The following is a 56431-nucleotide window of genomic DNA, read 5'->3' on the forward strand; positions in this document are numbered from 1 at the left end:
TGCAGGCAACCCGTCAGCCCAGCCGCCCTGAGCAGCAGACAAGACGGGACGAGCGACCTGCACGCCCGTAGGCAGCGGCCGACGTTCTCCTCGATCACCAGACACGCAGCGTCAGACTCGCGCTCCCACGGACGACTGATCGGCGCCCTCCGCACCGGTATCCCCCGGGTGCCCGAACCAGCGACTGAGGGCTGACCGCAGCTCCGCCCGCCGCCGGTCGTCCGGGCTGGGTGACGCCGAGGCCCAGGCGACGTAGCAGTCCGGCCGCAGGAGCAGCCCGGTGACGCCGGGGTCGTCGCACCGCGCGGTCACGACCTCGACCCGGTCGCGCCACGGTGCCGCGACATCGGCGAGCTTCCCGCCGTCGGTGAGGTCCAGGAGCAGCGGCCGGGCGTCGCGGGTGAGCTCAGCGAGTCGCACCGTACCCGTCTCGGTGTGCAGCAGCAGGTCGGGCGCCCAGCGGCCGGTCAGGGCGGCCGCGGCCGCATCGTCGAGACTCGCGGTCGCACCCGCGCCACCGCGAGCAGCGCCCGCGTCACCGAGACCCGCGCCCATGTCGTAGCGGATGTCTGCGCCGGCTATCAGGTCCGCGAGGCGCTGCAGGGTGTTCTGGTCCGCCAGCAGCTCGCCGAACAGCTCACGGAGCGCGGTGATCTCGCTGCCGGGGCCGACCAGTACGCCCTGCGCCTGGGTGTGCATGGTCACCCGTTGACCAGCCGGGCGGCGCTCGGCCTCGTAGCTGTCCAGCAGGCCCTCCGGCGCCCATCCGCGCAACTCCGCGGCGAGCTTCCAGCCGAGGTTGATCGCGTCCTGCAGGCCGAGGTTGAGCCCTGGCCCGCCCATCGCGGAGTGCACGTGGGCGGCGTCTCCGACGAGCAGGATCCGGTCGGCGCGGAATCGGTCGGCCAGCCGGGTGTTGCCACCGGTCAGCCGCCGCAGCATGTGCGGTCCGGCCCCTTCCGGGGGACTGATCGGCACATCTACGCCGAGCACCCGCTGGATGCTGTCCCGCAGTTCGGAGATCGTGAGGGGCTCGTCGAACCGGGCGTCATGGCCGGGCGGCAGCATCTCGGTCGTGCTCACCAACGGGGGGCCGCTGGGGAACGGCGCGAACGTGATCAGTCCGCGCTCGGTCCGGTGGTGCAGGAAGGGCGGGACGGCGCCGTAGCCGGGAATGAGCAGCCCACCGGAGACCGGGTCGATCAGCTCGGCCGGCATGCTGACGTGACCGCTGCGGGAGATCCTGCGGTCGGTGGTCACGCCGGGGAAGCCGATTCCGGCGAGCTTGCGGACCACGCTGTGCCCGCCGTCGGCTCCCACCAGGAACCGCGCCTCGATCCGGTACGGCCCCGCGGGACCGGCCACCTCGACTGTGACCGCGCCGGAGTCCTGGGTCAGCCCGGTCAGCTCGTGACCCCGCCGGATCTCGACGCCGAGTTCGGCGGCGCGCTCGGCCAGCATCTCCTCGATGCGGCGTTGAGGCACCATCAGCAGGTAGACCGGGTTGTCGGACAGGGCGGCCAGGTCCAGCGGGAACGCACCGAACATGAAGGCCGGCGCTGGGCTCGGCGGCGCGGTGGTGCCGCTGAGCCGTTCATGGAGACCGCGCCGGTCGAGCATCCGCACGACCTGGCCGACGAGCCCGTTGGCCCGCTGTTCGCCGGACGGACCGGACAGTCGCTCGAGGACGAGTGGCCGGACACCGGCCAGGGCGAGTTCGCAGGCCAGCATGAGGCCGTTCGGACCGGCACCGGCGATGACGACGTCGATGGGCATGACAAGATCCTTTGAGTACGGGTGCGCACGCGCGCACGGTGGATCGACCCGGCGGCGCCGGGTTGACGTACTGGAGGAGGAGCCCGCGCTACGGCGTGGGCAGGCCCGCGGCGAACTGCGCCAGAGCCTCGGTCAACAACCGCTGCATCTCCACGGGCGGATCGGTGCGCAGCCAGAGCTGCATGGCCACGTTGCCGGCGGCCGTGACGGCGGCGGCAACCAGGTTCGGATAGAGGTCACGGTTGACGTCGGTGCCGGTGCGCTCGGCCACCGCGGCGGCGATCTCGGCCTCGGCGAGCGCTCCGGCCCGTAGGAACTCGCCCTGCAGCGCCGGCTCGGCGACCATCACCCGCACTCCGGCGATCCACTGCTGAGGCTCGGTCGCCGGGCGCGCGATCGTCTCCGGCGGCGGCTCGAACTGCGCGCGCGCCGCGTAGGCGATGGACTCCCAGAGCGGCTCGGAGGCTGGGCGGCCCCGCAGTATCTCCGCCCCCCGCAGGGATCGGTCGAGGTGGCGGGCGACGATCGCCTCGGCCTTGCTGGAGAAGTAGTTGTTGAACGTGCGTGGTGACACCCCCGCCGCCTCGGCGATGTCCTCCACCCGTACGCGGTCGAACCCGCGCTCGACCGTGAGCCTGACGGCCGCCCAGCTGAGCATCGCCCTGGTTTCACGCTTCTTGCGCTCCCGCAGGCCGATCCGCACGCCGTCCTCAGTGCTCATGGCGCCCACACTAGCCTAAGTTGCGCGTTGAGCAAAGATGCGTGGTGCGCAATTTCTTACCCCATCGAGGCCTCGGGACCAGGCGGCACGCAATCTCCCCGACTGGAGATGACCAGGCAGGCGAGAGGTTCATACTTCTTAAAGATTCCAGTTTGACCCTATATATCCGCTTATGCGTGGCTTACGGTGGCCCAATGGACAGAGGTAGTCCCCTTGGAGATTTCCTCCGCGCCCGACGCCAGGCCAGGGACATCGAAGACCTGGGGCTGCGCGACTCCGGGCGTCGCCGTACGCCTGGATTGCGCCGTGACGAGCTGGCCGCGCTGGCCGGCGTCAGCGCCGACTACTACGCACGGCTGGAGCAGGGACGCGAACGCCACCCGTCGGATCAGGTGCTCGGCGCGCTCGCGCGGGTCCTCCAACTCGACCACGAGGCCACTGACCACCTGTTCGACCTGGTCCGTCCTCGGGTGGCGAGGCCGGCAGCGTCCGGATCGACCGACCGGGTCAGCCCGAGCGTTCTCCGGCTCATGGAGCGCTGGAGCGACGCCGTGGCGTTCGTGACGAACCGCTGGTTCGACGTCCTGGCCAGGAACGAGGTGGCCGCCGCCCACCTGGGGGCGCTGGAGTACACGGACAACCTGCTGCGGCTGACCTTCCTCAACCCCATGGCCCGCGAGTTCTACCTGGACTGGGAGGAGCAGGCGTGGTCCAAGGTGGCGCACGTGCGCGCCGCCGCAGGAGCGGACCCGGACGACCCGGCGCTCCTCGAACTGGTCGAGGAGCTCTCACAGCGAAGTGCGGACTTCCGCCGGATGTGGGCTCGCCACGACGTGCGGGCCAAGACCAGCGAAGTCCTCCGCCTGAACCACCCGATCGTCGGCGAGGTGACGCTCTTCCAGGAGTCGTTCACCGTCAACAGCGCCCCCGGGCAGATCCTCTTCGTCGCCCAGGCCGAGCCGGGCAGCCGTTCCGAACGGGCAATGGCCGCACTGGCCGCGCTGGGCGCTCATGGGTCCGGCGCCGGCCACCCGCAGGCCCGATCCGCTGGACGGCCGGGCGGATCCTCAGAAATGACGGGCTCCGCCGAACCAACGCGCCGCTCGGACTCGGCCGTCGTCGCCTCGCGAATGAGCGGGCGCGGATAGCGCGCTCCCCGCCCTGTCCGCACGACTCCCCACACGCCCCTATCCACCGACTGTCTGCACGCCCTCCGCGCGCCCGCCCAACGCGCCTGCCCGCCGGCTGTCCGCTCCCCTAGCCGCCGGCTGTCCGCACGCCTGTCCGCGCTCCTGCCCACTGACCGTACGCACGCCCTCCCGCACGCCTGTCCGCCGGCTGTACGTACGCCCTCCCAACACGCCTGTCCGCACTACCCCGGCTGGCCACATCTCATTTCGCAATCGATTGCGCGGCGCTCGCAATCTGAAGCCCGAGGTGAGGTTCTTGCTGCCCAAATAATGCGTATACACCTTCTTGACGCTGGTTAGCCCGTTGGGTACCGTCGGCGCAACCGATTGCAGCGGTCAACGCCAGAGGCAGGAAAACAGGCTGATCTGAGCAGGGAGCTGGGATGGGGCAAGTAGAGGCCCACAGTGCGCCCGGCGCACAGCACGCCGCGGATGACAGGGCGTCGGAGCCGGCGCTGATCGAGGCAGTACATGTGACCGCGGGCTACGACAACAGGCGGGAACACACACGACTGATCGCACTAAGAGACGTCTCACTCCAGGTACGGCGGGGCGAGTTCCTCGCCATCGTCGGGCCGTCCGGTTGCGGGAAGACGACCTTCATCAATCTGATCGCCGGCTTCGTCAAGCCGATCGAAGGTTCGGTGCGCGTGCGCGGCGAGGAGGTCACCGGCCCGGGCGCCGACCGGGCGATGGTCTTCCAGGACTACGCCCTGCTTCCCTGGCGGACGGTCGAGCGGAACATCCGGTTCGCCATGGAGAACCGCCGCGGGCACGTGCCGAAGGCCGAGCAGGCCGAGCGGGCGGCGCGCGCGCTCCGGCTCGTCGGGCTGACGGGTTTCGAGAAGTCGTATCCCCATGAGCTCTCCGGAGGCATGCGCCAGCGCGTCGGGATCGCACGCGCACTCGTCACCGAGCCCGAGATCCTGCTCATGGACGAGCCGTTCGGCGCGGTGGACGCGATGACGCGGGAGGCCATGCAGGCGGAGCTGGAGAAGATCATCGCCGAGACGCGGCAGACGGTCGTCTTCATCACCCACTCGATCGACGAGGCCATCCTCCTCGCCGACCGCATCGTGGTCATCAGCAAGCGGCCCGGCACCATCCGGGAGGTCATCGACGTCGACCTCCCACGCCCGCGGTTCGACGAGCAGGCCGACGTCCAGCGCTCGCCCAGGTTCGGAGAGATCCGCAGTCATCTGTGGTCGCTTCTGGCGGACGAGGCCCTGGGCGCGAAGCAGGAGGTCGCGACACGATGACCGAGACGATCCAGGGCGCCACGCGCACCAACGACCAGCAGAACGGTCAGCAGATCGAGAGCATCGAGGTCAGCAGGTTCGCGCGGTTCAAGAACGTCGGGATCACGGTGGTCAACCTGGCCGTCTTCTTCGTGATCTGGGAGCTCGTCGCCCGCGCGGAAGTGATCAACTCGCTGTTCTTCCCCCGGGCGAGCGACATGTTCGCCGCTCTGTTCAACGGCTTCGCGGACGGCACGATCTGGCCGCAGCTCAGCCACAGCCTCACGAACTTCCTCATCGGCCTGGCGATCTCGGCGGCGATCGGCATCCCCGTCGGCCTGCTCATGGGCGCCAGCAAGATCGCCGACCTGATCCTCAGTCCCTACGTATGGGCGATGACCTCCCTGCCCCGCGTCGCCCTCATCCCCCTGCTGATCCTGATCATGGGATTCGGCAACTCCATGCAGCTGACGATCATCGTCCTGTCCGCCGTCTTCCCGATCATGGTCAACTGCATGGCGGGCGTGAAGACGGTCGAGCCGTCACTGGTCCGCGCGGGAGTGGTGTTCGGGGCCAGCAGGCTGCAGATCTACCTCAAGGTCATCCTGCCCTACACGCTCCCGTTCGTGATCTCCGGCGTCAACCAGGGCATCGCCCGCGGACTCGTCGGCATGCTCATCGGTGAGCTGCTCGGAGGCGGAGGCAACGGCCTCGGCTTCCTGCTCGACAGGGCGGGCGAGCAGTTCGACGCCCCGATGTTGTACGCGACCCTGATCCTTCTCGCCGTCATGTCCGTCGGACTGGTGCAGGCGATGCGCTGGCTCGAACAGCGCGCGGCGCCATGGCGCGACATCTCACGCGCATAGATTCCTCCACCCCCCGCCCGGGTCGGTGCGGTTCGCCATCCCCCACTCGACACAGCCGCTTCCACGGGACGACGCCCAGGAGTCACCGATGCACAGATCCAAGCAGTTACTGTCCGTATTCAGCCTCACCGTCCTCCTCGCTGCCTGCGGAGGCGGCGGAGGAGGCGCGGCCGCCCCGAACGCCGCGAACAAGAGCGCTCCGGCGAGCGCCGACGACATCGACGCGACGATCGACACGAGCAAGGTCAAGCACAACCTCGTGGTCGGCGTCGACAACCCCTACTACCTGTTCCACGAAGACATCCTGGTGGCCCAGGACAAGGGCTACTTCAAGGAAGTCGGCATCGACAACGTCGAGATCAAGACCATCGAGGACCCGCTGCCCGCTCTCATCGGCGGCTCGCTCGACATGGCGCTGTACGACTCCGACACCACGATCGCCGCCGCCAAGAAGAGCAACACGGGAGTCCGGTTCCTGTCGGTCTACCTGGGCGGCGAGGCCAACATCCTCGGCGTCGGCAAGGGCATCAACACGGCCGCCGACCTGAAGGGCAAGACGATCACCGGCGGCCAGTTCAACAGCCGCAACGACGCGATCCTGCGTGAGCTGCTGGTCAAGAACGGCGTCACCCCGGACAAGGACGTCAAGATCGTCAGCACCGGCGGCCAGTCGAACGAGCGGCTCCAGTCCGTGATCGCCGGCGTGGTCGACGGCGCCAGCGTGCAGCTGCGCCACCGTGAGCTGCTGGAGAAGGCCGGCGGCAAGTTCCTGTTCGAGGAGACCCGCAGAGTGCCGCAGAACGGGTGGGCGGCCAACAAGCTGCTGACGGAGAGCCCGGAGACGGTCACGGCGTTCCTCACGGCCACGCTGAAGGCACGGCAGTTCATCACGAACCAGGCGAACAAGGACGAGGTCCTAGCGCTGATGGTGAAGAAGGGATTCGACGTCCCGCCGGAGTTCGCGAACGCGTACTCGGCGGAGAACGCCCCCGACTACCACGTGGCCGACGGCGGATTCGATCCCGCCGACATGGACAAGTTCATCCAGGACCAGATCGGGTTCAAGTCGGTCCCGGAGGGCACGGACTGGCGGGCGTTCACCTACCTCGAACCGCTCTGGCGCGCCCAGAAGATCCTGGGCCTGCCGTTCAGGCCCGCGCTCGGGAACGTGTGAGCATGAGCCTGGGAACGGCTGCCGCCAAGGGGCTCCGGCTCGTCGCCCATCATGACCTCGCCGGCAGCGGCGACGGCATGCAGGTGATGCGCGAAGGCGACGCCCTGTACGTCGGCCACAGCGGAACGTCCCGGATGGGAACCTCGATCCTGGACGTGTCGGACCCGCTACGCCCTCGGCTGGTGGACCAGTGGCGCGCCCCGGACAACACCCACACGCACAAGGTCCAGGTCGCCGGCGGACTGCTGCTCGTCAACCACGAGCGCTTTCCGTACCGGCCGACCAGACCGCTCGGCCCCCACTCGGCGGGCCTCGCGGTGTACGACCTGAAGGACCCGTTCGCCCCGGAACAGATCGCGTTCTGGGAGTCCGGGGGCAAGGGCGTGCACCGCATCGTGTGGGAAGGCGGCCGGTACGCCCACATGTCGGCGGTGCCGGGGGGCTTCAGGGACCGCATCTGGGTCGCCGTCGATCTCGCGGACCCCGCGCGTCCCGTCGAGGCCGGGCGATGGTGGTGGCCGGGACAGTGGGAGGCGGGCGGCGAGCAGCCGGACTGGCCGGAGGGCCGGCGCTATGCCGCCCACCACGCCCTCGTCTCCGGCGACGTCGCCTACCTCGGCTTCGACGACGCCAACCTGGTCGTGCTGGACGTCTCCGACATGGCGGCGCCGAAGATGATCGGCCGGTGCCGGTGGGGCGGCGGTGCGACGCACACGTGCCTCCCCCTGCCGGGCCGCGACCTCCTCGTGGTCACCGACGAGCAGCAGCACGACGGTCCGCGCGCGCCGGAGAGGCGGATCCACCTCGTGGACGTCGCCGATCCGGCCGAGCCGTCATATCGCGGCGTCCTCCCCCATCCGGACGGTCCGTACGACGACCTGCCGATGCGCTTCGGACCGCACAACCTGCACGAGAACCGGCAAGGCTCCTACCGGAGCGAACGCCTCATCTTCGCGACGTACTTCAACGCGGGCGTTCGCGTCTACGACCTTGCGGATCCGGACGATCCGCGCGAGGTCGCGCACTGGGTCTCGGAAACGCCGCCCGGCCAGCAGGCGCCGCAGGCCAACGACCTGTTCGTCGACGGCGACGGGCTCATCTGGGTCACCGACCGCACCCATGGCGGGCTGTTCGTCCTGGAACCGGAGCCGGAGCTGGCCGCGCTGATGGAGGAGGCCCGCTGAAACGGCCGACGCAATCGGTTGCACGCCAAGATGACGTGGCGTTTCCGAGCCGCAGCAGGTGAACCCCCGGCATCGTGCTGCCTGCGCTCGCACCACATCATGCAACCGATTGCGTCGGCACCTGGAGTACCTGGCGGTACCCGGCGGCACCTGGAGTACCTGGAGTTCCTGGCAGCACCTACATCTTCGCCGCCGCCCGCTTGATCGCCTCCCGGATCCGGACGTAGGTGCCGCAGCGGCAGACGTTCTGGATCGCGTCGATCTCGGCATCGGTGGGGTTCGCGGTCTTCCTGAGCAGTGCGACGGCCGCCATGATCTGGCCGGGCTGGCAGTAGCCGCACTGGGCGACGTCCTGTTCGAGCCACGCCTCCTGCACGGGGTGGAGCACGTCGCCGTCGGCGAGCCCCTCGATCGTGGTGACCTCCCTGCCCGCGGCCTCGGACACGGCGACGACGCAGGGGTTGATCGCCTCCCCGTCGAGGTGACTCGTGCAGGCCTTGCAGACGTCGATGCCGCAGCCGTACTTCGGGCCCGTCACCCCGAGCCGGTCGCGCAGCACCCACAGCAGGGGCATGTCGGCGGGCGCGTCGACGGTGACGGTCCTCCCGTTCACGGCGAAGGTGTAGGTGGGCACGATCGGACTCCTCAGCGGGGAAACGGGGTGAAGTCGACGTCGAAGTTGATGGGGAAGCTGCGAGGCCGGATGCCGGTCGCCCGCGCGTAGGCGTTGGCGATCGCGCCGACCGCGGCGGGAACGCCCAGTTCGCCCGCGCCGCCCGGCTCGCCACCGGCGGGCATGATGAAGATCCGTACGTCGAGAGGCGAGTCCTTCTGCCGGGCGTAGTGGAACTGCGAGTAGCTGCCCTCCAGCGGCAGGCCCCGGTCGATGTGCAGGCCCGCCCTCAGGGTCGTGGAGATGGCGTCGGTCAGGCCGCCGAGCAGCTGCGCCTCCAGCCCGCGCGGGTTGATCGGGCGGCCGACGTCCGCCGCGATCACCGCCCGGACCACCCTCGGCTCGTCTGGGTCGCGCGCGTCGATCTCGACCAGGCACGCGGTGCACGACTTGTACTCGTCGTGGAAGCCGACGCCCTGGGCGAAGCCCGCCGGCATGGCGCGGCCCCAGTCCCCCTCGGCGGCGACCTTGTCCAGGACCCTCCGCTGCCGGTCGGTCTTGAGGAACGTACGGCGGAACGCGACGGGGTCCTTGCCCATCTTCTTCGCCAGCTCGTCGACGAGGATCTCCTCGGCTCCACGGGTGTTGGCCGAGTACACCGACCGCCAGCTCGCGGTGTGCATCTTCAGCGGCACCTCGTTGAGCAGTTCGGTCACGACGCCGAAGTCGTAGGGCACCTTCACGGTGGTGAGGAACACCGTCTGCGCGAAGCTCAGGTTGCCCGCGACCGGGAGACTGGCCGCGGTGGCCGTGAGGATCTCGCCGAGCCCGTGCCGCAGATCGGTCTCCACCGCGGCCACACGGTGTTCGTAGGTGAGCACCCGCCCGAGCGCGTAGGTGGCGCGGATCTTGTGATGCGTCGCCGGGCGGGCCCGGCCGTGCCGCATGTCGTCGATCCGCGACCACATCAGCTTGACAGGCTTGGCCATGGCCTTGGAGATCTGCGCGGCCTCGAGCGCGCCGTCGAAGAACAGCCTGCGGCCGAACGAGCCGCCGCTCTGCCTCACGTGCACGGTGACGCGGTCCTCCGGCAGGCCGATCGCCGCGGCGATGGTCTGCTTGGCGACGATCGCGGACTTCAGCCCGGCCCAGATCTCCGCCCGGTCCTCGCGTACGTCGGCGATCGCGCAGTTCGTCTCCAGCGGGGCGTGGCTGACGAAGGCGAAGTCGAACTCCGCGTCGACATGCAGGGTCAGCAGCGGCGGCACGGCGAACGGCAGGGCGGCGGCGCGGAGCCGCTTGCGGATGTCGGCGTCCGACAGAGAGTCGACGGTTCCGCCGTTCCAGGTGACGTCCAGCGCGTCCTTGGCGTCCAGCGCCTGCCCGAAGGTCTCGGCCATGACCGCGACGCCGGTCGGGACGACGGCGAGGTCGATCACGCCGGGCATGGCCCGCACCTCGGTCTCGTTGTTCACCGACCGAACGGTGCCGTTGATCGTCGGCGGCCGCCGCACCATCGTGGGCCTGGCGCCCGCCACGTCGAGGTCCAGCGTGTAGCGCATCGCGCCGGTCACCATCGCGCGGGCGTCGATGCGCGACGTCGGGGTGCCCACCAGGGTGTGCTCGGACTCCGGTTTCGGTTTCGCGGTGAGGCCCGGCAGCGGCAGCGTCGCCGCGAGGCTCGTGAGGGAGCCGTAGGTGGCCGTGCGCCCGTCCGGTGCGACGACCGCGCCGTCGCGGGTGACCAGCCGGCCGGGTGCCAGGTCCCATCGCACGCCGGCGGCGGCGACCAGGCGCGCCCGCGCGGCGGCGGCCGTCCGGCGCACGGGTCCGTAGACCGAGCGGATCGTGTTGGAACCTCCGGTCAGCTGGTTCATCAGCAGCTCAGGCCGCGCGTCGGCGAGCCGCACCCGCACCTTGGCCAACGGGAGGTCGAGCTCCTCGGCGACCAGCATCGCCACCGCCGTGGTGATGCCCTGTCCGACCTCGGCTCGCGGCAGCTCGAAGTGGGCTTCGCCGTCCTCGGTCACCTCCAGCGTCAGCAGGTGCGCCGTGGGCGTTCCGGCGAGGATGAGCACGTCGCCGAGGTCCATGATGTCCGCCGGCTGCGGAAGACCGGGCAGGCCCGCCTCGGCGGCCGCGGCCTCCTCCGGAACCAGGTTCGTCGTCGCGAGCGTCAACGTCGGAGCCGCGACCAGGAAGGTGAGGAACCTTCGCCGGCCGACCGCGCCGCCGGTGAGTTCTGTGGTGCTCGCGGTGGGGTCGCCCATGGAAATCCCCTCTCACCCGACACTGAGGTAACTCACGGGTAGGAGGCATCGTCGCACCGTGACGGATTCGGGATGGGCTGTTTCGCGGTTTCGGCCGGAAATCTCCGGTCAGGCGCGGCTCACGGGCCCGCGACCTTCACCGCCGCGAGGTGCGGCAGGACCTCGGCCCCGATCAGGGCGAGGTGGTCCAGGTCGTGGATGTCGAAGATGAACAGGTAGACCGTGTCGAACCCGAGCTCCCCCAGACCTGCGAGTTGTTCGGCGACCTGGTCCGGGGAGCCGATCGCCGCGGCGCCGCGGAAGAACGGCGCCATGCCCTCCGCCCGGCGTTCCACCTCCGCGGGCGTGGACCCGCAGGCGACGGGCACACACGCCGACCGCCGCGGCTCGCCCGGATCTCTGTCGATCTCCTCGCAGGCCCGGGTGAAGGTCGCCATCTGCTCGCGCAGGTCGCCGCCGAGACCCGCGTTGAACTCGGACACGTATCTGGCCGCGATGGCCGGAGTCCGCTTCGGCCCGGTGCCGCCGATCAGGATCGGCGGGTGCGGCGACTGGAACGGCCGCGGCGGAGTGCGGTTGGCCTCGATGCGGTAGTGAACTCCCTCGAAGGAGAATCCCTGATCGTCTCCAAAGGGCGTACGCCACAACCCGGTGATGATCTCCAACTGTTCCTCGAGCCGGTCGAAGCGTTCGCCCGTGTCCGGGAACGGGAACCCGAACGCGGCGTGCTCCCGGGCGAACCAGCCGGTGCCGACACCGAGTTCGACACGGCCGCCGCTCATCTCGTCGACGGACGCGACGATGGTCGCCAGCAGCCCGGGGTGACGGAACGTCGCCGCGCTCATCAGCGCGCCGAGCCGGATCCGCTTCGTGTCCCTGGCCAGCCCGCCGAGCGTCGTCCAGCAGTCGGTGGGCCGGTAGGCCGGGTCGTCGGGGTCGACGCCGAGCAGATGGTCCGAGCGGAAGAACGCGTCGAACCCGGCGCTGTCGGTGGCCTGGGCGAGCGCGAGGATGTCCTCGTAGCGGGCGCCGTGCCGGGGCTCCATGAGAACCCGGAGCCTGATCCCTTCTCTGCCTGCCACAACCGCACCGCCTTCGTCTGGGGACGTCTCCGAGATCAACTATGCAAAGCGAGGGCCTCTCGATCAAGACCGCGTCGGATGTGGACCGTGGACAACAGACATGGTGATCTGCCACCATTTCGGCATGATCATTGGAAAGGACGACATCACCTTCATCTGGTGAACGCTCTTGTGCAGCGGGAAGCTGCCGAAATCCGCGAAGAATGGCTGGGCCGGGCGTTGTCGACGCTGCCCGCCGACCGTACGGCCGCCGAAGCGGCCATCTCGGGCCTGTACCGCCTCATCGGGCTCGATCCACCGCGCTTCCACTGGGTCCCGTCACCGGTCGCGGCCCTGACGACCGTCCCGCCAGGTATGCCGTCATGGCCTGCGGAGCACATCGGGCGGGCGCCGGGATGGACTCTGCCGCCGCGGTTCTCCGCATCGATGAGACAGCTGTGCCTGGACCTCGACGCCCGGATCCATCCGTCGGTGAGCGGGCTGATTCGCCAGGAGGTTCGCGACCCGCTGTCGCGGTCCTCCGGAAGCTCTCTCCTCATGGCGCTTCGCGCGGCGCACGATGTGGAATACCACGCGACGAACACCTGGTACCAGACGCAGTGTGTCTCATGGGTCGCCCACTATGACGCCGTGCGCCGGGCGGCCGGGGCGGTCTTCACCTCCGAGCAGCTCAGGCGACTCGATCTCTGGGCGGCGGTGGCCCGGTCATGCGGCTGGTGGTGGCCTCGTCAAACCGTGTGCGTGATCTCCGAGCGGCCCGTCACCGTACGCACGGAGGTCTGGGGCGACAACGGCGAAGTGCGGCTGCACAGCGCGGACGGCCCCGCGATCCGTTACCCGGACGGGTGGGACGTGCACGCGTGGCACGGGACGCGGGTGCCTTCCTGGGTGTTCACGGATCCGAGCGTCCTCAGGATCGACCGGGAGGTCAACGTCGAGGTCAGACGGTGCGCGATCGAGCGCATCGGCTGGGGCTCCTACATCGGTCAGGCCGGGCTGCGCCTGGTCGCGTCCGCACCCGACCCGGGCAACCCCGGTTCCGAACTGCGGCTCTACGACCTGCGAAGGGAGACCCGGGTACTCCTCGCGATCAACGGGTCCGTGGAGCGTGACGGGGTCCGCCGCCAGTACGGGCTGACCGTGCCGGCCTCCTTCGACGATCCGGTCGCCGCCGCCGGCTGGACCTACGGGCTGTCCGCCGACCAGTACTCCCTTCTCGTCCGCCGAACCTGAGGTGCCTTCCATGACAGTGACTCTCGCATCGCTCTCCCAGCAGACCGGGCTCGCCGTGCTCGACCACCTCGAGCAGTCGGTGAGCATTCCCGTCGTCGACGGGCTCCAGGCCCAGGGCGACCTCATCGTCGTCCCGCTTCCCGTCATCGCGTCGTCCGTGCAAGTCAGGCCCGATGCGCGGTGGAGCGACGTGCCCCCCGAGGGGGTCGAACTGCTTCGCGGCGCGGCCGGGGGCAACCCGCACACGCTCGTCGCCGACCCGGGAACCTGCAGATGGACGCGCAGCGTGTCGGACTCCCATTGGCTGGCGATCGGCGTCTTCGAGACCTCGGCCGTCGCCTACCTGCTCCACCCCGAGCACGGGGCCACGGGCTGCACGCCCGGCACCTACGTCGTCCGCCGTCAACGCGAGTTCGGAGGGCGGAGGGAACGCCTCGTCGCAGACTGATCTCCACAGGCCGTGACCTGGGCCGTGACCTGGGCCGGGGACTGGCCGGGGACTGACCGGGGCTGGCCGAGGACTGAACGTACGAGTGCACGGCCGCCTGAGGTGGCCGTGCACACGTGCGGGATGGGGCCGTCGTCACAGGTCCGTGGCGATGATCTTTTCGATGTTCCGTTCGGCCAGCGCCGTGATGGTGACGAACGGGTTGACGCTGGTGTTGCCGGGGATCAGCGAGCCGTCGATGACGTACATGCCCGGGTAGCCGACGAGGCGGCCGTAGTTGTCGGTGGCCTTGTCCAGCACCGCGCCGCCGAGCGGGTGGTACGTGAGGTGGTCGCCCCAGATCTTGTAGGTGCCGAAGAGGTCGGTCCGGTAGATCGTCCCCTCCTTCGCGTTGATCTTGTCGAAGATCGTCTTGGCCATGTCGATGCCCGGTTGCTTCCAGGCGGTCTGCCAGTTCAGGTCGACCTTGCCCGTCGCGGCGTTCCAGGAGAACTGGGCGCGGTTGGGGTTCTTGGTGATCGAGAGATAGAAGGACGCGAAGGTCTCGATCCCAATGGGCAGCGGGGCGACCTCGGCGAACGCGCCGCCGGCGGTCCAGTTGTCGATGCCGGAGCAGGGAATGGTCGACTGGAGGCTGCCGGTCGGGTCCCACAGCCAGTTGGCCCGGCCGCACATGACGTTGCCGTTGTCGCCCCAGCCCTTGCCGATCTCGTCGTTCAGGTTGGGCAGCACGCCGGTGGCCTTCAGCTTGACCAGCAACTTGCTGGTGCCGACGCTTCCGGCTGCGAAGAACACCCTGTCGGCGAGCACGGTCTTGACGTTCGTGACGTCGCCGTTGGTGTTGAGCTGGTCGATGGAGACGGTGTAACCGCCGCCGCCCGCGGGAGCGACCGACGTGACCCGGTGCAGCGGGGAGATGGTGACCCTGCCGGTGGCCTTGGCCTGGGCGATGTAGGTCTTCTGCAGGGACTTCTTGCCGTTGTTGTTGCCGTAGAGGATCTCCCCGTCCAGTGCGGACTTGGTGACGGTCCCGGCCTGCTCCTGCTTCATGTAGTCCCAGTCGTACACGTTGGGCACGAAGCCCCACGGGAAGCCGGAGCGTCCGGCGTGCTTACGCCCGACCCGGGAGTACTGGTAGCAGGCGGCGGACTCGAACCAGGCCGAGTCGATGAGGCCGACGCCGAGCCCGGCGTTGGCACGCGGGTAGTACGTGTTGTACATCTCGTCGGGGTTCACCGTCGGGAGGACGAAGCCGAAGTTCTCCCGCTTGGGCGTGACCGCCATGCCGCCGTTGACCAGCGAACCGCCGCCGACGCCTCGGCCCTGGTAGACGATGATGCCGCCGAACTCCTCGGCGTCCAGGATCCCGGTGTAGCGCGAGATGTTCCGGTCGATCGGGAATCCGAGGAAGTAGTTGAGAGGCTGCTTGGTCTTGGTCCGGAGCCAGTACGACCGCTGGTCCGGATTCAGCGTGCTGCAGAAGATCTTGCCGTCGGAGCCGGGGGTGTCCCAGGCCATGCCCATCTCGATCATGTGCACGTCGACGCCCGCCTGGGCGAGACGCAGGGCGGCGACCGAACCGCCGTATCCGGTGCCGATCACCAGCACCGGGACATGCTCACCGGAGGCGATCGGGGCGGCTGCGGGGACGGCCGCCGCCTGGGCCGTTGTGGTACGGCCCGCGAGGGCCGCGACTCCAAGAAGAGAACCGGTTCCAGCGATGAACTTACGACGCGAGAATCCTTTGTGACCAGTACCGCCCGAGGGGTTGTCGACCATTTGATCTTCCTTACTCTAAATCAAGTTCTCGTTACTGTGCGTTAAGCCGCTACCTCTCCGTGAGTGGCTTGTGGGGGAATCGCCCCACCTGACGTTCCAGGCGTGCGTCTATCCGCCGGCCTGGGGGCGCCGGGCCGACGGCAGCGCGCACACGGTGTCGAGGCCCAGCACGTGGTTGAGCCGGCCGAAGGCCAGCCAGGAGCCGATGCTCATGCTCAGCTCGACGATCTCGAGCTGGCTGTAGTGCGCGCTCATCCGCGCCCAGAACTCCTCGTCGAGGCCGTGGTGGTCCAGGGCGTACCGCTCGGCGTACTCGGCGGCCAGCCGGGTGCGGTCGTCGAAGGCGTCGGTGGTCCGCCACTCGGTGACCGCGTCGAGGAACTCCACCTCGACCTTCTGGCCGTCCCGCTCAGTGCGCCAGTCGAGGCAGAAGGCGCACCCGTTGATCTGCGCGATCCGCAGCCGTGCGGCCTCGAACTCGCGCAGCCCGAGGGTCGTGTGGGCGTACACCGACATCGAGAACTTCGAGGCGGCGATCCCGATGCCCGGGACCATCTCACCCCACACGTACTCGATCGCGTCCCTGCCCTCGGGGATGTCGATGTTCACGGGTGTTTCCTTCCGAGGAAGCCGACGGCCGGACGCAGGGGCACGTCGAGGGCGTCATAGAGTCCGGGGTCCGCGTCCAGGAGCCAGTCGATGGCGCTCACCAGCCGGCCGACGGCTGTGGCGTTCCCGCCCGCGGCCCGGTTGCCGCCCTCGTCGGTGGCCTCGACCGTGACCTCGATGCGCGGACGGCCTTCGATGATCACGCGGTGCGCCCCGTCGCCGTCGGGCGGCGTGGGCCAGTCCGGCGCGCAGGACGCGTGGATGCGGGTGACGTGCTCGATGACGATGCGGGGCTCTCCCTCGACGATGCCCTGCACCTCGAACCGGACCGCCCCCTGGGTGCCGGCCTCGAAGTCGCCCATCGACTTGGTGCTGATCGTGGCGTCGAGCGGGCGCCGGTCCAGGGTCTCGCGGATCTCGTCGAGCTCGACGCCGAGGGCCCTGGCCATCAGCCGTATCTGCCCGCCCCACACCATGGTCGGGACGGTCGGCGCGGTCATCGGCGGCTCGTAGTCCATCGGCTGGCCCATGCCGACCAGGTAGCGGACCGAGTCGGGCTGGTCGTAGGTGGAGTAGTCGAAGATCTCCTGGCACCGGATCACGTCGATGGTCGTGCCGAGCCCGCTGATCAGCAGAGGCAGCACGTCGTTGCCCCAGCCCGGGTCGACTCCGGAGACGAACAGCGAGCCGCCCCCCTCCGCCGCGGCGGCCAGCACCGGCTCCCGCATCTCCGGCGGGGCGTTGCGCTGGTCGTAGAGCGCGTACAGCGAGGGGGTGACGACCACGGCTCCGATTCGGATCGCCCTGATGATGTCGGCGAGGGCCTCGTCGGGACGGATCTCTCCGGACGCCGCGTAGACCACGGCGCGCGGGCCGGCCGCCAGCACCGCGTCGACGTCATCGGTGGCCTCGACCCCCAGATCGTGGCCGAGACCGGCGAGATCACCCGCGTCGCGGCCTACCTTGCCCGGGTCGTGGACGAGCACGGCCGTGAGTTTCAGGGCCGGGTGGGCCTCCACGGCGCGGATGGCCGCACGGCCGACGTTGCCGGTACCCCAGACAATCGTGGGAATCATGGCCGGATCCTAACAAGCGCTTGCTTTGCTGTATAGTGTCCCCGCGATCCCCCGAAGACCGTTCTCACCAGAGGCGTTCGACGATGGTGACGTTGGCCTGGCCGCCGCCCTCACACATCGTCTGCAGGCCGTATCGGCCGCCGGTGCGCTCCAGTTCGTGCAGCAGGGTGGTCATCAGCCTGGCGCCGGTCGCGCCGAGGGGGTGGCCCAGCGCGATGGCGCCGCCGTTGGGGTTGACCCGGGCCGGGTCGGCGCCCGTCTCCTTGAGCCAGGCCAGCACCACCGGGGCGAACGCCTCGTTGATCTCGACGACGTCCATGTCGCCGATGGACATGCCGGTCTTCTTCAGCGCGTGCGCGGTCGCCGGGATCGGCGCGGACAACATGCGGATCGGGTCCTCGCCGCGCGCCGACAGGTGGTGGATCCGGGCCCGGGGGCGCAGGCCGTGGGTCCGTGCGGCCTCCGCCGACGCGATGAGGAGCGCCGCGGCCCCGTCCGAGATCTGCGAGGCCACCGCGGCCGTGAGCCGTCCGCCCTCCTCCAGGGTCCGCAGCGCCGCCATCTTCTCCAGGGACGTGTCGCGTCGCGGCCCCTCGTCGGCCGCGACGCCCTCGAACGGAGCGATCTCACGCTCAAACCGCCCCTGGTCGATCGCCCGGATCGCGCGCCGGTGCGACTCGTAGGCGAAGACCTCCATGTCCTCCCGGGAGATGTCCCAGTCGCGGGCGATCATCTCGGCGCCGCGGAACTGGGAGACGTCCTGCCCGCCGTACCTGGCCTGCCAGCCGCGCGAGCCGGCGAACGGCCCGTCGGTGAGGCCGAGGGAGTCCGTCGCCCCGCGGGAGGCGAAGGCGATCGGGATCTGGGACATGTTCTGCACCCCGCCGGCGACCACGAGGTCACTCGTGCCCGACATCACGGCCTGGGCCGCGAAGTGCACCGCCTGCTGGGACGAGCCGCACTGGCGGTCGACGGTGACGCCCGGCACCTCCTGGGGCAGCCCGGCGGCCAGCCAGCTCGTGCGGGCGATGTCGCCCGCCTGCGGGCCGACCGCGTCGAGACAGCCGAAGACCACGTCGTCCACCGCCGCCGGATCGACCCCGGAGCGCGACATGAGCTCGGTCAGCACATGGGCGCCCAGATCGGCCGGGTGCACACCGGAGAGACCGCCGCCGCGCCTGCCCACCGGGGCGCGCACCGCTTCGACGATGTAGGCCTCCGCCATAGAGAACTCCTCAGGTCGTCACGATCCCGTCCAGGACCATCGCCATGTACTGCCTGGCTATCTCGTCCGCGGACAGCCGGCCGTCGCTGCGGTACCAACTCGCGGCCAGCCAGACGGTGTCGCGGGTGAAGCGGTAGATGAGACCGGTGTCGAGGTCCGCGCGGAAGACGCCCTCCATGACCCCCCGGTCGAGCACCGACAGCCACATCGCGCGGAACCGCCGCTGCGAGTCGGTCAGGTAGGCGAACCGCGGATTCGTCGCCAGGTGCTTGGACTCGTTCTGATAGATCACGACCGCGGGGCGATGCCGGTCGATCGTGCGGAACGACTCGGCGATCAGCGCACGGAAGGTGTCCCGCGCGTCGAGCCCGGACGCGATCACGGCGTCGTAGGCCGCCCACATGTCGGTGAGGAAGACCGAGAGGACCTCGTCGACCATCGACTCCTTGGAGTCGAAGTGGTAGTAGAGGCTGCCCCCGAGCATGCCCGCCGCGTCGGCCACCTCGCGGACCGTCGTCGACGCGTATCCCCGCGACGCGAACACCTCGGCGGCGGTCGCGAGCAACTCCGCCCGGCGCTCGGCGCGTGCGGCCGCGGTGCTCTCGGAGTCTCGACGTCGTGGGCTCATGGAAGGGCAGACCTCTCAGGGATGCTGGCTGGAGACCGAGACGATCTCCCCGGTCATGTACGAGGAGTAGTCGCTCGCGAGGAAGACGATAACGTTGGCCACTTCCCAGGGCTCCGCGTAGCGGCCGAAGGCCTCGTCCTCCACGAGCTCCGCCAGCAGTTCCTCCGTCGTCACCTTGGCCAGGTGCGGATGCATGGCCAGCGAGGGCGCCACGGCGTTGACCCGCACGCCGTACGGCGCGGCCTCGACCGCGGCGCATCTGGTCAGAGCCATGACCCCCGCCTTGGCCGCCGCGTAGTGGGCCTGGCCCTCCTGCGCCCGCCAGCCGACCACCGAGGCGTTGTTCACGATCACGCCGCGGCCTCTCGGCTGCATGCGCGACAGCGCGGCCCGCGTGCAGCGCATCGTGCCGGTCAGCGTCACATCGAGCACCCGGCCCCACTGCTCGTCGGTCATCTCGGCGAGCCTGGCCGTACCGCCGAGACCGGCGTTGTTGACCGCGACGTCCACCGGGCCGAAGCGCTCCTCGGCGACCTCGAACAGCGTGCGCACCTGCTCCTCCGAGGTGACGTCGCAGGGCACCGCCGTCACGTCGTCGCCGAACTCCGCGCGCAGCTTGTCGAGGCTCTCGCCGAGCCGCCGCTCGTGGGCGTCGCTGATCACCACGCGCGCACCCTCCTCCAGCAGGCGGCGCGCGCAGGCGCCCCCGATGCCGGTGCCGGCCGCCGCGGTCACCGTCGCCACCCGGCCGCGCAGCAGGCCGTGACCGGGAACGTAGGTCGGCTGCATGCCCCGCCCTTCACGGATCCCCGGCCCGCCGGGATCCACCTCGCTGAGCTTACGTGGTTTACTCTATCAAATAGTTGTTAGAAAGAATGCGAGGGTGCCATGAGCGTGGTGCGCTACGAGCGGCGCGGCCCCGTGGCGGTGGTCACCATGAACCGCCCCGAGTACCGCAACGCGCAGAACTCGGCCATGACGTACGCGCTGGACGAGGCCTTCTACCGGGCGGTGGCCGACGACGAGGTCAAGGTGATCGTGCTGGCCGGCGAGGGCGCCCACTTCTCCGCGGGACACGACATCGGCACTCCGCAGCGGGACGCCCACCAGTCCTTCGACCGCAAGGCGGGCCTGTGGTGGGACCACGTGGGCAAGGAGGGCGCGGAGAGCCGCTTCGCCCGCGAGTCGGAGGTCTACCTCGGCATGTGCCGGCGGTGGCGGGAGATCCCCAAGCCCATGATCGCGATGGTCCAGGGCGCGTGCATCGCCGGCGGCCTGATGCTCGCCTGGGTCTGCGATCTGATCGTCGCCTCCGAGGACGCGTTCTTCTCCGATCCCGTGGTGCGTATGGGCATCCCAGGCGTGGAGTATTTCGCCCATCCGTGGGCCATGCCGCCGCGGATCGCCAAGGAGTTCCTCTTCACCGGCGACCGCATGCCCGCGCGGCGCGCGTACGAGGTGGGGATGGTCAACCGGGTGGTGCCTCGTGACGAGCTGGAGGCACAGGTCCTGGCACTCGCCGAGCGGATCGCGGCCATGCCCCGCATGGGTCTGGCCCTGGCGAAGAAGGCCGTGAACCAGGCCGAGGACCTCCAGGGCATGCACGCCGGGATGGACTCGGTCTTCGGGCTGCACCACCTCGCCCACGCCCACAACGCCGAGACCTCGGCCGACTCGCTCGCCGGGATGGACCCCCGGAGCATGAAGGCGGCCGCCGATGGATCTTGACCTGTCGGCCGCGGAACCGTTCCGCGTCGAGGTCCGGCAGTGGCTGCGTGCCCACGTCCCCGCCACGCCGCTGCCCTCGCTGGAGACCGCGGAGGGGTTCGCCGCCCACCGCGCCTGGGAGCGTGAGCTGCACGCGGCCCGGTTGTCGGTGGTCTCCTGGCCCGAGGAGTACGGCGGGCGGAACGCGACCCCGCTGGAGTGGCTCGTGTTCGAGGAGGAGTACTACGCGGCCGGGGCGCCGGGCCGAGTGAGCCAGAACGGCGTCACCCTGCTCGCGCCGACCCTGTTCCGGTACGGCACGCCCGAACAGCTCGCCCGCGTGCTGCCGCCGATGGCCTCCGGTGCGGAGATCTGGGCGCAGGCCTGGTCCGAGCCCGGAGCGGGCAGCGACCTCGCCTCCCTTCGCGCCACCGCGACCCGGACCGACGGCGGCTGGCTGCTGAACGGCCAGAAGACGTGGAGCTCGCGGGCCGCGTTCGCCGACCGGGGCTTCGGCCCCTTCCGCTCCGACCCGGAGGCGGATCGGCACCGCGGGCTGACCTACCTGATGTTCCCGCTGGACGCCGAGGGGGTCACCCGCCGTCCGATCGGCCGGCTCGACGGCAAGCCCGCGTTCGCCGAGCTCTTCTTCGACGACGTGTTCGTGCCCGACCAGGACGTCGTCGGCGCTCCGGGTGAGGGCTGGCGGGTCGCGATGACGACGACGGGCAACGAGCGCGGGCTGACCCTGCGCAGCCCAGGGCGGTTCATGGCCGCCGCCGACCGGCTGGTGGAGCTCTGGCGCGAGCGCGGCGACCCCGCCGACACCGCGATGCGCGACCGTGTGGCGGACGTGTGGATCCGGGCCCGGGCCTACCGGTTGAAGGGCTTCGAGACCATCTCGCGCACCGACGACATCGGCGCCGAGTCCAGCGTCAACAAGGTCTTCTGGTCGGAGCTGGACGTGGCGCTGCACGAGACGGCCCTCGACCTGCTCGGCCCGGACGGGGAACTGGCGGGCGAATGGCTGGAGGGCTACGTGTTCTCCCTCGCCGGCCCGATCTACGCGGGGACCAACGAGATCCAGCGCGACGTGATCGCCGAGCGTGTGCTCGGCCTGCCGAGAGCGGGGCGATGACGCGTGAGATTCATCCTGGACGCCGAGCAGAGACTGTTCGCGGAGACCCTGGACAAGCTGCTGGCCGAGGCGGCCACCGCCGCCGTCGCCCGCGAGTGGGCCGCGGGAGGGCACGAGCCCGGCCTCGCCCTGTGGCGCTCGCTGGCCGGCGCCGGAGTCCTCGCGCTCGCGGTGCCCGAGTCCGCGGGCGGCGCGGGCCCGCTCCCGGTCGAGCTCGTGACGGCGTTCCACGAGCTCGGCAGGCACGGCGTGCCCGGGCCGTACGTCGAGACCGCGGCCGCCGCCGTGATGCTCGGCCGTCTTCCCGAGTCGTCGCCCGCCACCGCGTGGCTGCCCGCGATCGCCGACGGCACGCTGGTCGCCTCGCTCGCGCTTCCTCCCGCGGTGCCGTACGCGCTGGACGCGGACGTCGCCGGGCTGGTGTTGTCGGTGGACGGCGAGGAGCTCCGCGTGGCCGGGCACGGCGAGGCACGGGTCTCCCTGGACCCGGCCCGGCGGCTGTTCTCGGTCACCGCGGGCGAGGTGATCACCTCGGGCGCCGCGGCCGCCGAGGCGTACGACATGGGGGCGCTGGTGTGCGCCGCCCAGCTCGTCGGGGTGGGACGCCGGCTGCTCGAGGTGTCGGTGGACCACGCGCGCACGCGACGGCAGTTCGGGCGGCCGATCGGCGAGTTCCAGGCGGTGCGGCACCACCTGGCCGACGCGCTCGTCGGGCTGGAGTACGCCCGCCCTCTGGTGTACGGCGCCGCCCTCTCGTACGGCACGCCCGGCTTCGCCGCGGACGTGTCGGCGGCGAAGGCCTCCGCGGCCGAGTCCGCGTACACGGCGGCCAGGATCGCCCTGCAGGTGCACGGCGCGATCGGCTACACCGACGAGTACGACCCCAGCCTGCTCATCCGCAAGGCGCGCGCGCTGCACACCGCCTGGGGCTCCCCCGCCGCCCATCGGGCACGGGTGATGTCCGCTCTGGTGTGAGCTCACGCAGAGTGGCGACTATATGTCCTTAAATCAGTAAACATCTGATGTTAGGGTGATGATCACGCTTTTGCCCCGTAGTGGTCACCGGATCGACGAGCGGTGACGGCGGAGAGGTTCTCCGGTCGGACGGCTCGAACCTCTGGTGACGCGCCTCCTCCCCCCAGGAGACACGATCGTGCGAACCCGCACCGCCCTCGTCCCCGCCCTCATGCTCGCGCTCGTCACCACCGGCCCCGTCGCCCTGCCCGCTTCCGCGGTGGCGATCCCCGCCCAGTCGTCGTCCGTCACAGCCGCCGAGGATCCCCTGCTGGCCGCGCTCAAGGCCGTTCCCGGCCTGACGGTGGTCTCGGAGTCGCAGCCGACGGGATACCGGTACTTCATCCTCAGCTACACGCAGCCGATCGACCACCGCAACCCGAAGAAGGGGACGTTCCAGCAGCGGCTGAGCCTGCTGCACCGCGACACCGCGGCCCCGGTGGTGCTCTACACCAGCGGGTACGGCCTGTCGACGAACCCGTCCCGGACGGAGCCGACCCGGCTCCTCAACGGCAACCAGGTCTCGGTCGAGCACCGGTTCTTCACCCCGTCGCGTCCCGCCGCCGCGGACTGGCGCACCCTCGACATCTGGCAGGAGGCGAGCGACGAGCACCGGATCGTCGAGGCGCTCAAGACGGTCTACACCGGGAAGTGGATCCAGACGGGCGCCAGCAAGGGCGGCATGACCTCCGTCTATCACCGGCGGTTCTACCCTGGCGACGTCGACGGCGTGGTGGCGTACGTCGCACCGAACGACCGGGTCAACCCCGCCGACCGCGCCTATGACGACTTCTTCGCCACCGTGGGCGACGCAGCGTGCCGCACCGCGCTGAAGAACGTGCAGATCCAGGCGCTCAAGCGGCGCGACCGGCTGGTGCCCAGGCTGCAGGCGTACGCGGCGGACAACGGCTACACCTTCACCGAGACGCTCGGCACCGCCGACAGGTCGTTCGAGATGACCGTGCTCGACGCTCCGTGGGCGTTCTGGCAGTACTCCAGGGCGGCGGACTGCGCGGACGTCCCGGCGGCGACGGCGTCCGACGACGAGATCTACGAGTGGCTCGACCAGGTGGCGTCCTTCGCCTTCTACACCGACCAGGGTCAGGAGTACTACACGCCGTACTACTACCAGGCCGCCACCCAGCTCGGCTGGCCCGAACTGAAGTTCGCGCACCTGCGCGGGCTGCTCCGCTACCCCGGGCTCTACCAGGCCAACTCGTCGATTCCCGCGGAGCTGCGCTCACGGCACGATCCCCGGCCGATGCTCGACGTGGACCACTGGGTGCGCAAGCAGTCGAGCCGGATGATGTTCATCTACGGCGAGAACGACCCGTGGAGCGCCGAGCGGTTCACGCCCACGAGGAAGGACTCCTATCTCTACGTCGCGCCCGGCGCCAACCACGGGGCGAACGTCGCCGGTCTCGAAGAGGCCGACCGCCTCGCGGCGACCACGACGTTGCGGCGCTGGGCCGGGGTGTCCGAAGTGACGGCACTCCAGCGGAACGCGCCGGCGTCGGTCCCCGACGACGACATGCTTCCGGCCCGCCGCCCGTTCTGATCCGCATCCCGTCCTGATCCGCATCCCGCGGAAGCGGGTCTAGGCCGTCAGGCCGCCGAGTCCCCGCAGGACGTCGGCGGCCTGAGCGGCGATCCGGTCGATCAGCTCCTCACAGGTGGGCAGGTCGTCGATCAGCGCCACCACCTGGCCGGACGCCATCACGCCCAGGTCGGGCCTGCCGTCCACCATGGCCGCCTTGAGCAGCATGGGGGTGTTGGCGGCCATGAGGACCTGCGCCCAGCTCAGCTCCCTGCCCCGCCTCATCGCCAGGCCGTCGCGGATCATCGCGGGCCAGGACATCCCGGAGATCCTCCTGAACCGGGCGGCGCTGCGCACGGCCCGCAACAGCCGGGACGCCCCGCCCGACCGCTCCAGCCCGTCGACGAGCGCGGTGCGCAGGACCCGGTGCGGCATGCCGTCGACCTGGCGCGTGACGACGGTCTCCGTCGTGCCGAGGTAGGCCTGCTTGACCGCGTCGGGGACCGGGCTGTCGGCGGTCAGCAGGAACCGGGTGCCCATCCCCACCCCGGCGGCGCCGTACGTCAGTGCGGCCGCGAGTCCCCGGCCGTCGAAGAAGCCGCCCGCGGCGATCACCGGGATGTCCACGGCGTCGACGACCTGGGGCAGCAGGAGGGTGGTGGCGACCGCGCCGGTGTGGCCGCCGCCCTCGCCGCCCTGGACCATCACGGCGTCGGCTCCCCAGGCCGCGACCTTCTCGGCGTGCCGCCGCGCGCCCACCGACGGGATCACCACGACCCCGGCGTCCTTCAGCTTCGCGATGAGCTCCCGGCGCGGGGCCAGGGCGAACGAGGCGACCTTCACCCGGCTCCTGATCAGCAGGTCAATCCGGTCACCCGCGTCCCCGGCGTCCGCGCGCAGGTTCACGCCGAACGGCGCGTCCGTCCGGGAACGGACCTCCTCGATCGCGGCGGCGAGCCGTTCGAGCGTCATCGTGGCCGAGCCGAGGATGCCGAGCCCTCCGGCCTCCGCCACGGCGGAGACCAGCCGCGGGCCCGCCACCCAGCCCATCCCGGTCTGCACGACCGGGTGGCGGACGCCCGCGAGGCGGGTCAGCGGAGTGTCCAGCACCTGGGCGATCACGCCCTGACCTCCCGGCCGCGCAGGCCCTTGGGGTCGAGCACCTCGCGGATCAGCCGCAACTCCTCGTCGGAAGGCTGCCGGGTCTCCGACACCTCGCCCTCGATGACCAGCTCGAAGCCGGTCGCGGCGACGACCCGCTCGACCTCGACTCCGGGATGCACGGAGACCAGCCGCATCGACCGGTCGGGCGTGCCGAAGTCCAGGACCGCGAGGTCGGTCACCACGCGGCGCAGGCCGTGGAACCGGGACGCGCGGGGCCCGAGCGCGGCCGCCCGGTCGAAGCCGACTCCGCTCACCACGTCGACCTCGGGGACGAAGACCCGCGTCGAGTGCCGGGGGATCCAGTAGCTCGTCGGGTTGGCGATCGTGTTCCCCGGCGCGCCGCGCACGCCGAGGAGCTGTGACTTCGGCCGCGCCCAGTCGCCGATGGCCGAGATGTTGGTGTTGCCGTGCCGGTCGATCTGGGAGGCGCCCATCATCACGTGGCGCCGCCCGTTCTGCACGAGCCACAGGTGCTCGCGGAACGGCAGCCATCCCTCCACCGCGCCCGCGGGCGCGCCGAGCGCCACCGGCTCCGCGGTGAGCAGGGCGCCGCCGTCGGTGGTCAGCAAGTCCGGTTCGAACGTGAGCCGGGCCAGCCTGGCGCCCAGGACGGAGCAGGTGCCCATCGCCGCGGCCAGCACCTCGCCGTCACCGCGCCACGCCTCGGCGCAGGCCACCACGCAGATCTCCGCGCGGGTCGCCGCGGACGACCCGCTCACCGCGCCTCCTCCCGGTCGTGGTCCCTGTCGCGGTCCTGCTCGTGCCATCGCCGTACGGCCTCCTGGTAGGCCGCCTCGTCACCGGACAGGAACCGGTCGGCGAACGCCGCCCACGCCTTCGGGTCGGCGGCCGAGGCCGCGTAGTGCCGCTGGAACGCCTCGTCGCGCTCGTGGCCGGGGCCGCGGTCGGTGAAGTGGCCGCCGGCCGGCGTCTCCACTACCCCCGTGACATGCATGCGGCTGACCAGCAGCGTCTGCGGCGGGCCGTCGAGCTCGCCGGGCTCGACCATCCGCTCGCAGGAGAGGTAGGCGCGTCCGGCCGCCTTCACGAACAGGTCGTCCATGTAGGGATCGGGGCCGAGGTAGCGGCCGTTGCCCCGGGTGTCGGCCAGGTCCAGGTGCACCAGCGCCGCGTCCGTCGTCAGCGCGGGCACCGCGACCAGTTCCTCCCCGTCCTCGTACGGCGAGCGGACGGTGCGAAGGCCGGGGACGACCCGCATGACGTCGGAGCCGAGCCCGGCCCGGGTCGGCAGGAACGGCAGCCGGTGCGCGCCGGCGAGCAGGCCGAACATGAACATCCCCTCGTCGTACTCGGTGAACTCGACGGCTCCGCTCTGCCGGGCGGCCCGGAAGTGCGGTTCGAGGGCGATGGAGTCGAGCGTCACGAACGGGGCGATCACCCGGCGGACCTTGCCCGCCGCGCACAGCAGGCCCACGTCCGGCCCGCCGTACGAGACGACGGTCAGGCCGGTCAGCGGGGAACGGCAGATCGCCCGGACCAGGGCCATCGGCTTGCGCCGCGAGCCCCACCCGCCGATCCCGATCGTCATGCCGCTGTCCAGCGAGCCGACGATCTCCTCGATCGACATCACGGCGCCCATCAGGTCGCCCGGTCCGAGACGAAGGCGTCGCGGTGCCGGTCGCCGGCGCCGGTGAGGCTGAGCTCGAACGTGAAGCCCTGCTCGAACCGGTAGCTCCGCCTGACGTCGACCGGGTCGATGCCGTTCAGCGACTCCTTGGCCAGCCGGATCACCTGTGGATCCTTGGCGGCGATCTGGGCCGCCACCTCCAGCGCGGCGTCGCGGAGCCGCTCGCGCGGCACGACCTCCAGCACCGAGCCGTACGCGTGCAGCTCGGCGGCCGTGACGTTGCGGCAGGTGTACACCATGGCCCGCATCAGATGCTGGGGAACCAGCCGCGCCAGGTGGGTGGCGGCCCCGAGGGCGCCCCGCTCGACCTCGGGCAGCCCGAAGTAGGCGTCGTCGGAGGCCACCACGATGTCCGCGTTGCCGGCCAGGCCGACGCCTCCGCCGAGGCAGAACCCGTGCACGGCGGCGATCACCGGCACCTCGCACTCGTAGACCGCCGCGAACGCCTCGTAGCAGCCCCGGTTGGCGCCCACCAGCGCGGTGAAGTCACCACCGGCCTGCATCTCCTTGATGTCGACGCCCGCGTTGAACCCGCGGCCCTCGGCCCGCAGGACCACGACCCGGGTCCGCATGTCCCGCCCGGCCTCCCGTACGGCGCCGGCCAGGTCGAACCAACCCCGCACGGTCAGCGCGTTCACCGGCGGGGCGTCCATCACGATCTCGACGACGCCCTCGCCGTGACTGCTGGCGGAGATTCCCATACAACCGCCTTTCGATCTAACATTTGTTAGAAAGTACGCTAGCAGAGTCCCCCGGAGACCCACAGAAGTGAGCGCACGATGATCTGCGAGGACCGCGTCGTGATCGTGACCGGCGCCGGGCGAGGCCTCGGCCGCGCGCACGCCCTGGAGTTCGCCAGGCACGGCGCCAAGGTCGTGGTCAACGACCTCGGCGTGAGTCTGTCCGGCGAGGGCGGAGCCCAGGGGCCCGCGCAGGCCGTGGCCGAGGAGACGGCCGAGGAGATCCGCGCGCTGGGCGGCGAGGCGGTGGCCGACTGCTCCGACGTCGCGACCGGCGAGGGGGCGCGGCGGCTGGTCGCGACGGCGCTGGACCGCTTCGGCCGGCTCGACGTGCTGGTCAGCAACGCCGGGTTCCTCCGCGACCGCATGCTGGTGAACCTCTCCGAGGAGGAGTGGGACGCGGTGACGCGCGTTCACCTCACAGGCCATTTCCTGCCGCTGAAGTACGCCGGGCTGCACTGGCGGGCCGAGTCCAAGGCGGGCCGCCCGGTGGACGCCCGCGTGATCAACACCTCGTCGGGGGCCGGCCTGCTCGGCAGCGTCGGGCAGGGCAACTACTCGGCGGCCAAGGCGGGCATCGTGGGGCTCACGCTCGTCGCCGCGGCCGAACTCGGCCGCTACGGCGTGACCGTCAACGCCATCGCCCCCGCCGCCCGCACCCGGATGACCGAACAGGCCTTCGCGGCCGCGATGGCGGTCCCCGGGAACGGCGAGTTCGACGCGATGGCCCCGGAGAACGTGTCCCCGCTCGTCGCCTGGCTCGGCTCGGCCGAGTCCGCGGGCGTCACCGGGCGGGTCTTCGAGGTCGAGGGCGGCCGGATCTGCGTGATGGAGGGCTTCCGCCGCGGCCCCGCCGTCGACAGAGGCGCCCGCTGGGACGCGTCCGGCCTCGGCCCCGAGATCGCCGCCCTGCTCGCCGCGGCCGCCCGGCCGGAGCCCGTCTACGGCGCCTGAGAGCCGCTATGTCCCTTCGGCGGGCGGCCGGCTGACCCCGCCGAGTTGCTCCCCGAGCCCCGTGCGCCGGTAGCGCAGCCGGCGGCCGGCCCGCTCGCCGACCACCAGGCCGGCGTCCCGGAGCGTCGTCAGGTGATGCGAGGCGGTCGCCGGGGCCAACCGGAGGGCTGTGGCCACCTCACCCGTGCTGCACGGCACGGCCAACAGGGTGAGCACCGCCGCCCGGGTCGGACCCAGCAGGGCGGCCAGCGCCTCCGGGGGCTCGACCGAGGCCGGACGGTCCCAGAGCCCGCCGTGACCGCGCGGGGCGTACCAGAGCGCCCTGCCGGTCGGAGACTCCGCCATGGTGTACACGTCCGGCCCGGCGAACCCGGTCGGCAGCAGAGCGAGCGGGTGCCCGTCCAGGCTGAAGTCCCCGTCCTTCGCGTAGGCCAGCCGCAGCGCCGCGCCATCCCAGTCCAGCTTCGGGTGCAGGTCCGCCAGCAGCGCCCGCGGCCCCCGTTCGGCGGCCAGCAGTCCCCGGCGCACCAGCTCACCCTCCGCGACCTCGCGCAGCCGCGGCCAGTCCGGTGCGATCGCCAGCGCGAAGTAGCGCCGGACCTGTCGCACCAGCTCCGCCAGCCCGCCGGCCGGATCGGTCGCGAACCGATCGATCTCCGGCGGCGCCCGGTGCCCGGTCCACGCCCTGTCGACCTCCACTGCGACTCGGTCGAGCGGTGTTCCGGCCACCACCCGCAGTTCCTGGTCCAAGGTGGGCCGGGCGGTGTCCGGCGCCGGAGTGAGGAAGTCCGGCACATACCCGGTGGGACCGCAGACCACCGCGCGAAAAGTGCCCAGGTCCGGGCCGCGGAACAGCGGCCCGACCCTCGCCCGCCAGGACGGGTGCAGCCTGCGCTCCGATCGCGACCTCAGCGCCAGACAGCTGGCCACGACCTCGACCATCGGAGAGTGCGCGAACCTGAGCCCGATCAGGTCGGCGGGGGCGAACTCGATCCGGATCACCCTTGTATTCGAGCACGGTCGAACGGCTACCAGGGGACCGGGGGCCGGACCTACGGTCGGCGCCATGAAATACATCCATCTGGGCCGGACCGGCCTGACCGTGAGCCGGTTGTGCCTCGGCACGATGAACTTCGGCTGGCAGATCGACGAGTCCGACAGCCACGCCGTTCTGGACCGGGCCCACGACGCGGGCGTGAACTTCGTGGACACCGCGAACATGTACGGCCGCGAGACCGGTGACGGTCTGAGCGAGCAGTTCATCGGCAGCTGGTTCGAGAAGACCGGCAACCGGGACCGGATCGTGCTGGCCACCAAGGTGTACGCGCCGATGACGGACTGGCCCAACGACGGCGGCCTGTCCGCCCGGCACATCATCGCCGCCTGCGAGGCGTCGCTCCGCCGTTTGCGTACCGACTGGATTGATCTCTACCAGATGCACCACGTGCAGCGGGAGACACCGTGGGAGGAGATCTGGCAGGCGATGGAGACGCTGGTGGTCCAGGGCAAGGTGCGCTACGTCGGCTCGTCGAACTTCGCCGGTTGGCACCTCGCCCGCGCGCAGGCGGCGGCCGACCGGCGGAATTTCCTCGGCCTGGTCTCCGAGCAGTGCAAGTACAACCTGCTCACCCGGCACGTCGAACTCGAGGTGCTGCCGGCGGCGATCGGGCTCGGGATCGGGATCCTGCCCTATTCGCCGCTGCACTTCGGCGCGCTTTCCGGCGCGCTGCGCAAGCAACGCGACGGCGTCGCCGGCCGGAGCGTTCTGCACGCCGCCGAGCGGGTCGAACCGCATCGGGCGGCCTTGGAACGCTACGAGGAGCTGTGCGGGGAGCTGTCCGAGAAGCCGACCACCGTCGCGCTCGCCTGGCTGCTGTCGCGGCAGGGGGTGACCAGCCCGATCATCGGGCCGAGGACCCCCGAACAGCTCGCTCTGCCCCTGGCCGCGCTGGACACCGAGCTGTCCGCCGAGACCCTGGCCCGGCTGGACGAGCTGTTCCCGCCGATCGGCAAAGGCGGCCCGGGCCCGGAGGCCTGGGCCTGGTGAACGAGCACGCGCGGCCGCTCAGGTGGTCAGGCCGGCCAGCGCGGCCTTGTCGATCTTCCCCGCCGCGTTGCGTGGAAGCTCCCCGACGAGCACGACCTCGCGGGGCATCTTGAAGCCGGCGAGCCGGTCCCGGCAGTACGCGACGAGTTCTCCGGGCACGAGGACGGCTCCCGGACGGGCCACGACGTACGCCCGGCCGGTCTCGCCCATCCGGGCGTCGGGCACTCCGGTCACCGCGGCCTCGGCGACCCCCTCGTGGGCGGCGAGCACCTGCTCGACCTCGGCCGGGTACACGTTGAACCCGCCGACGACGTACATGTCCTTCGACCGGCCGGTGATGACCAGGTTGCCGCGCTCGTCGAGCCGTCCCCGGTCGCCGGTCACCAGCCAGCCGTCCCTGATCGTCTCGGCGGTCGCCTCCTCGTCGTCGAGGTAGCCCACCATCACGTTGTGGCCGCGGACGAGGATCTCCCCGTCCTCCCCCTCAGGGACCGGGTCGCCCGCGCCGTCCGTCACCATCACCTCCACGCCCTCGATGGGACGGCCGGACGTGGTCGCCACCGTGACGTCGTCGTCCGCCAGGGAGCACGCGGTGACCGTGCCGCACGACTCGGTCAGCCCGTACGCGGTGACCACCTCGGGGAAGAGTTCGGCCCGCATCCGCGCGACCAGCGCGACCGGCACCACCGCGGCGCCGGTCACCGCGAGCCGCAGCGACGACAGGTCGAACCGTTCACGCTCCGGCGCGTCGAGCATCGAGACGTAGATGGTCGGCGCCCCCGGCAACACGGTGATCCGCTCGGCCTCCACCAGCCGCATCGTCTCCCCCGCCGCGAACACCGGCTGGAGGACCATCGTCGCGGCCCTGAGCAGGCAGGCGAACACCCCCGCCTTGTAGCCGAAGGAGTGGAAGAGCGGGTTGACGATCAGGTAGCGGTCGCCGTGGTGCAGGCCGGTCCGGTCGCTCCAGGCCAGGTAGGTCCGGACGTTCTGGCGGTGGGTGCACATGGCGCCCTTGGACCTGCCGGTGGTCCCGGAGGTGAACAGGACGTCCGCGACGTCGTTCGGGCGCACCGCCTCGGCCCGCGCGTCGGCCTCCTCGTCCGAGACCGCTTCGCCGGCCGACACGAACTCCTCCCAGCGCGTCGCCCCCGGCCGCTCCTCGGCGTCGTAGGTGACCACGGTGGTGAGGCCGGGCAGGCCGGGCGCCCGCCCGTCCGCCGTCACCCCGAGCATGCCGAGGTAGCCGTTGCCGAGGAAGCCGTCCGCCACGAAGAGCACACGCACGCGGCTGCGGCCGAGCAGCCACCGCGCCTCCTCGCCCTTGTACCGGGTGTTGGCCGGGACCACGACGGCGCCGGCACTCAGGGCCCCCAGCGCGGTGACGATCCACCGGAGGCTGTTCGGCGCCCAGATCCCGATGCGGTCGCCCGGCTCGACGCCGAGCGCGATGAACGCCTTCGCCGCCTCGCGCACCCGGCTCCGCAGCCGCGCGTAGGTCAGCCGGGAGGCGCCGTCCACGACGGCCTCGGCGTCCGGGAACTCCGCGGCCGCGCGCCACAGGACGCCGGGAATCGTCAGTGCCACGTCGTCGCTCATAGGTCCCCATGGTGTCCGCCCCGGCCCGGGCCGGCGGGCCGTCGTCCCGCTGGCCGGAACCGCTCCCCCGCGCCGGGACGCCCGGCCGTACCCTCCGAGGGATCCTTCTCCTCGACCCCTCTCCGGGAGGCCCATGTGGACGTGACGGCGGACTACGGCGGCCGGGCGGTCCTGGTGACCGGCGGCACCAAGGGCATCGGATTCGTGATCGCGGAGAGGTTCCTCGCCGCGGGCGCGGAGGTCGTGGTGGGCGGGCGCGGCGAGCCCGAGGTCCTGCCCGCCGCCGGCGGCAGGACGGCCCGTTTCGTCTCCGCCGACATCCGCGACGCCGGGGCCGCCGCCGGCCTGGTGGAGGAGGCGGTCGGGCATCTCGGCCGGCTCGACGTGCTCGTCAACAACGCCGGCGGTTCGCCTCCCGCGGACGCGGGGACCGTCTCGCCGCGATTCGTCGAGAAGGTCGTGGACCTCAACCTGCTCGCGCCGTTCTACGTGGCGCAGCCGGCCAACAAGGTCATGCGGGAGCAGGAGACCGGCGGCTCGATCATCAACATCGGCAGCGTCGCCGCCGTCGACCCCCAGCCGGGCATGGCGGCCTACTCGGCGGCCAAGGCCGGCCTGCTCGTGCTCACCAGGGCCCTCGCGCTCGAATGGTCGCCGAAGGTGCGGGTCAACCACATCACCACCGGCCTCATCCGGACGGAGTCCGCCGCCTGGGCGTACGGCGAGGACGGCGGCGCCGCCGTCGCGGAGCTGATCCCGATGGGGCGCATGGCGGTGCCCGCCGACGTGGCGAACACCTGCCTCTACCTGGCGAGCGACCTCGCCTCCTACATCACCGGGGCGGACATCCCGGTGCACGGCGGAGGCGAGGTCCCGGCCCGTTACGTGCTGACGCGTAACTGAGCGCGCCCGGCGGCCAGCACAGGCGTGCCGTTCACCGCCGCCTCGAAGAGCACGTCCTCACCGCGGCCCGCCTGTTCCCATCCCCGCACGTCCAGCCGGTCGCCGGGGAAGACCGGGGAGGCGAACCTGCCCTCCAGCTCGACCAGGTCGGCCGGGTGCGCACCCACCGCCGCGGCCAGCGGCAGCGTCACCGCGGCCAGCGTGCACAGGCCGTGCATGAACGGCCTCGGCATCCCGGCCGCCTTCGCCGCCTCCGGGTCGATGTGCATGGCGTGCCGGTCGCCGAGCAGGCGGTACAGCGCGGGCGACGAAGAACTCGCTCTCCACCTCGACCTCGAAGATCGCGGCGCTGCCCTTGTCCCAGACGTGCGCGACGTGCGAGGCCATCGTCAGCTCGCCCGCGGGAGGCAGCGGCCGCAGCACCCGCAGCCGCTGCGACGCGTGCATCGTGGTCCTGATGTCGAACGCGCCCAGCGACCCGAGGGCGTCCGGCGCCCACTGCGCCTTCGTCAGCGCGAACGTGGGCAGCGCACGCAGCCGCTTCTCGAAGACGAGGTCCAGGTCCGTCGGCGCGGCGCCGACCGCGAGCGCGTAGAGGATCACGTCGCGCTCGTCGTAGGCGGCCGTGCGCCTCCCGAGGTCGCGGCCGATCCACTGACCCGCGCCGGGCCCGTTCCGGCTCACGGGGCCGCCGTCCCGGAGGCGAGCACGGCGCCGAGCCTGGCCAGGTCGGCGCTGGGCCCGCCCAGGGTGCCGGAGATCTGCCGCGCCCACAGGAAGTGCCGGTGCACGGGATAGTCGACGTCGACGCCGATTCCGCCGTGAAGGTGCTGCACCCGGTGCGCCACGGTCAGCCCGGCCTCGCCGGCCCACCACTTCGCGACCAGCACGGCCGCCTCGGCGCCTTCCTCAGCACCGAGAGCGGTGACGGCCTGCCACAGGCACACGCGCATGGCGTCGATGTCGATGTAGCAGTCGGCGAGCTGGTGCTGCACCGCCTGGAAGGTCGCAAGCGGGCGGCCGAACTGCCTGCGCGCGCTGAGATGGGTCACCGCGTGGCGCAGCGCGCCCTGGGCGACGCCGAGCTGGACCGCCGCCAGGGCGACGGCGGCGCGGTGAAGGGTCTCCCGGAGGGCGCCGCCGCCCGGCACGCCGACGGCCGTGGCGGACGCGCCGGTCAAGGTGAGATGGCCGCCGCGGTCGTGACTTGTGGTCTCCACGCGATCCCAGGCGCCCCCCTCCGGGCCGGTGGGGTCGTCGGAGACGACCAGGAACAGGCCGGGCCCGGTCTCGGCCGTCGCGGAGACCAGCACGCCGACCGCGCCGAAGGGCGACGGGACGGCGGCCTTCACACCGGTCAGCCGCCACGCGTCGCCGTCCCGCCGGGCCACACAGCCCGGCTCGGCCGGATCGGGCGCGCCGAACTCCTCCAGCGCCACGGTGAGCCGCAGCGAGCCCTCAGCCACGCCGGGTAGCAGGCTCTCGCGCTGCTCCGCCGTACCGTGCCGGGCGACCGCGAGCGCGGCGACCGCGGACGGCCACAGCGGGACGGGCGCAACGGCACGGCCCTGCTCCTCCAGCAGGACGCACAGGGCGCCGAGTCCCAGCCCGGCCCCGCCCGCCTCCTCCGGCAGCGCGATGCCGAGCAGGCCGGTACGGCCCAGCTCCGCCCACAACTCCTCGTCGATCCCCGTGGAGGTGCCCTCGACCAGGCGGACACGATCGGTGCGCGCACGGTCGCTGAAGATCTTGCCCGCCAGCTCGCGGACCGCCTCGAGCTCGTCGTCCAGAGTGAAGTCCATCAGCGACGCTCCATTCGGGGAAGGCCGAGCCCCTGGGTGGCGACCATGTCCCGCAGGACCTCGTTCACGCCGCCGCCGAAGGTGTTCACGATGCCCTGCCGCGACAGCTGCTCGATCTGACCGGCGAGCACGGCCCCCGGCGACCCGGGTCGGAGCCGCCCGCCGACGCCGATGATCCCCGACAGCGTCCGCTGCACGTCGATGTGCGTCTCGGTGCCGTAGACCTTCGCCGCGCCCGCGTCCGCGCCGGACAACGTGCCGTCCGCGACCGCGGCGGTCATCTTCCAGTTCATCAGCCGCATCGCCTCCAGGCGCGCGTAGGTGCGCGCCAGGTCGCGCTGGACCCACGGCAGGTCGATCGCCCCGTTGTCCCTCGCCCAGTCCCGGACGCGCTCCCACAGCTGGATCATCCGGCCGCCCATTGCGGCCAGGCCGATCCGCTCGTGGTTGAGCTGGTGGGTGATGAGCCGCCAGCCGCCGTCGACCTCGCCGACGACGTCGCCCGCGAGCACCCGGACGCCGCTGTAGTAGGTGGTCGTGACCACCATGCCGCCCACGCACCGGATGGGGCTCCAGGAGAAGCCGGGGGCGGCGGTGGGGACGATCAGGATGGAGATGCCCTTGTGCTTGGGGGCGTCCGGATCGGTGCGGCAGGCGAGCCAGACGTAGTCGGCCGTGTTCGCGCCGCTGGTGAAGATCTTGCTGCCGTCGACGACCCACTCGTCGCCGTCCCTGACCGCGCGGGTCGTCAGGGAGGCGAGGTCGGTGCCGGCTCCCGGTTCGGTGTAACCGATCGCGAAGACGATGTCGCCCGACAGGATGCCGGGGAGATATCTCTTCTTCTGCTCGTCCGTCCCGTGGCTCATCAGGGTCGGACCGACGGTGTTGACGGTGACGAAGGGAAAGGGCAGCCCGGCCCGCTGGACCTCGTCGAAGAACACGTACTGCTCCTCAACCGACCTGCCCTGCCCGCCGTACTCGACGGGCCACCCGATGCCGAGCCAGCCGTCGGCGCCGAGTCGTCCGACCACCTCGCGGAAGCGGTCGCCGCCCACGCCCTCCTCGCCCGTCAGGCGCCGCTCGTCCTCGGGCAGCAGGCCCGCGAAGTACTCCCGCAACTCCATGCGCAGCCGTCGTTGCGCGGCGGTCTCGCGCAGATCCATGGTCCGCTCTCCTCCTCGGTGGCCGTAGGTCTAGATCCCTGGCAGGAAGCGCTGACGGCCGGCGGAGGCGAACTCCGCCCGCAGCGCGGCCCTGTCCTGATCGGTCAGCAGGGTGTACTCGGGACCGCCGCGGCCCGCCCACCGGTAGACCTGGTCGCCGGTCCGCCAGCCGTCGTGCCGCATCTCCTTCTTGCGGAGCTTCCCCGAGCCGGTCGCCGGCAGCGCGTACGAGACCCGGACGAAGCGCGGCGCACCCTTGGCGCCCAGGTCCGCCTGCCCCGCCAGGAAGCCGGCCAGCCGGAGGTCCTCGAAGGAGGTCTCGCCGGCCACCTCGATCGCGGCCATCACCTGGTCGCCGGACCGGGGGTCGGGCACCGCGAACACGGCGGCGGCCACGATCCGCGGATGGCGGCGCAGGACGCGCTCGGTCAGCAGCGCGGAGACGTTCTCGCCGTCCACCCGGATCCAGTCGCCGGAACGACCGGCGAAGTAGACGTAGCCCTCCTCGTCGGCGTAGCCGAGGTCACCGGTCCAGTACCAGCCGTGGCGGACCCGCTCCGCGTCCGCCGCCTCGTTCTTGTAGTAGCCCTCGAACCTCGCCGCGCCGTCGACGTCCACGATCTCGCCGATGGCCTCCTCGGCGTTGGTCACCCGCCCGTGCTCGTCGAGCAGCGCCGGCGGACGCGTGTGCCTCGTCTCCGGGTCGACGATCCTGACCCCGCCGTGCGCCGGCCGTCCCAGCGCGCCCGCGGGAGCCTCCGGCACCGGCCTGATCATGCCCGCGCCCTCGCTCGACCCGTAGCCCTCGAGCAGCCTGCAGCCGAAGCGGCGCAGGAACGCGGCCTGGTCCTCCGGCGACGCCTCCGTCCCGAAGGCGTGCGTGAGCGTGTTGTCCGCGTCTCCGGGGTCCGCCGGAGTCGCCAGGACGTACGCGATCACCTTGCCGACATAGGTGAAGAACGTCGCACCGTAGAAGCGCACGTCGGGCAGGAAGCCGGACACGGAGAACCGGGGTGTCAGCGTGACGGTCGCGCCAGCCGCCAGCGACGGGGCCCACAGCGCCATCACCGCGTTGCCGTGGAACAGGGGCATGCAGCAGTACGTGACGTCGTGCCGCCGGACGTCGTATTTCGCGGAGTTGGCGTAGGCCAGCCCGGTGAGCCTTCCCTGCGAGCATCTGGCCGCCTTCGAGGCTCCGGTCGTGCCCGAGGTGAACAGCAGCAGCAACTGCGTCCCGGCGGTGATCTCCGGGTCGCGGGACGGCTCGCACGCGTGCGCGGCCACCGCCTCGGCGTACTCCTCGCCGTCGACGAGCAGGAAACGGTCACGGGGCACGCCGACGTCGAGACCGTCGAGCAGTTTCAGACCGGCCTCGTCGGTGACGATGAACTGCGGGTCGGCATGCCTGACCTCCTCCTCCAGGACCGAGCCCCGGTGGGTGGGGTTGACGCCGACGATCGTCGCGCCGCTCAGCGCGGCCGCGCCGAGCCAGAAGACGTACTCCGGCACGTTGTCGAGCAGGACCCCGATGTGGAAGGGGCCGTCGATCCGCGACTCGCGGGCCAACCGGGCGCGGGCGGCGCTCGCGCGGACCACCTCGTCCCAGGTCCAGGTGCGCTCGCGGGTCCGCAGCCCGGCGTGACCGTCGCCGGATCGGGCGAGCAGCAGGTCGGCGATCGTCTCGTGTCGCACTGGTGTGGCTCTCCCCTTGGTCCGGGCCGACGTTAGTCAGCGGGACGCGCCTCGGGCCGTCGAGTCCCGCTGACCGGGAAGGACCCTTGGAGGTCGGAGGTCGGAGGTCGGAGGTCAGCCGGTCAGCCGGTCAGCCGAAGAACGCCTGCCCGCCGTCCAGCGGCACGGTGGCGCCGGTCAGGTACCGCATGGCCGGGCCGACGATCGCGACGACCGCCCGGCCGATGTCCTGCTCGCAGTCGCCGATGTAGCCGAGCGGGATCGTCCTGCGGAACTCCTCCGCCTCCTCCGGGTTGGTCTCCGTCCACCACTTCAGGCCGGGGGACAGCGCGTGCGGGGCGATGGAGTTGGCGCGGATGCCGTCGGGCCCCCATTCGGCCGCGGCCGTGCGCGTCAGCGAGCGGAGCGCCTGCTTGGCCGCGGCGTAGGCGCCGTAGGTGGTGGGATCCCATCGGACCATCGCCGAGGTGACGAGGTTGACGATGCTGCCGCCGCCGCGCCGCTTCATGTGGGGGTGGCACGCCTTCATGAAGGCGAACGCGGCGAAGGGGCCGCTGCGGAAGCCCTTCTGGAAGGCCGCGTCGCTCATGGACAGCAGCGGGCCGTACGCGCCGGAGTAGGCGTTGTTGACGAGGATGTCCACCCCGCCGAACCGCTCCGCCACCTGGTCGACCACCGCGGGGATCGTCTCCGTGACGCTGACGTCGCACTGGAAGGGCTCGGCCGTCGCGCCGCGTTCGCGGACGAGTTCGCAGGTCGCCTCGAGCTTCGCCATGGTGCGCCCGACCACCGCGACGGACGCCCCCTCGGAGGCGAGGGCGAGCGCGATGCCCTGGCCCACCCCCTGACCCGCACCGGTGACGATCGCGACCTGTCCGTCCAGACTTCCCATTCGGGCTCCCCGTTTCCGCCGTGTGCTCGACCGTAATAGTGGTGTCGCCCCGCCCTGGGCCGGAAGGGCCGTCCCGGTGACCGGGAGACGACCCTCGGCAGACGCTCCCCCGGCGGTCACAATGGGCGCCCGAGAGAGAGGGCGCAGATGGGGACGTCGGCAGATCCGAGAACCGCGGCCATGACGATCGTCGCCCGTCTCACCGGTCCCGGGGGTGAGTTCGAGCTCACCGAGGAGGACGTCCTCGGCTCCCGCATGCCGGTCTTCCGCAACCGGCACCGCAACCTCGGCGAGGTGCTCGCCGGCTCGGTCCGGTTCGGCGACCGAGACTACATCGTCACCGAGCACGAGCGGATCGGCTACGCCGCGCACGCGCGCCAGGTCGCGTCGCTCGCCGCGACGCTGCGCGAGGAGTACGGCGTGCGGCCCGGCGACCGGATCGCCGTAAACGCGGCGAACCGGCCGGGCTGGATCGTGGCGTTCTGGGCCGCCGTCGCCGTGGGCGCCGTCACCGTCGGCTACAACGCGTGGTGGTCGCGCCGCGAGGTCGAGTACGCCCTGGGTCACACGACGCCGAAACTGGTCGTGGCGGACGCCAAGCGGGCCGCGCTCGGCGGCTCGGGCACACCGGTGGTGCGCATGGAGGACATCCCCCTGCTGGCCGGGCGGTACCCGGACGCGCCTCTGGCCCCGCACGCCGCCGACGAGGACGATCCGGTGATCATCGTCTACACCAGCGGCACCTCCGGCCGGCCGAAGGGCGCGGTGCACTCGCACCGCAACCTCACGTCGGTCATCGAGTACCACCGCATGAACGACGCGACGGCCCGCGCGTTCGGCGACCCCACCGACCCGGCGACGCGGCGCTACCTGCTGGCGCTGCCGTTGTTCCACATCGCGGGCCTGCACAACCTCGCGGTTCCGCGCCTCGCGACCGGCTCCGCGGTCGTCATGCACCAGGGCGCCTTCGACGTCGACCGGGTGTTGCGGCTGGTCGAGCGGGAGCGGGTCACCAACTGGGGGGCCGTGCCCACGATGGCGCACCGGCTGCTGGAGCACGGCGATCTGTCGGGCTACGACCTGTCCTCGCTGGCCGCCTTCTCGCTCGCGTCCGCGCCGTCCTCACCGTCGTTCAAGGAACGCCTGCGCGCGGGCTTCCCGGTGGCCCGTCAGTCACTGGTCGACAGCTACGGCCTGACCGAGTCGTCGACCGCGATCTCCATCGCGACGCCGGCGGACCTGGCGGAGGCGCCGGGGACGGTCGGCCGGCCCGTCGCGACCGTGAAGGTCGAGATCCGCGATCCGCAGAATATGCCGGTTCCCGAGGGCGTCGAAGGGGAGATCTGCGCGCGCAGCCCGTTCAACATGCTCGGCTACTGGCAGGACCCGGAGGCCACCGCGCGGGCGATCCGGGAGGACCGCTGGCTGCACACCGGTGACATCGGCGTGATCGAGGGCGGTCGCCTGCGCCTCACCACCCGCCGTTCCGACCTGATCCTGCGCGGCGGGGAGAACGTCTACCCCGCCGAGGTGGAGAGCGTGCTGTGGGAGCACCCGGGCGTCCTCGAATGCGCCGTCGTCGGCGCACCCCACCCCGACCTTGGTCAGGAGGTCGCGGCCGTGGTCGTCACCGGTGACAGACGCCCGGTCGACGAGGACGAACTGCGCGCGCACGCCGCCGAACACCTCGCCTATTTCAAGGTGCCGTCCCGCTGGCGGATCACGACCGACCCGCTGCCGCGCAACGCCACCGGCAAGGTCGTCCGCCGCGAGGTCGAACTGTCCCTCGGCATCCGACAGAGCAGGAGCGTCCAGTGAGCCAGAAGACCAGCCTGGAGGGCAGGACCGCCGTCGTCACCGGCGCGGGCGCCGGCCTCGGCCGCAGCGAGGCGCTCGCCCTCGCGGGCCGGGGCGCGAACGTCGTCGTCAACGACGTGGGGTCGGCCGCCGACGACGTCGTGGCCGAGATCAAGGCCCGCGGCGGGCAGGCCGTCGCGGTGACCGGCGACGTCGGCGAATGGTCCATGGGCGACCGGCTGGTCCAGGCGGCGACCGAGACGTTCGGCGGCCTCGACATCGTGGTGAACAACGCGGGCGTGCTCCGCGACAAGATGGTGTTCAACCTGAGCGAGCCGGACTGGGACGACGTCGTCCGCGTCCATCTCAAGGGCCACGCCGCGGTGTCCCGCGCGGCGGCGGCCTACTGGCGGGCCGCCTCGAAGGCCGTCGGAGGGCCGGTCTACGGCCGCGTCGTCAACACCTCCTCCGAGGCGTTCCTCTTCGGCTCCGCCGGCCAGCCGAACTACTCGGCCGCCAAGGCGGGCATCACCGCGCTCACCCTGTCGACCGCGCAGGGCCTGGCGAGGTACGGCGTGCGGGCCAACGCGATCTGCCCCCGGGCCCGCACCGCCATGACGGCCGGGGTCTTCGGCGACGCCCCCAAGACGGGCGGGCTGGACGTCCTGTCCCCGGATCGGGTCGCCACCTTCGTGAGCTATCTCGCCTCCCCGGCGGCCGACGAGATCACCGGCCAGGTGTTCGTGGTGTACGGCGACATGGTCGCGCTGCTGGCGCCCCCGACGGTCGAGCAGAAGTTCACCGCCGCCGACGGGGTGTTCTCGGTCGACGAGTTCGACGAGCTGCTCACGCCCTACTTCAGCGGGCGCGACCCCCACCGCACCTACGCGGCCCACAGCGTGGCCCGGCTCGGGGGGACTCAGCCCACCTGAGTCACCCGGAGTTCGACCTCGGGGCGAGCAGCAGCCGGCAGGCGATCCTGATGTCGCTCTCGGTGTCGGGGATCGACATCCGCCCGTTGAGGCTCGACTGCAGCACGCCGTACCAGCACTGCATGAGCAGGCGGATCAGCGTGACGTCGAGGGCGGTGGGCTCGCCGATCCCGAGCGCCCGCTGGATGATCTCGCTGAAGGTGCCGTCGATCCGCCCGGCGTCGGCCACCGCGGCCGCGTTCGCCGCGTTCGCGGACTGGAGCATCGCGACCGCGAGCCTGGGCCTGCGCAACAACTGACGGCTGGCCTGCACCAGCACGTCGGCGACCGCGTCCTCAGGGCTCGTGCCCGGCTCCGGGGGCCGGATGCCCTCGTTGAAACGGTCGATCTGCTCGGCCAGCACGGCCGTGAACAGATGGGTCTTCGAGGGGAAGTAGCGGTACAACGTCGCGATCGCGACGCCCGCGGCCTTGGCCACCTCGTGCATCTGCATGCGCTCGAGGCCCCGGTCGGCCCCGATCCGCGCGGCGGCCCGGAGGATGCGCAGATGCCGGGCCCGCTGCTCCGGGGAGCTGGGCTCCGCCGGCGCTCTGACCTCGGCGATTCTCGGCACGGTTCCCCCTGCTCGGTTCTGTCGCAACGACCATACACAGCGCCACCGGCGGTGACGCGAGCCGTTCGTACCGGTGAGTGGGATCGGCGTCCGTCAGACCAGGTTGTCCTCGACGGTCAGGCCGAACTCGCCCTTGCCGTACATCGCGAGGGCCCGCTCGACGTCGTTGGCCACATGGACGCTGCCCGCGTGGGCGTCCCGCCAGGCCCGCTCGATGGGGTTGCCCCGCCGGAGCGAGTTGCCCCCGGCGGTCTTGAAGAGGATGTCGATCGCCTCGAGCGCCCGCTCGGTCGCCCGGACCTGGTCCCTGCGGACCCGCAGGCGCAGCTCCATCGGGATCCGCTCGCCCCGGACGGCGTGCTCGTACACCTCGCGCACGTTGCGGTCCGTCTGCAGGATCGCCGCGTCGATCTCCGAGGCGGCCCTGGCGACGGCGACCTGGGCGAACTGGTCCTCGGCGAACCGGCCGCCGCCCAGGCTCAGCCGTACGCGGTCGCGCATCGCCGTGACGTAGGACCGGTAGCAGCCGGCCGCCATGCCGATCACGGGGGCGGTGATCGCGGTCGTGAACACGCTCCCGAACGGCATGCGGTAGAGCGGGCCGGAGTTGACCTTCTGGCCGGGACCCCGCAGCTGGGCCTGGTCGTAGTTGCGCATCGTGCGGTGCTCGGGCACGAAGGCCCGCTCCACGATCACGTCGTTGCTCGCCGTGCCGCGCAGCCCGATGACGTCCCACACGTCCTCGATCAGGAAGTCCGACCGGGGGACGAGCACGGTCATGAAGTCCACCGGCCTGCCCTGGGCGCCCACGACCAGGCCGCCGACCAGCACCCACGAGGCGTGCTCGCAGCCAGAGGAGAACCGCCACCGGCCGGTGAGCTCGTATCCGCCCTCGACCGGGGTCAGCCGCCCGACGGGGGCGTACGACGAGGCGACGAGCGCGTCCTGGTCGTCGCCCCAGACCTCGTCCTGCGCCGCCTCGTCGAACAGGCCGACATGCCACGGATGCACCCCGAGCACGCTCGCGACCCACCCGGTCGACCCGCAGACCCCGGAGATCTCCCTGACGACCTCGAAGAACCACACCGGGTCGCTCTCCGCGCCGCCGTACCGCTTGGGCTGCAACATCCGGAAGACCCCGGCCTCGACCAGCGCCTGGACGGTCTCCGCGGGTACTCCCCGGTCCTCGTCCGTGGCTCGGGCACGCTCCGCGATCACGGGCAGAAGCGCGCGGACCGCCTCCAGGACCTCGTTGCTCATCGTGTCGATCTCCATAGTCGCGTTCGTCCGGGCGTACCCGTCCATGATGGTGCGTCGCCCCGATGCCCGCATGTCAGGGCCATCCCGGCCAATGGGACTGGCGGCGGGCCGGGCGGATCCGGCTTGGCATGCTGGGATCACGCGCGTCCTGAAGGGATGGGTCAACGTGACTGCAGTCGAGGCCTCGACCACCGGCGTCCGCAGCATCGAAGCGGAAGCGGTGCCCACGCGATTCGCCCGGGGCTGGCACTGCCTCGGCCTGTCCGGGCGGTTCAAGGACGGCAAGCCGCACACCGTCAACGCGTTCGGGCAGAAGCTCGTGGTCTTCCAGAGCGGCGACGGCGGCCTCAACGTACTGGATGCCTACTGCCGCCACATGGGCGCCGACCTCTCACGGGGCACGATCAAGGGTGACGAGCTCGCCTGCCCCTTCCACGACTGGCGCTGGGGTGGCGACGGCCGCTGCAAGAAGATCCCCTACGCCCGTCGCGTCCCCCTGCGCGCCCGCACCGCCGCGTGGACCACGATGGAGCAGGACGGCCTCCTGTTCGTCTGGAACGACCCGGAGGGCAACCCGCCCCAGCCGGAGGTGGCGATCCCCCGCATCGAGGGCGCCGGCCGCGACGACTGGACCGACTGGGTCTGGCAGGAGATCGTGGTCGAGACGAACTGCCGCGAGGTCATGGACAACGTGGTGGACATGGCGCACTTCTTCTACGTGCACTACTCGTTCCCCACGTACTTCAAGAACATCTTCGAGGGCCACGTCGCGACCCAGATCATGAAGGGCCTCAGCCGCCCGGACGCCCGTCCTCCGGGCAAGGGACCGCGGATGCTCGGCAACACCTCGGTGGCGTCGTACCACGGGCCGTCCTTCATGATCGACGACCTGACCTACCACTACGACGACATGGACCTGAAGTCCGTGCTGATCAACGCGCACTACCCGATCGACGGGAACTCGTTCATGCTGCACTCGGGCATCATCGTGCAGCACAGCGACAAGCTCCCCGGGGAGTCGGCCGAGGCCATGGCCCACAAGCTGGGCGAGTTCATCCTCAAGGGCTTCGACCAGGACGTCGAGATCTGGAAGCACAAGACCCGCATCGACAACCCCCTGCTGTGCGAGGAGGACGGGCCGGTCTACCAGCTCCGCCGCTGGTACGAGCAGTTCTACGTCGACGTGGCCGACGTCAGGCCGGAGATGGTGGAGCGCTTCGAGTTCGAGCTCGACACCACCCGCCCGGTCGAGGCGTGGAAGCAGGAGGTCGAGGCGAACCTCGCGCGCAGGGCCGCCGCGGCGGGCCGGCAGGCATGACGATCCGCGCCGACGACCGCCTGCTCGACGGAGCGCCGATGCGGCCGCTGTGCTGCCTCCGGTGCGGCGCCGGAGTCGAGGTGCGCAAGGCGAGCTGGGAGCAGACCAGCGTCCAGTGGAGCGCACAGGCCCTCGGCGCCTGCCTCGAACGACAGGCCGCCCGCGCCGCCGACGGCGGGGCGGGCGGGCTCTTCGAGGGCTGTACGGCACTGCGGGAGTCGATCGTCCGGGCGGCGCTCGAGGGCGCCATCCCCGTGCCCGAAGACTGATGGAGCGGGCGGCCGCGGCCGCCCGCCGCGATCAGCTGTGGGATCCGCCGTCGACGCGGACCTCGACGCCGTTGAGGTAGGCGCCGTCCGCCGAGGCCGCGAACGCGATCGTCCCGGCGACGTCCTCGGGACGGCCGGGCCTGCCCCACAACGGGTAGGTGCGGGCGTACCACGCGGTGTCGATGCCGGCGTAGGTCTGCCTGTTCGCCGTCAGCGGCGTGGCGACGCCGCCCGGCGAGACCGGCACGACGCGGATCCGCCGCGCCGACAACTCCGCGGCCAGGCTGATCGAGAAGGAGAGCAGAGCGCCCTTGGAGGCCGCGTACCCGGTCATCCAGGGGTGGGCCTTCGTCGCCGCCGTCGAGGTCACGTTCACGACGACCCCCGTACGGTCCGGGACGTGCGGCAGCACCTCCCGGCAGAGCACCACCGGTGCGAACACGTTGACCGCGAAGATCTCCCTGTAGTCGTCGAGGCGCAACGAGTCCATCGGAGTGACCCGCAGGACCCCCGCCACGTTGACCAGCACGTCGACCCGCTCAAGGGCGGCGACAGCCGCGGCCGCCGCCGAGACCACCCCCTCCTCCTCCGCCAGGTCGGCCACGTGAGGGAGGAACCGGCCGTCGTCGCCGGCGAGCTTCCCGGTCTCGGCGAGACCCGCCTCGTCCCGGTCCACGGCGAACACCGTCGCGCCCTCCGAGAGCAGCCGTACGGCCGTCGCCCGGCCGATGCCCGACCCGGCGCCGGTCAGCAGGACGTTCCTGTCCTCGAAACGGTTCATCCATCCTCCGTGTCTATGGCCGCGCCTTCGGCACGGCGCTCGGGGCGCCTTTGAGGCCATGGCTTCCCTCGTCGCGTCCTCACTCGTTCCTCGCTCCGGGCGCTCCTCAGTCCAGTCCACGGCCGCGCCCCTCCCTGTCTATGGCCGCGCCTTCGGCACGGCGCTCCTCAGTCGCCGGCGGCGGCGCGGCCCGCCCGGCGGCCGAAGAAGGTGCCGTCGCCGAGTGAGGTCCCGCTGATGTAGCCCTCTCCGTGGATCCCGGCGCTCGCCCGGCCCGCGGCGTACAGTCCCGGGATCTTGAGCCCCGAGTGGTTCAGCACGGCGCCGTCCACGGTGGTGTGCAGCCCGCCGAGGGTGAATCCGGCGACTCCGGTCCCCTTGCCCGCGCCCTCGGCGTCTCCCGGCGCGAAGCCCTCCTGCGGATCGACGGCGGCGAGCGGCGGTCTGAGCGGCCGCAGCCACCTCGGGTCCTTGTGGAAGTAGGGGTCGCTCCCCCGCTCCGCGTGCCGGTTGTACACGTCGAGAGTCGCCTCGAGCGCCCCCGCCGGCATGCCGAGCGACTCCTCCAACTCGGCGACCGTCTCCGCGACGAACCGCGGGCGCACGCCCCACAGGTCCTCCGGGGGGATCTCCTCGAACCCCTCCTCGTCGATGATCGCCCAGTAGGGCCCCGGCTGGTGCCGTACGGCGGCGACGCTGAACAGTCCCGGATAGACGTCCTCGTTGACGAACCTCTGGCCGAGCGCGTTGACGAGCATGCCGCGCACGAGGATCGCGGGCAGCGCCGTCAGGGCGATCTCCACGACCGACATGCGCCGGGTCGCGGCGCCGAGCGCCGTCGCCATCCGGATGCCGCTGCCGTCGTCGAGGCCGTCGCTGACCTTGCCGTGGCCGAGCAGCACCGGGGCGTGGTCGGCCAGCATCTCCTCGTTGTCGACGAATCCCCCGGTCGTGAGGATCACCGCCTTGCGCGCACGGCAGGCCAGCGTCGTGCCGTACCTACGCGCCACGACCCCGGCGACCCGGCCGTCGTCGTCGACGACCAGATTGGTCGCGCGGGTGTCGGCGCGGCAGACCGCGCCCGCCGACTGCGCCGCCTCGGCCAGCTTCTCCATGAGCAGCCAGCCGCCGAAGGCCTCGGTCGCCGGTCGGTGGCCGCGCGGGACCGGCCGGGCGATCGTGTTGTACGGCCAGGCGTTCTCACCCAGCCACATCAGGCCGTCGGCCGTCAGGGGCATCCAGGTCGGGGCGTCGTGCAAGGTCGCGTTGAAGGTGAGCCCCAGGCCGCGGAGCCACTCGAAGTGCTCGACGCTCTCGTCGCAGTACAGCCGCAGCTTCTCCTCGTCGGCGTGCGGGCCGAGCGCCGCCGTGAGGAAGGCGAACATGTTGTCCGGATCGTCGTCGAAGCCGCACGCCCGCTGAACCGCCGTGCCGCCCCCGAGGTAGAGCTCTCCCCCGGACTGCGCCGAGGACCCGCCCGGCCCGCCCGCGCGCTCGAGCACGAGCACGTCGGCGCCCGCCCTCGCGGCCTCGCAGGCGGCTGCCGCGCCGGCGCATCCGAAGCCGACGACGAGCACGTCGCATTCGTGGTCGAAGGCGCTGATCGACCGGGCGGGAACGGGCTCGACCGGCGGCACGGCGCTCATGCTCAGGACCTGGGCACGAACGCGGCCAGCGGCTCGGAGCCGGACCAGTCGTGGCCCCAGTAGCTGTCGGCGGCGATCTCCTCGGCCGTGTAGTACGTCTCGTCGACGAGCATGCCGCCGGTGCCGTATTCGAGGTCCCAGCCGCCCGGCGCGCGGACGTAGAAGGAGACCATCTTGTCGTTGGTGTGCCGGCCCAGGGTCGAGGAGATGGAGAAGCCCAGCTGGCTGACCCTGTCGAGCGCCCTGCCGACCGCGTCCAGGCTGTCGACCTCGATCATGAGGTGCACCAGACCGGGGTCGCCGTTGTGCGCCGCCGGGCAGATCGCGAGGCTGTGGTGCCGCTGGTTGATCCCCATGAAGCGCATGCGCCGGAAGGGCGGCTTCCGCCGGCCCACCTTCATCGCCCCGCGCGGCAGGAAGCCGAGCACCTCGGTGTAGAAGGAGACCGTCTCCTCCATCGCGATGGTGGGCAGCACCACGTGGCCCATCCCCTGCGGGCCGGTCACGAACCGCTGCCCCCTGCCCGTGATCACGGGGCTGTGGTCGAGCACGGGGCCGAAGTAGACCTCGACCGGGATGCCGGCGGGGTCGGTGAACGCGATCACCTGCTCGGCCGCGCGGTCGATGGCCTCCTGCTCGGAGAGCACCTTGACCGGCGTCCCGTGCGCCTCGACGGCGCGGCCGACCGCGGCGAGGGCGAACTGGTCACGGACCTCCCACCCGACGGCCAGCACCCGGTCGGAGTCCCCGGGGAGCACGATGAGCCGCGCCTGCCGTTCGTCCATCCGGAGGTAGAGGCCGTCCGGCTCGGGTCCGGAGCCCTCCGCGAAGCCGAGCCCGTCGATCACGAGCTCGCGCCAGCGACCGATGTCACGCGTCTGGACCTTGAGATAGCCCAGTCCTCGGATCTGCGTCACCTGTCCACCAACCTCCCGGGCCGTCGTCCACCCAAAAGTGACAGACAGTCCGCCCGGCCGCCTGGAGGCTCCCGCTGAGTGAGAGTCCCCGGCCACGGTGGCGGGTGGGGCGGCCTCCCGGCCGCCCCAGGCTCAGATCGAGCCGCGGGTGCGAGCGGGCAGCCCCTCCTGCTCCGCGATCGGACCCCACAGTTCGACGAACGCGGACTTGGCCTTGGTGGCGCTTTCAGACGCCGCGTTTCCGAGCTTGTAGTCGGCGTCTCCCGTGGTCGGCCCGGTACAGCCGTTGGCCTGGTACTTCTTCGCCCATTTCAGGTACGCCGCGTCGGCCCGCTGCGAGGCCACGAGCGCGTCCACGAGACGTTGCCTCAGCGTATAGCCGCGTTCGAGCGCGTCGACCTTCAGCTTCTTCGCCTGCTGGACCTGTTGGGCCCGCTGGTCGGCGGCCTGCTGAATCGCCGCGATGCCCTGGTCGGCCTTCGAGCAGGGCGGCCGCATCTGGTTGAGCCCCTGCTGGAGCTTGCCCCGGCTGGGCTTGCTCGCGTCGAGGACCTTGTCGATCGCCACGGCCTGCTCGTGCGCGCCGCTGCTCTTCGGAGCGGACGGGGACGCGCTGGCGCCGGTCGCACCGGTGCCGCCGACCTTGTCGCCTTTCAGGCCATAGATCGCGTAGGCGGCCCCGACGCCGATCACGACAGCGGCGGCGATGGCGCCGATCGTCTTCCACGGGACCCCGGTGCCCGTGCCCGGCCGTTCGGAGGGAGCGCCGCCCGGGGCGGGACCGACCCCACCCGGACCGAATCCATCCTGGCCGAATCCACCCTGACCGAATCCACCCTGATCAAACGCGCCCTGATCGAAACCAGTCTGACCGAACGCGCCTGGACCCATCGGAGCCGGGCCCTGCCCGAATCCGCCCTGATCGAATCCGCGCTGACCGAATCCGCCTTGATCGAATCCGCCCTGATCGAACGCACCCGGCCCCGGACCCTGACCGAACGCACCCGGCCCCGCCGGGCCCTGACCGAATCCGCCCTGACCGAAGCCACCCGGCCCTGGACCCACCGGACCCGGACCCGGACCCCGCCCGAAGTCCATGGTGTCGCCGACGCCCCGCAAGGCCGTCACATCGCGAACCCACCACTGCCAGTTCGCCGGGGGCTCCGGCCAGCCCGGACCGGGCCCGGCCCAGTTCGGAGTAGGGATCCAGTCCCTGGGGGGAACCGGCCAACCTGGCGGGGGGTTGAACCGCCACTCGGCACCTGGCTGTGGAGGGATGTTCAAAGCCGCTCACCTAACGGGCAACAATGTTGACCGTTGGGAGTTTAGTCCTCATTCACCGTGCCTAGATGATCGGCGGGAGTGCCCTCGGCTTCAGATCATCGAACGCATCGGGCCCTGGGGCGGCTCGATGCCGAGTTGCGTCAGCGCCGAGACGTGGAAGACCGCGCCCGGCACGTGGATCGCATGCGTCAGGCCCACGTGCGCGTCACGCCAGAAGCGCTGGATCGGATTGTCCACACGCATGGCGTTTCCGCCGGACCGGTTGACGATCTCGTCGACCGCGCGGACCGCCCGCCAGGCCGCCTGGACCTGGGTGCGCCGGCTCACCGCCCGCTCGTCGAAGGTGACCTCGCGGCCCGCCGCGACGAGGTCGTACATCCGCGAGGCGTTGTCGAGCAGCGCCGACCGCGCGGCGGCGATGTCCGCCGCGGCCTCGCTGATGGCGTAGAGCACGTACGGATCGTCCTTGATCTTGGTGCCGGTGATCTGCACGCGGCCCTTCTGGTAGGCCAGATGGTGCGCGAGGGCGCCCTCGGCCATGCCGATCACGGACGCGGTGATGCCGAGGGGGAACGCGACTGAGAACGGCAGGTGGTAGGTCGGGTTGGTCAGCCCCGCCTCCCTGGCCGCGCTGCCGTCCACGACCTTCGAGAACGGGATGACCCGGTAGTCGGGGACGAACGCGTCCCTGACGACGATGTCCTTGCTGCCGGTGCCACGCAGGCCGACCACGTTCCACGAGTCCTCGACGATCTCGTAGTCGGACCGCGGGAGGATCAGGTGCAGCGACTCCGGGGGCTTGGCGACATTGCCCTCCTCGTCGCCGAGCATGCCGCCGAGGAAGATCCAGTCGCAGTGGTCGGTGCCGGAGGAGAACTGCCAGCGCCCGTTGAAGACGTAGCCCCCGTCGACCGGGCGGGCGACGCCCATGGGCGCGTACGGCGAGGCGATCCAGGTGTCCTGGTTCTCCCCCCAGATCTCCTGCTGGACCCTGGGGTCGGCGTAGGCCATCTCCCAGGGGTGCACGCCGACGACCCCGGCGACCCAGCCCGTCGATCCGTCCAGACTGGCGATCTTCATGACGGTCTCGGCGAACTCGCGCGGGTGGAACTCGAAACCGCCGTGGATCCGCGGCTGGAGCATCCGGATGACTCCGGCCTCGCGCAGCACTTTGCCGGCCTGGTCGTCCAGCCTGCACAGGGTCTCGTTCACGGAGCCGAGCGCGCTGATCTCCTCGGCCCGCCGGGTGATCGCCTCGAGTACCGGGTTGCCCATGGCTTCTCTCACTTCTTCGCCGCGAGGGCGACTGCGATCTCGATGAGCTGGTCTTCCTGGCCGCCGACGAGCTTGCGCCGCCCGGCCTCGAGCAGGATCTCCGCGCCGGGCACGCCGTACTTCTTCGCCTGGCGGTCGGCGTGCTTGAGGAAACTGGAGTACACGCCGGTGTAGCCCATGGTGAGCGCCATCCGGTCGAGCAGGCACTCGCCGTCCATGATCGGGCGGACGACGTCCTCGGCGGCATCGATGATCTTGATGGTGTCGATGCCGGTGCGGATGCCGAGCCTCTCGGCGGCGGCGGCGAACGCCTCGACCGGCGTGTTGCCCGCCCCCGCGCCGAACCGGCGGGTCGAGCCGTCGATCTGGAGCGCGCCGGCCCGGACCGCGAGGATCGAGTTGGCGACGCCGAGGCCGAGGTTCTCGTGACCGTGGAAGCCGACCTGGGCGTCGGAGCCGAGCTCGGCCACGAGCGCCGCGACCCGGTCGGAGGTCTGCTCCATGATCAGGGCGCCCGCCGAGTCGACGACGTACACGCACTGACAGCCCGCGTCCGCCATGATCCGGGCCTGCCGGGCGAGGACCTCGGGCGGCCGGCTGTGCGCCATCATGAGGAACCCGACCGTCTCCAGCCCCAGCTTCCTGGCCAGGCCGAAATGCTGCACCGCGATGTCGGCCTCGGTGCAGTGCGTGGCGATCCTGCAGATGCTCGCGCCGTTGTCGGCGGCCTCCCGGATGTCGTCCTGGATCCCGAGACCGGGCAGCATGAGGAAGGCGATCTTCGCGTTCTTCGCGGTCGCCACGGCGGCCTTGATGAGCTCCTGCTCGGGGGTGAGGCTGAAGCCGTAGTTGAACGACGAGCCGCCGAGCCCGTCGCCGTGCGTCACCTCGATCACCGGCACGCCCGCGTCGTCGAGCGCGGCGACGACGGACTGGACGTGCTCGGCGGTGAACTGGTGCTGCTTGGCGTGGGAGCCGTCGCGCAGCGACGAGTCGGTGACCCGGATGTCCAGGTCGGCGCTGTAGGGCATGGGGTCGGTCTCCTAATGGCTGAGAGTCCCTGGTGACTGGGTCCGCGCGAAGCCCTCGCCGACCTTGGTGGCGGCGGCCGTCATGATGTCGAGATTGCCGGAGTAGGGCGGCAGGAAGTCCCCCGCGCCCTCGACCTCGAGGAACACCGCGACCCTGGCGAGCCCGCCGCTCACCGGGGTCGGATCGTCGAACTGCGGCTCCGCGCGCAACCGGTAGCCGGGCACGTACGACGCCACGGCCGCGACGACGTCCTTGATCGAGGCGGCGATCGCGTCCCGGTCGGCGTCGGCGGGGATCGCGCAGAAGACGGTGTCCTGCATGAGCATCGGGGGCTCGGCCGGGTTGAGGATGATGATCGCCTTGCCCCTCCCCGCTCCGCCGATCGTCTCGATGCCACGGCCGGTGGTGCGGGTGAACTCGTCGATGTTGGCGCGGGTACCCGGGCCGGCCGACGGGGAGGCGACGCTGGCGACGATCTCGGCGTAGGAGACCTCGGTGACCCGCGAGACGGCGTGGACCACGGGGATCGTCGCCTGTCCGCCGCAGGTGATCAGGCTGACGTTCGGCGCGTCGAGGTGGGCGCCCAGGTTGACCGCGGGCACCACCGCGGGCCCGATGGCGGCGGGGGTCAGGTCCACGGCCCGGATGCCGAGCGCCTCGTACTTGGGCGCGTTCTCCCTGTGCACGTACGCCGAGGTCGCCTCGAAGACGATGTCCGGCAACTCCCGCTGGTTCAGCAGCCACTCGACGCCCTCGGCGGACGCGGCGAGGCCGGCGGAGTCCGCCCGTTTCAGCCCGGGGCTGTCGGCCTCGACGCCGATCATCCAGCGCGGCTCGATGAGCTCGGAACGGAGCAGTTTGTACATCAGGTCGGTCCCGATGTTGCCCGAGCCGACGATCGCGGCGGTCGCCTTGGTCACTGCTGTCTCACTCTCATTCGAATCGAGCGCTCACGGACCCGAGCCCGGCGAACTCGGCCCGGAAGACGTCGCCGGGGCGCACGTCGACGGCCCTGGTGCACGAGCCGGGAAGGATGACGTGCCCGGCCTCGAGCTGCACTCCGAAGGAGGCGACCTTCCTGGCCAGCCAGGCCACGGCGACGGTGGGGTCGCCGAGGACGGCGTTGGTGTTGCCCCGCGCGATCTCCGTGCCGTCCTGGTACAGCACGGCCTCGACGTCGGCGGGGTCCAGGTCGGCCGGGCTCACCCTGGCGGCGCCGAGCAGCACCCCGGCCGAGGACGCGTTGTCGGCGATGGTGTCCGCCAGCCCGATGCGCCAGTCCTTGACCCGGCTGTCGATCAGCTCGAGGCTCGGCACGACATACTCGGTCGCGGCGAGCACGTCCGCCTCGGTGCATCCCTCACCGGGGAGGCTCGACCCGAGCACGTACCCGATCTCGACCTCGATCCGGGGGTGGCAGTACCGGCCCGCCTCGACGGGCACGTCCTCCGACAACACCATCGTGTCGAGCAGGTGGCCGTAGTCGGGCTCGTCGACGCCCATCATCCGCTGCATCACCGGGGACGACAGCCCCACCTTGTGCCCGTACACCCGGGCGCCCTCGGCGAGGCGGCGCCGGATGTTGATGAGCTGGATCTCGTAGGCGTCCACCACGTCGATGCCCGGGTAGGCGTCGGTCAGCGGCTCGATCGGCACCCGGTCCCGCTCCGCCGCCCACAGCCGTCCGGCCACGGACGCGCGCTGCGCCGCCTCCAGCATCCAGTCCTCCCGCGATCGCCCCTGCGAATCTCAAAGGTTCCAGCCGGGGCTCCCGGCCGGTGCCCGCTTTCCCGCTCAGTGGGAACCGCCCGGCGTCCGGTGGCGGGTTCAGCCGTCGTAGGTGACCTTGAGCCGTTCGCTGACCGGGAGCGCCTGGCAGGACAGGATCAGGCCGTCGGCGAGGTCCTGCCGGTCGAGCACGGTGTTGCGCTCCAGCGTGACCTCGCCCTCCAGGAGCACGCAGGCGCACGCGCTGCAGGACCCCTCGCGGCAGGAGTACGGGGCGTCCATCCCGGCGTCCAGGATCACGTCGAGCAGCTTGTTGCCCGCGGGCCAGGCCAGCGTCCTCGTCTCCCCGTCCAGCTCGACCTCCACCGTGCTGACCGGGCCGGACGCGTCGAGGACGACCGCCGACCCGGCGAACGGGTCGGTGGCGAGCGACTCGAACCGCTCCACGTGGATCCGCCGGTCCGGTGCGCCCAGGCCGGCGAGGACCTCCGTGGCGAGGTCCATGAACGGTCCCGGCCCGCAGACGAACGCCTCCCTCCGGGCGTACGGTCGGACCAGGGCGGCGAGGCCGGCCGCGGTGGGCAGGCCCTGCACCGACTCCAGCCAGTGGACGACGGTCAGCCGCTCGCCGTACTCGGCGGTCAGCGCGACGAGCTCGTCCCGGAAGATCACCGACTTCTCGTCCCGGTTGGCGTAGACGAGCGTGAGCGCCCCGGTCCCCGCGCGCAGGCACGACTTGAGGATCGACATGACCGGGGTGACGCCGCTGCCGCCCGCGAGAAGCAGCAGGTCGTCGTCGAGCGAGGCGGGGGTGAACGTCCCGGAGGGGCGCAGCACCTCGAGCACGTCCCCCTCGGTGACGTTGTCGCAGATCCAGTTGGACCCGTAACCGCCCCGGGTCCGCTTCACGGTCACCTTGAGCTTGTCGTCGCACACCGGCGAACTGCTGAGGGAGTAGCAGCGCGCCGCGCCCTCGGGGCGGGTGGTGGGCACCCGGACGGTGAGGAACTGGCCGGGACGGTAGCCCAGCCGGGAATGGTCGCCGTCGGCGGGTTCGAGGACGAGCGAGTGGGCGTCCGCGGTCTCGCGGACGACCTCCACGACCCGCACCCTGAGCGGTCCCGGCTGCGTCATCTCTTGGACGCCGCGTGCCGCGCGGCGATGTACCCGAAGACGATCGAGGGGCCGATCGTGGCGCCCGGGCCGGCGTACTCGTTACCCATGACGGAGGCCGAGGTGTTGCCCGTGGCGTACAGGCCCTCGATCACCGACTCGTCGGCGCGCAGCACCCGGCTGTGCTCGTCGCAGACCAGCCCGCCCTTGGTGCCCAGGTCGCCGGCCTCGATCCGGAAGGCGTGGAACGGCGCCTTGCCGATCACGTCGAGGTTCGGGTTCTTCAGCGTGGGGTCGCCGTAGTACCGGTCGTACGCGCTGTCCCCGCGGCCGAAGTCCTCATCCCTGCCGGCCTCGGCGAACCGGTTGAACCGCTCCACGGACTCGGCCAGCGCTCCGGCGGGCACCCCGATCTTGCCCGCCAGCTCCTCGATGGTCCCGGCCTCGAACGCCGTGCCCTGCTCGTAGTACCCCCTCGGGATCGGCGCCCCCGGGAGGATCTGGGCGAACGGGTAGCGCTCCCTGGCCTTGGCGTCCATCACGAACCACGCCGGAACATGCCCTCCGGCCAACTGGTCGTGGACGAAATTGACGTACGGCGACGACTCGTTGGTGAAGCGCCTGCCCTCCGACGACACGATGATCGACGGCGGGATGCACCGCTCGGACACCAGCGGGATGACCGCACCCGCCGGATGCCGGACGGCGGGCATCCACCAGGCGTCGTCCATCAGGCCGAGGGCGGCGCCGAGCTTCTCACCGGCCAGGATGCCGTCGCCGGTGTTCTCCCTGGCGCCCATGCCGAAGTCGTCCCGGCCGCCCTCGGGCAGGTATTTCGCGCGCATCTCCGGGTTGTGGTCGAACCCGCCCGTCGCCAGCAGCACGCCGTGCCTGCCCCGGATCCGGACCTCCGCGCCGTCACGCCGGGCGACGATGCCGGTGACGGCTCCGGCGTCGTCGGTGACCAGGTCCGTCATGGGCGTCTTCAGCCAGAGCGGGACGCCCGCGTCCTTGACCGCCATCCGCAACCGCGCGACCAGCGCCCGTCCCCCGGTGGCCATGTGCCTGCGGCGCACGAGGTTGGACGAGACCCGCCAGGCCGCGACCACCGAGGCCCAGCGGCCCCGCCAGGTGCGCTTCACCATGGCCAGGTCGTGGTAGTCCTTGGCGGTGATCCACAGCCCGAGGGGGCCCTTCATGCTGTTGGGACGCTGGTGCCGCTCGTCCTCGCCGAGCTCGCGGGTGTCGAACGGCAGGGCCTCGATCGACCGCCCCATCGGCCGGCCGCCCTCCAGTTCGGGATGGTAGTCCGCATAGCCCTTCACCCAGAAGAAGCGCATCCACCTGCTCCTGC

General features: G+C 71.3%; 52 protein-coding genes and 1 pseudogene (1 of these 53 cut by a window edge). 18 read left to right on the forward strand and 35 right to left on the reverse strand.

Annotated elements, in window-relative coordinates; genetic code table 11:
- Positions 1–111: 111 nt before the first annotated feature.
- Both Pph01_RS11915 and Pph01_RS11920 read right to left on the reverse strand, forming a co-directional pair.
- Positions 112–1776 carry an FAD-dependent monooxygenase gene (locus Pph01_RS11915; RefSeq protein WP_204073113.1) on the reverse strand — a complete coding sequence of 555 codons (1665 nt, stop codon included), beginning with the start codon at positions 1774–1776 and terminating at the stop codon, positions 112–114.
- A gap of 88 nt (positions 1777–1864) precedes the next feature.
- Positions 1865–2497 carry an acyl-CoA-like ligand-binding transcription factor gene (locus Pph01_RS11920; RefSeq protein ID WP_204073114.1) on the reverse strand — a complete coding sequence of 211 codons (633 nt, stop codon included), beginning with the start codon at positions 2495–2497 and terminating at the stop codon, positions 1865–1867.
- A 194-nt stretch (positions 2498–2691) separates the two neighbouring features.
- Here Pph01_RS11920 and Pph01_RS11925 point away from each other — a divergent pair, with 194 nt between their 5' ends.
- From Pph01_RS11925 to Pph01_RS11945, 5 genes are all read left to right on the forward strand, one after another.
- Positions 2692–3645 (forward strand): helix-turn-helix domain-containing protein, encoded by a 954-nt coding sequence (locus Pph01_RS11925; RefSeq protein WP_204073115.1) that lies wholly within the window; start codon positions 2692–2694, stop codon positions 3643–3645.
- Positions 3646–4070: 425 nt separating this feature from the next.
- Positions 4071–4946 carry an ABC transporter ATP-binding protein gene (locus Pph01_RS11930; RefSeq protein ID WP_204073116.1) on the forward strand — a complete coding sequence of 292 codons (876 nt, stop codon included), beginning with the start codon at positions 4071–4073 and terminating at the stop codon, positions 4944–4946.
- On the forward strand, positions 4943–5791 hold the full coding sequence (locus tag Pph01_RS11935) for an ABC transporter permease (protein ID WP_204073117.1): 849 nt from the start codon (positions 4943–4945) through the stop codon (positions 5789–5791). The genes Pph01_RS11930 and Pph01_RS11935 overlap by 4 nt, the downstream gene beginning before the upstream one ends.
- Positions 5792–5879: 88 nt before the next feature.
- Complete coding sequence (locus tag Pph01_RS11940) at positions 5880–6965, forward strand: ABC transporter substrate-binding protein (RefSeq protein ID WP_204073118.1); 1086 nt, start codon at positions 5880–5882, stop codon at positions 6963–6965.
- Positions 6966–6967: 2 nt separating this feature from the next.
- The gene (locus Pph01_RS11945) at positions 6968–8149 is read left to right on the forward strand and encodes an LVIVD repeat-containing protein (RefSeq protein WP_204073119.1); all 1182 of its coding nucleotides are present in this window, start codon (positions 6968–6970) and stop codon (positions 8147–8149) included.
- Between the two features lie 178 nt (positions 8150–8327).
- Here Pph01_RS11945 and Pph01_RS11950 read toward each other — a convergent pair whose 3' ends face one another.
- From Pph01_RS11950 to Pph01_RS11960, 3 genes are all read right to left on the reverse strand, one after another.
- Positions 8328–8783: a (2Fe-2S)-binding protein gene (locus Pph01_RS11950; protein WP_275412823.1), complete on the reverse strand. Its 456-nt coding sequence runs from the start codon at positions 8781–8783 to the stop codon at positions 8328–8330.
- A gap of 11 nt (positions 8784–8794) precedes the next feature.
- A complete protein-coding gene (locus tag Pph01_RS11955; RefSeq protein ID WP_204073120.1) occupies positions 8795–11032 on the reverse strand; it encodes a xanthine dehydrogenase family protein molybdopterin-binding subunit in 2238 nt (745 codons plus the stop codon).
- Between the two features lie 119 nt (positions 11033–11151).
- Entirely contained in the window at positions 11152–12114 is a 963-nt protein-coding gene (locus Pph01_RS11960) for an LLM class F420-dependent oxidoreductase (protein ID WP_308441891.1), read from the reverse strand.
- A gap of 159 nt (positions 12115–12273) precedes the next feature.
- Between Pph01_RS11960 and Pph01_RS11965 the strand changes: the two genes are divergently transcribed.
- Positions 12274–13347, forward strand: a complete 1074-nt coding sequence (locus tag Pph01_RS11965; protein ID WP_204073121.1) for a DUF6745 domain-containing protein — start codon at positions 12274–12276, stop codon at positions 13345–13347.
- Between the two features lie 10 nt (positions 13348–13357).
- Positions 13358–13795, forward strand: a complete 438-nt coding sequence (locus Pph01_RS11970; RefSeq protein ID WP_204073122.1) for a DUF8820 family protein — start codon at positions 13358–13360, stop codon at positions 13793–13795.
- A 135-nt stretch (positions 13796–13930) separates the two neighbouring features.
- Here Pph01_RS11970 and Pph01_RS11975 read toward each other — a convergent pair whose 3' ends face one another.
- From Pph01_RS11975 to Pph01_RS12000, 6 genes are all read right to left on the reverse strand, one after another.
- A complete protein-coding gene (locus tag Pph01_RS11975; RefSeq protein WP_204073123.1) occupies positions 13931–15574 on the reverse strand; it encodes a GMC oxidoreductase in 1644 nt (547 codons plus the stop codon).
- Positions 15575–15682: 108 nt separating this feature from the next.
- Positions 15683–16183 carry a carboxymuconolactone decarboxylase family protein gene (locus Pph01_RS11980; protein ID WP_204073124.1) on the reverse strand — a complete coding sequence of 167 codons (501 nt, stop codon included), beginning with the start codon at positions 16181–16183 and terminating at the stop codon, positions 15683–15685.
- Positions 16180–17259, reverse strand: a complete 1080-nt coding sequence (locus tag Pph01_RS11985) for an NAD(P)H-dependent amine dehydrogenase family protein (protein ID WP_204073125.1) — start codon at positions 17257–17259, stop codon at positions 16180–16182. Before Pph01_RS11985 ends, Pph01_RS11980 begins: the two co-directional genes overlap by 4 nt.
- 64 nt (positions 17260–17323) lie before the next feature.
- Positions 17324–18484: an acetyl-CoA C-acetyltransferase gene (locus Pph01_RS11990; RefSeq protein WP_204073126.1), complete on the reverse strand. Its 1161-nt coding sequence runs from the start codon at positions 18482–18484 to the stop codon at positions 17324–17326.
- 10 nt (positions 18485–18494) lie between these two features.
- Positions 18495–19112: a TetR/AcrR family transcriptional regulator gene (locus Pph01_RS11995; protein WP_204073127.1), complete on the reverse strand. Its 618-nt coding sequence runs from the start codon at positions 19110–19112 to the stop codon at positions 18495–18497.
- Between the two features lie 15 nt (positions 19113–19127).
- The gene (locus tag Pph01_RS12000) at positions 19128–19901 is read right to left on the reverse strand and encodes an SDR family oxidoreductase (protein ID WP_204073128.1); all 774 of its coding nucleotides are present in this window, start codon (positions 19899–19901) and stop codon (positions 19128–19130) included.
- A gap of 99 nt (positions 19902–20000) precedes the next feature.
- On the opposite strand from Pph01_RS12000, the gene Pph01_RS12005 reads away from it, so the two are divergent.
- The 4 genes from Pph01_RS12005 (at position 20001) to Pph01_RS12020 (ending at position 24529) form a co-directional block, all read left to right on the forward strand.
- Entirely contained in the window at positions 20001–20840 is an 840-nt protein-coding gene (locus Pph01_RS12005) for an enoyl-CoA hydratase (RefSeq protein WP_204073129.1), read from the forward strand.
- Positions 20830–21957, forward strand: coding sequence for an acyl-CoA dehydrogenase family protein (locus tag Pph01_RS12010; protein ID WP_204073130.1), 1128 nt, complete (start codon positions 20830–20832; stop codon positions 21955–21957). Before Pph01_RS12005 ends, Pph01_RS12010 begins: the two co-directional genes overlap by 11 nt.
- A gap of 3 nt (positions 21958–21960) precedes the next feature.
- Complete coding sequence (locus Pph01_RS12015) at positions 21961–22932, forward strand: acyl-CoA dehydrogenase family protein (protein ID WP_204073131.1); 972 nt, start codon at positions 21961–21963, stop codon at positions 22930–22932.
- A gap of 178 nt (positions 22933–23110) precedes the next feature.
- Positions 23111–24529, forward strand: a complete 1419-nt coding sequence (locus tag Pph01_RS12020) for a S28 family serine protease (protein WP_239116628.1) — start codon at positions 23111–23113, stop codon at positions 24527–24529.
- Positions 24530–24568: 39 nt separating this feature from the next.
- Here Pph01_RS12020 and Pph01_RS12025 read toward each other — a convergent pair whose 3' ends face one another.
- Genes Pph01_RS12025 through Pph01_RS12040 form a run of 4 tightly spaced genes read right to left on the reverse strand, consistent with a single transcriptional unit; the run spans position 24569 to position 28021 of the window.
- Positions 24569–25627 (reverse strand): NAD(P)H-dependent flavin oxidoreductase, encoded by a 1059-nt coding sequence (locus Pph01_RS12025; RefSeq protein ID WP_239116673.1) that lies wholly within the window; start codon positions 25625–25627, stop codon positions 24569–24571.
- On the reverse strand, positions 25627–26391 hold the full coding sequence (locus Pph01_RS12030; RefSeq protein WP_239116629.1) for a CoA-transferase subunit beta: 765 nt from the start codon (positions 26389–26391) through the stop codon (positions 25627–25629). The genes Pph01_RS12025 and Pph01_RS12030 overlap by 1 nt, the downstream gene beginning before the upstream one ends.
- A complete protein-coding gene (locus tag Pph01_RS12035) occupies positions 26388–27272 on the reverse strand; it encodes a CoA transferase subunit A (RefSeq protein ID WP_204073133.1) in 885 nt (294 codons plus the stop codon). Before Pph01_RS12035 ends, Pph01_RS12030 begins: the two co-directional genes overlap by 4 nt.
- On the reverse strand, positions 27272–28021 hold the full coding sequence (locus Pph01_RS12040) for an enoyl-CoA hydratase family protein (protein WP_204073134.1): 750 nt from the start codon (positions 28019–28021) through the stop codon (positions 27272–27274). The genes Pph01_RS12035 and Pph01_RS12040 overlap by 1 nt, the downstream gene beginning before the upstream one ends.
- 78 nt (positions 28022–28099) lie before the next feature.
- Here Pph01_RS12040 and Pph01_RS12045 point away from each other — a divergent pair, with 78 nt between their 5' ends.
- Positions 28100–29014, forward strand: coding sequence for an SDR family oxidoreductase (locus Pph01_RS12045; RefSeq protein ID WP_204073135.1), 915 nt, complete (start codon positions 28100–28102; stop codon positions 29012–29014).
- A gap of 6 nt (positions 29015–29020) precedes the next feature.
- On the opposite strand, the gene Pph01_RS12050 is transcribed toward Pph01_RS12045, so the two are convergent.
- On the reverse strand, positions 29021–30016 hold the full coding sequence (locus tag Pph01_RS12050; protein ID WP_204073136.1) for an ArsR/SmtB family transcription factor: 996 nt from the start codon (positions 30014–30016) through the stop codon (positions 29021–29023).
- Positions 30017–30080: 64 nt separating this feature from the next.
- Between Pph01_RS12050 and Pph01_RS12055 the strand changes: the two genes are divergently transcribed.
- Positions 30081–31061, forward strand: coding sequence for an aldo/keto reductase (locus Pph01_RS12055; RefSeq protein WP_204073137.1), 981 nt, complete (start codon positions 30081–30083; stop codon positions 31059–31061).
- Between the two features lie 18 nt (positions 31062–31079).
- Here Pph01_RS12055 and Pph01_RS12060 read toward each other — a convergent pair whose 3' ends face one another.
- Positions 31080–32660, reverse strand: coding sequence for a FadD3 family acyl-CoA ligase (locus Pph01_RS12060; RefSeq protein WP_204073138.1), 1581 nt, complete (start codon positions 32658–32660; stop codon positions 31080–31082).
- 135 nt (positions 32661–32795) lie between these two features.
- Here Pph01_RS12060 and Pph01_RS12065 point away from each other — a divergent pair, with 135 nt between their 5' ends.
- Positions 32796–33563 carry an SDR family oxidoreductase gene (locus Pph01_RS12065; protein WP_204073139.1) on the forward strand — a complete coding sequence of 256 codons (768 nt, stop codon included), beginning with the start codon at positions 32796–32798 and terminating at the stop codon, positions 33561–33563.
- On the opposite strand, the gene Pph01_RS42725 is transcribed toward Pph01_RS12065, so the two are convergent.
- From Pph01_RS42725 to Pph01_RS12090, 6 genes and pseudogenes are all read right to left on the reverse strand, one after another.
- Complete coding sequence (locus tag Pph01_RS42725) at positions 33542–33832, reverse strand: MaoC/PaaZ C-terminal domain-containing protein (RefSeq protein WP_239116630.1); 291 nt, start codon at positions 33830–33832, stop codon at positions 33542–33544. The genes Pph01_RS12065 and Pph01_RS42725 overlap by 22 nt on opposite strands.
- Before the next feature lie 109 nt (positions 33833–33941).
- Positions 33942–34337: pseudogene (locus Pph01_RS43675) on the reverse strand (hypothetical protein); the annotation flags it as partial.
- Positions 34244–35365, reverse strand: a complete 1122-nt coding sequence (locus Pph01_RS12075) for an acyl-CoA dehydrogenase family protein (RefSeq protein WP_204073140.1) — start codon at positions 35363–35365, stop codon at positions 34244–34246. The gene Pph01_RS12075 and the pseudogene Pph01_RS43675, both read right to left, overlap by 94 nt.
- Positions 35365–36528 carry an acyl-CoA dehydrogenase family protein gene (locus Pph01_RS12080; protein WP_204073141.1) on the reverse strand — a complete coding sequence of 388 codons (1164 nt, stop codon included), beginning with the start codon at positions 36526–36528 and terminating at the stop codon, positions 35365–35367. The genes Pph01_RS12075 and Pph01_RS12080 overlap by 1 nt, the downstream gene beginning before the upstream one ends.
- A 30-nt stretch (positions 36529–36558) precedes the next feature.
- Positions 36559–38220, reverse strand: coding sequence for a steroid-22-oyl-CoA synthetase (casI, locus tag Pph01_RS12085; RefSeq protein WP_204073142.1), 1662 nt, complete (start codon positions 38218–38220; stop codon positions 36559–36561).
- Positions 38221–38350: 130 nt separating this feature from the next.
- Positions 38351–39112 (reverse strand): SDR family NAD(P)-dependent oxidoreductase, encoded by a 762-nt coding sequence (locus Pph01_RS12090; protein WP_204073143.1) that lies wholly within the window; start codon positions 39110–39112, stop codon positions 38351–38353.
- Positions 39113–39259: 147 nt separating this feature from the next.
- On the opposite strand from Pph01_RS12090, the gene casG reads away from it, so the two are divergent.
- Both casG and Pph01_RS12100 read left to right on the forward strand, forming a co-directional pair.
- Positions 39260–40930, forward strand: a complete 1671-nt coding sequence (gene casG, locus Pph01_RS12095) for a steroid-24-oyl-CoA synthetase (protein WP_204073144.1) — start codon at positions 39260–39262, stop codon at positions 40928–40930.
- Positions 40927–41841: a 3-oxoacyl-ACP reductase gene (locus tag Pph01_RS12100; protein ID WP_204073145.1), complete on the forward strand. Its 915-nt coding sequence runs from the start codon at positions 40927–40929 to the stop codon at positions 41839–41841. Before casG ends, Pph01_RS12100 begins: the two co-directional genes overlap by 4 nt.
- A gap of 1 nt (position 41842) precedes the next feature.
- Here the strand turns inward: Pph01_RS12100 and Pph01_RS12105 are convergent, their stop codons facing one another.
- Together Pph01_RS12105 and hsaA are read right to left on the reverse strand one after the other, a co-directional pair.
- Complete coding sequence (locus Pph01_RS12105; protein WP_204073146.1) at positions 41843–42454, reverse strand: TetR/AcrR family transcriptional regulator; 612 nt, start codon at positions 42452–42454, stop codon at positions 41843–41845.
- Between the two features lie 93 nt (positions 42455–42547).
- Positions 42548–43714 carry a 3-hydroxy-9,10-secoandrosta-1,3,5(10)-triene-9,17-dione monooxygenase oxygenase subunit gene (hsaA, locus tag Pph01_RS12110; protein WP_204073147.1) on the reverse strand — a complete coding sequence of 389 codons (1167 nt, stop codon included), beginning with the start codon at positions 43712–43714 and terminating at the stop codon, positions 42548–42550.
- 166 nt (positions 43715–43880) lie between these two features.
- Here hsaA and Pph01_RS12115 point away from each other — a divergent pair, with 166 nt between their 5' ends.
- Positions 43881–45032 (forward strand): 3-ketosteroid-9-alpha-monooxygenase, oxygenase component, encoded by a 1152-nt coding sequence (locus Pph01_RS12115; RefSeq protein ID WP_239116633.1) that lies wholly within the window; start codon positions 43881–43883, stop codon positions 45030–45032.
- Positions 45029–45301, forward strand: a complete 273-nt coding sequence (locus tag Pph01_RS12120; RefSeq protein ID WP_204073148.1) for a ferredoxin — start codon at positions 45029–45031, stop codon at positions 45299–45301. The genes Pph01_RS12115 and Pph01_RS12120 overlap by 4 nt, the downstream gene beginning before the upstream one ends.
- A gap of 31 nt (positions 45302–45332) precedes the next feature.
- Here the strand turns inward: Pph01_RS12120 and Pph01_RS12125 are convergent, their stop codons facing one another.
- From Pph01_RS12125 to Pph01_RS12170, 10 genes are all read right to left on the reverse strand, one after another.
- Positions 45333–46082: an SDR family NAD(P)-dependent oxidoreductase gene (locus tag Pph01_RS12125; protein ID WP_204073149.1), complete on the reverse strand. Its 750-nt coding sequence runs from the start codon at positions 46080–46082 to the stop codon at positions 45333–45335.
- A 167-nt stretch (positions 46083–46249) separates the two neighbouring features.
- Positions 46250–47728 carry an FAD-dependent oxidoreductase gene (locus Pph01_RS12130; RefSeq protein WP_239116634.1) on the reverse strand — a complete coding sequence of 493 codons (1479 nt, stop codon included), beginning with the start codon at positions 47726–47728 and terminating at the stop codon, positions 46250–46252.
- A gap of 2 nt (positions 47729–47730) precedes the next feature.
- Complete coding sequence (locus tag Pph01_RS12135) at positions 47731–48645, reverse strand: VOC family protein (RefSeq protein WP_204073150.1); 915 nt, start codon at positions 48643–48645, stop codon at positions 47731–47733.
- A 132-nt stretch (positions 48646–48777) separates the two neighbouring features.
- A complete protein-coding gene (locus Pph01_RS12140; protein ID WP_204073151.1) occupies positions 48778–49338 on the reverse strand; it encodes a hypothetical protein in 561 nt (186 codons plus the stop codon).
- Between the two features lie 681 nt (positions 49339–50019).
- Complete coding sequence (locus Pph01_RS12145) at positions 50020–51204, reverse strand: acyl-CoA dehydrogenase family protein (protein WP_204073152.1); 1185 nt, start codon at positions 51202–51204, stop codon at positions 50020–50022.
- 8 nt (positions 51205–51212) lie between these two features.
- Positions 51213–52235 carry a 4-hydroxy-2-oxovalerate aldolase gene (gene dmpG, locus Pph01_RS12150; RefSeq protein WP_204073153.1) on the reverse strand — a complete coding sequence of 341 codons (1023 nt, stop codon included), beginning with the start codon at positions 52233–52235 and terminating at the stop codon, positions 51213–51215.
- Positions 52236–52247: 12 nt separating this feature from the next.
- Entirely contained in the window at positions 52248–53156 is a 909-nt protein-coding gene (locus Pph01_RS12155; protein WP_204073154.1) for an acetaldehyde dehydrogenase (acetylating), read from the reverse strand.
- A gap of 13 nt (positions 53157–53169) precedes the next feature.
- Entirely contained in the window at positions 53170–53955 is a 786-nt protein-coding gene (locus Pph01_RS12160) for a 2-keto-4-pentenoate hydratase (RefSeq protein WP_204073155.1), read from the reverse strand.
- Positions 53956–54063: 108 nt separating this feature from the next.
- Positions 54064–55098: a ferredoxin--NADP reductase gene (locus Pph01_RS12165; RefSeq protein WP_204073156.1), complete on the reverse strand. Its 1035-nt coding sequence runs from the start codon at positions 55096–55098 to the stop codon at positions 54064–54066.
- Positions 55095–56431 carry the 3' portion of an FAD-binding protein gene (locus Pph01_RS12170; protein ID WP_204073157.1) on the reverse strand. It continues 313 nt past the right edge of the window, so 1337 of the gene's 1650 nt are visible here — the last part of the coding sequence; the start codon falls outside the window, past its right edge — the gene reads right to left on this strand; its stop codon occupies positions 55095–55097. The genes Pph01_RS12165 and Pph01_RS12170 overlap by 4 nt, the downstream gene beginning before the upstream one ends.

The organism is Planotetraspora phitsanulokensis (assembly GCF_016863295.1).
Lineage (GTDB): Bacteria > Actinomycetota > Actinomycetes > Streptosporangiales > Streptosporangiaceae > Planotetraspora > Planotetraspora phitsanulokensis.

Bases quoted from the DNA above. Each gene is read 5' to 3' on its own strand.
- Pph01_RS11915 (WP_204073113.1), bottom strand. From the start codon at position 1,776: ATGCCCATCGACGTCGTCATCGCCGGTGCCGGTCCGAACGGCCTCATG.
- Pph01_RS11920 (WP_204073114.1), bottom strand. From the start codon at position 2,497: ATGAGCACTGAGGACGGCGTGCGGATCGGCCTGCGGGAGCGCAAGAAG.
- Pph01_RS11925 (WP_204073115.1), top strand. From the start codon at position 2,692: ATGGACAGAGGTAGTCCCCTTGGAGATTTCCTCCGCGCCCGACGCCAG.
- Pph01_RS11930 (WP_204073116.1), top strand. From the start codon at position 4,071: ATGGGGCAAGTAGAGGCCCACAGTGCGCCCGGCGCACAGCACGCCGCG.
- Pph01_RS11935 (WP_204073117.1), top strand. From the start codon at position 4,943: ATGACCGAGACGATCCAGGGCGCCACGCGCACCAACGACCAGCAGAAC.
- Pph01_RS11940 (WP_204073118.1), top strand. From the start codon at position 5,880: ATGCACAGATCCAAGCAGTTACTGTCCGTATTCAGCCTCACCGTCCTC.
- Pph01_RS11945 (WP_204073119.1), top strand. From the start codon at position 6,968: ATGAGCCTGGGAACGGCTGCCGCCAAGGGGCTCCGGCTCGTCGCCCAT.
- Pph01_RS11955 (WP_204073120.1), bottom strand. From the start codon at position 11,032: ATGGGCGACCCCACCGCGAGCACCACAGAACTCACCGGCGGCGCGGTC.
- Pph01_RS11970 (WP_204073122.1), top strand. From the start codon at position 13,358: ATGACAGTGACTCTCGCATCGCTCTCCCAGCAGACCGGGCTCGCCGTG.
- Pph01_RS11975 (WP_204073123.1), bottom strand. From the start codon at position 15,574: ATGGTCGACAACCCCTCGGGCGGTACTGGTCACAAAGGATTCTCGCGT.
- Pph01_RS11985 (WP_204073125.1), bottom strand. From the start codon at position 17,259: ATGATTCCCACGATTGTCTGGGGTACCGGCAACGTCGGCCGTGCGGCC.
- Pph01_RS11990 (WP_204073126.1), bottom strand. From the start codon at position 18,484: ATGGCGGAGGCCTACATCGTCGAAGCGGTGCGCGCCCCGGTGGGCAGG.
- Pph01_RS11995 (WP_204073127.1), bottom strand. From the start codon at position 19,112: ATGAGCCCACGACGTCGAGACTCCGAGAGCACCGCGGCCGCACGCGCC.
- Pph01_RS12000 (WP_204073128.1), bottom strand. From the start codon at position 19,901: ATGCAGCCGACCTACGTTCCCGGTCACGGCCTGCTGCGCGGCCGGGTG.
- Pph01_RS12005 (WP_204073129.1), top strand. From the start codon at position 20,001: ATGAGCGTGGTGCGCTACGAGCGGCGCGGCCCCGTGGCGGTGGTCACC.
- Pph01_RS12010 (WP_204073130.1), top strand. From the start codon at position 20,830: ATGGATCTTGACCTGTCGGCCGCGGAACCGTTCCGCGTCGAGGTCCGG.
- Pph01_RS12035 (WP_204073133.1), bottom strand. From the start codon at position 27,272: ATGGGCGCCGTGATGTCGATCGAGGAGATCGTCGGCTCGCTGGACAGC.
- Pph01_RS12040 (WP_204073134.1), bottom strand. From the start codon at position 28,021: ATGGGAATCTCCGCCAGCAGTCACGGCGAGGGCGTCGTCGAGATCGTG.
- Pph01_RS12045 (WP_204073135.1), top strand. From the start codon at position 28,100: ATGATCTGCGAGGACCGCGTCGTGATCGTGACCGGCGCCGGGCGAGGC.
- Pph01_RS12055 (WP_204073137.1), top strand. From the start codon at position 30,081: ATGAAATACATCCATCTGGGCCGGACCGGCCTGACCGTGAGCCGGTTG.
- Pph01_RS12060 (WP_204073138.1), bottom strand. From the start codon at position 32,660: ATGAGCGACGACGTGGCACTGACGATTCCCGGCGTCCTGTGGCGCGCG.
- Pph01_RS42725 (WP_239116630.1), bottom strand. From the start codon at position 33,832: ATGCACATCGACCCGGAGGCGGCGAAGGCGGCCGGGATGCCGAGGCCG.
- Pph01_RS12075 (WP_204073140.1), bottom strand. From the start codon at position 35,365: ATGGACTTCACTCTGGACGACGAGCTCGAGGCGGTCCGCGAGCTGGCG.
- Pph01_RS12080 (WP_204073141.1), bottom strand. From the start codon at position 36,528: ATGGATCTGCGCGAGACCGCCGCGCAACGACGGCTGCGCATGGAGTTG.
- Pph01_RS12090 (WP_204073143.1), bottom strand. From the start codon at position 39,112: ATGGGAAGTCTGGACGGACAGGTCGCGATCGTCACCGGTGCGGGTCAG.
- casG (WP_204073144.1), top strand. From the start codon at position 39,260: ATGGGGACGTCGGCAGATCCGAGAACCGCGGCCATGACGATCGTCGCC.
- hsaA (WP_204073147.1), bottom strand. From the start codon at position 43,714: ATGAGCAACGAGGTCCTGGAGGCGGTCCGCGCGCTTCTGCCCGTGATC.
- Pph01_RS12120 (WP_204073148.1), top strand. From the start codon at position 45,029: ATGACGATCCGCGCCGACGACCGCCTGCTCGACGGAGCGCCGATGCGG.
- Pph01_RS12125 (WP_204073149.1), bottom strand. From the start codon at position 46,082: ATGAACCGTTTCGAGGACAGGAACGTCCTGCTGACCGGCGCCGGGTCG.
- Pph01_RS12130 (WP_239116634.1), bottom strand. From the start codon at position 47,728: ATGAGCGCCGTGCCGCCGGTCGAGCCCGTTCCCGCCCGGTCGATCAGC.
- Pph01_RS12145 (WP_204073152.1), bottom strand. From the start codon at position 51,204: ATGGGCAACCCGGTACTCGAGGCGATCACCCGGCGGGCCGAGGAGATC.
- dmpG (WP_204073153.1), bottom strand. From the start codon at position 52,235: ATGCCCTACAGCGCCGACCTGGACATCCGGGTCACCGACTCGTCGCTG.
- Pph01_RS12160 (WP_204073155.1), bottom strand. From the start codon at position 53,955: ATGCTGGAGGCGGCGCAGCGCGCGTCCGTGGCCGGACGGCTGTGGGCG.
- Pph01_RS12165 (WP_204073156.1), bottom strand. From the start codon at position 55,098: ATGACGCAGCCGGGACCGCTCAGGGTGCGGGTCGTGGAGGTCGTCCGC.